Consider the following 56,179-nt stretch of genomic DNA (forward strand, 5'->3'; position numbering starts at 1 on the left):
TCGGACGCAGAGCGTCCCTGCAGGCATTCCCACGCGGAGCGTGAGGAACGATCAGGAAAAGGCAAGAGCGGTCATCGGCTCCGTATCCGTGGGAGCGGGCCATGCCCGCGATTTTTCGCGCGCATGGCGCGCTCCCACGGTGGATCGGTGAACGGCGGCTATTGATGGCTCCCACAGCTCCAGCGTGGGAGCCCATCCAGGGCGCTCTGCGTCCGCCGGGCCTCGACATCGGACGTAGAGCGTCCCGGCAGGCATTCCCACGCGGAGCGTGAGGAACGATCAGAAAAGGTAAAAGCGGTCATCGGCGCCGTATCCGTGGGAGTGGGCCATGCCCGCGATTTTTCGCGCGCATGGCGCGCTCCCACGGTGGATCGGCGAACGGCGGCTTTCGCCTTCTGCTGCCCTTCATAACAGCAGCATCGCAGTCGCTCCGAGCAGCGATATCAAATACCTGTGCGATCCGCCAACAAACTCCGGTCAAACACGAACACGCCCTCGGCCTGTTCGGTCAGCTCCCACAGCTGCTGAGGGCGGCCCATTTTCGGGAAGTTTTTCTCCCCGGTGTCGCGAATCCAGCCGGCTTCCTTCATCCGCTCCAGGCGTTTGCGCAACGAGGTGTTGTTGATTGTCGTGCCCAGGCAGGCTTGGGCGGCATTCAGGGCATCGAGCACGGTGAAGCGTGGCGCGGTCAGGTACAGGGGCAGGCTGGTATACACCGATTTGCCCGCCAGTCTTTCCAGGCTGAGGCGCACCAGGTCCCCGTGGTCGAAGGGCAGGGCGATGTTCCCGGCCAGCACCTCCTGCAGCGGCACGAAACGCAGGCCTTCATCGGCCGTTTCAGTGTCCGGGGGCAGCAACGCCAAGTAGTAGGTGCTCATTGACCAGCCCCGTGGATCACGGTTGGCGCTGCCTTCGGTGCCAACCTGCTCCAGGTGCCGTGGCACGACCTGGGCCTTGTCGCGCAGCACGCGATGGGCCGCCGCCTCCAGGTTCGCGTCGCGGGTGCTGCCATTGACGATCACCCCAGGCAGCGCCCATTGCCCGATGAAGGGCTGGCGCTCGCGACGGTGCAGCAAAAGGTGTAGCTGCCGGCTCTCGGCATCCATGCGCAGGGCGATCAGGTCGACACTCGCCAGTACTTCTACAGAACTCACATGGCCCTCCTGTAAATCGTCATGTCGGGCTGGATTTCCGGCAGTTGCCATGCATCCGGAATGCTTTGCCCGGCAGCGATCATCGCGCGAATCGCGCTGCTGTGCACGGTCATCTCCTCATTCGCCACCAGCAGCCCGAATCGCTCGCGTAGTTCCGCTGCCCGGTAAAAGGTGGTCAGGCGGGTGAGGTTGTCCTCGCCGATCACCAGTGCCAGGCAATGCGCTGGCAACTGATGCTGTTGGGCGATGTGGTTCATCAGGTCGTAGCTGTAGATCACGTTGCCGTCAGCACCCAGTTGGCGCTCCACGGCAGAGCACATCACGCGATCGCCGAAGCGCTCCGCCAGCCGTTCGACCCAGGTACAACGCAGCGCGAAGTCCGCCATGCGCTTGGCATCGGCGTGCCGGTAGCTGGGCACCACCACCACTCGATCCGCGACGTCCAGCGCGCGCTGGATGACGCTGGCATGGCCGGCGTGGGGCGGATCGAAGGCGCCACCGTATATGGCCATGGCGAAGTGTTGCGGCGTTGGCTGGGCGCTGGCCGCGGCGAAGGTCTGGAGTGATGACGACAGCATCGCGAATCTCCTCGTGAGCAGGTGTTGACAGATATAATACACCTGGTGGAATATGTGTCCACCCCGCAGCGATGCGGCTCCACCAGCAGGAGGTGTCAGATGAAGATCGCCACGTTCGATGTCGATGCACAAAAGGGCTTCACCAGCCTGTGCCCCGATGAGTTGCCTGTGGCAGGCGGCCATGAGATCGCCGCGCCGCTCAACGACATGGCGCGTCGTGGCACCCTGCGTCTGGGCAGCAAGGACGCCCATGCCCGCAACGCCATCTGGGTGGTGGCGCGTCATGAGCAGATGCTCCAGCCCCTGAGCCATGCCAACGCCGACCTGACCTGGGTCAGCCACTGCGTACCGGGTACGCCTGGCTTCGAGCTGCTGGACGAACTGCCTGCACCGATCGACTACGACTTCTTCGTCTGGAAGGGCGTCGAGCCCGATCTGCACCCCTACGGCGCCTGCTTTCACGACCTGGCCGGCAAGCGCAGTACGGGCGTCATCGAATACCTGAAGGTCGCCGGCGTGAAGGCGGTGGTGGTCGGCGGCCTGGCCCTGGATTTCTGCGTACAGAACACCGCATTGCAATTGCGCGGCGCCGGCTTCCAGGTGTTGCTGTATCTTCCGGCTTGCCGGGCCATTTCCGAAGCCGGCGCAACGCAAGCCATCGACCAGATGCGCGCGCAGGGCATCATCATCTGCGCCGACAGCGGAGCGCTCGACAACGAGTTGGCCCGCCTCGAGGAGAACGACCATGAGTGAGAGCGTATTCGCCCCCAGCATCATCCAGAATCTGCTGGATACCGACTTCTACAAGCTGACCATGATGCAGGCGGTGCTGCACAACTACCCCAACGCCGAAGTGGAATGGGAGTTCCGTTGCCGCAGCAACGAGGATCTGACGCCTTACCTGGCGGAGATCCGCTACCAGATCGAGCAACTGGTCAACACCTCGATCACCCCGGATCAACTGGCCTATCTGGAGAAGATTCCCTTCATCAAGGCTGACTTCATCCGCTTCCTCAGCCTGTTCCGCTTCAACATGCGTTACGTGCACGTCGGTACCGACGCGGCCGGTCAGTTGGCGATCCGGGTGCGCGGCCCCTGGCTGCACGTGATCCTTTACGAGATTCCGCTGCTGGCCATCGTCTCGGAAGTCCGCAACCGCTACCGTTACCGCGAAGTGGTCATCGAGCAGGTGCGCGAGCAGCTGTACCGCAAGCTCGACTGGCTCAAGGGCGAGGCCACCGCCGACGAGCTGGCGGGCTTCCAGGTAGCCGACTTCGGCACCCGCCGGCGTTTTTCCTACCGCGTGCAGGAAGAGGTGGTGAACATCCTCAAGCACGATTTCCCGGGCCGTTTCGTCGGCACCAGTAACGTGCACCTGGCCCGTGAGCTGGAACTGCGGCCTCTGGGCACCATGGCCCACGAATGGTTCATGGCCCACCAGCAGCTAGGCCCTCGGTTGATCGACAGCCAGAAGGCGGCGCTGGAGTGCTGGGTCAAGGAATACCGTGGCCTGCTGGGGATCGCCCTGACCGATACGGTTGGCATGGACAGCTTCCTGCAGGACTTCGATCTGTACTTCGCCAAGCTGTTCGACGGTCTGCGTCATGACTCCGGCGACCCGTTGGTATGGGCCGAGAAGGCCATCGCCCACTATGAGAAACTGGGCATCGACCCGCAGGGCAAAACACTGGTCTTCTCCGACGGACTGACCCTGCCCAAGGCGCTTGACCTGTACCGCGCGCTGCATGACCGCATTAATGTCAGCTTCGGTATCGGCACCAACCTGACCTGTGACATCCAGGGTGTCGAGCCGATGAACATCGTCATCAAGATGATCGACTGCAACGGCCAGCCCGTGGCGAAGATTTCCGATACGCCCGGCAAGACCCAGTGCCGCGATCCGAACTTCGTGACCTATCTCAAGCATGTTTTCCGCCTCGACGCGAACTGACCAAGGGAGAGACACCATGAGCAACCGACAAGCCGAAATCGCCACCGCCCTGGGCGTCATCGCCCCCTTTACCTCGGACGCCGACGTGGACGCCGAGATCGCCAAACGCATCGCGTTCATCAAGGCCACTCTGGCCGCTTCGCACACCAAGGTGCTGGTGCTGGGCATCAGCGGCGGTGTGGACTCTTCCACCGCCGGACGTCTGGCGCAGCTCACCGTCGAGCAGTTGCGCAGCGAAAAACAGGATGAGGGCTACCGCTTCGTCGCCATTCGCCTGCCGCACAACGTTCAGCACGACGAGGCCGATGCCCAGGCCGCACTGGGCTTCATCGCGGCGGACGAAGTGTTGACCATCGACATTGCCCCAGCAGTCAGCGGGTTGGCCGGGCAGATCCCCGAACTGGGCGGGCTGACTTCGTCGCGCCGTGACTTCGTGCTCGGCAATACCAAGGCGCGCATGCGCATGCTGGCCCAGTACACCGTGGCCAACGCGCGCAACGGCCTGGTGATCGGCACTGACCACGCGGCGGAAGCGGTAATGGGCTTCTTCACCAAGTTCGGTGATGGCGCCTGCGACCTGGCGCCATTGAGTGGCCTGGTCAAGGGCCAGGTGCGGCAGATCGCCGAACGCCTCGGCGCTCCGGCCGCAGTATTCTCGAAGGTGCCGACCGCGGACCTGGAAGACGAGCGCCCCGGCATTCCGGATGAGCAGGTGCACGGCGTCAGCTACGAAGACATCGATGCCTTCCTGCAGGGCAAACCCGTCAACGAGTCGGCCTACCAGGCTATCGTGCAGATCTACGACAAGACCCAGCACAAGCGCGAGCTGCCGCTGGTGCCTTGAAATTAAGCGTGGAGAGTAGTTGGATGTGCGCCGACATACTCAGCTACTTACACGGCTAAATAAAAGGGGATGCGATGACTAATGGACGGGTGAAGCGTGCAAGGGCGCTGTTCATGCCTATTGCCGTTTTAGAACATCACGCCGCAGTCGATCCTAAGTTGAGCATCTATGAGATTTGCGACCAGCTTGAGAAGGTTTGGATACAGGTTACGGAAGAGGTTCGAACGGGCTCATTTGGCCTCGGCGCAACCGCTATTCAACACCTGAACAAATTAGTGTCCGAGTCCCTTGATGCCGATGCTATCGAGTTCAAACGACCAGAAACCTGGAGCGATTTTTTCAGTGAGTGCGGTGCTATTGAGGATGACGTGGATAGCGTCTGTAGTTGGCTGTTTTCAGAGCTCTATTGGAATAGGCTGACCGCAGCCCGACTTGCCACCAGTTGGATGTATATCAATGCAGTGAGATTGCGTACTGGCCATTCGCAGATCGCTTTTTCGCTGGATAAGCTTGGCCCGTTGCTGGAGAGCCTTTCTGGTTCGGGGCCGCCCATATATGACGGGCAAAGTTTTTCTCTTGGTGACTACACGAACGATATGCTCTGAGCCCACGCCACGGCCTGTAATCGGATATCAAACATTCCGTGTCCACGAGCCATAAGTACCGTCGGCAGCGGGCTCAATCTGCTATCAGTTGCCGGGTGTCGCCAGCCACTGATTACGCCGTGCCAGTTGCCAGGCCAGCACACCAAGGGTCAGGCCGCGCAGGGCCATGAAGGCCAGGAACGCCACCCACAGACCATGGTTGCCGAAGCCCTGCAGTGCGAGAGCGATTGGCAGGCCCAAGGCCAGGGCCACGAGCATGGCGTTGCGCATCTCCCGGGCGCGGGTGGCACCGATGAACAGGCCGTCGAGCAGGTAGCTCCACACCGCGAACAACGGCAACAGGGCGAGATAGGGCAGGTAGTGCCCGGCCGTTTCGCGGACCACCGGGATGTCCGTCTGCAGGTTGACGAACAGGTGGCCGCCCGTGCCGAACAGCAGCGCGAAAAGCAGGCTGGCCAGCAGCGACCAGAAACCGGCGACGATCAGGCTGCGCCTGAGTGCCAGTCGGTCGCGCGCGCCGATGGCATGGCCGCACAGCGCTTCGACCGCGTGGGCCAGCCCATCCAGGGCATAGGCCGTGACCAGCAGACCATTGAGCAGCAGCGCGTTGGCTGCCACGGTGGCGTCGCCCAGGCGTGCTCCCTGAATGGTGATCAGCAGAAACACCGCCTGCAGTGCCAGAGAGCGCAGGAAGATATCGCGGTTGACGCCCAGCAGCGCGCTCCAGCTCTGCCACTTGCCCATCGCCGTCCATTGCGTGCTGCCAGGATGACGGCGCAGGGCGCCACGGGTCAGTGCCAGGCCGACCAGCAGCCCACCCCATTCGGCCAGCACCGCAGCGCGGGCAGCGCCGACGACTTCCCAGTCGAGGCCCAGCACGAACCACAGCGACAGCACGATGTTCAGCAGGTTGGTGACCAGCAGCATCACCAGGGGCGCGCGGGCGTTCTGGGCGCCGAGCAGCCAGCCGATCAACGCGAAGTTGGCCAGTGCGGCCGGCAGGCCGAGCAGGCGGGTGTGCAGAAAGTCGCGGGTCAGGGCATCCAGCTCGGCCGACGGATTCATCAGCCCCAGGGCCAGGCCACTGAAGGGCACGGCCAGCGCGCCGAGCGTCAGCGCCAGCAAGACGGCAAGCACGAGGCCCTGCACCAGCACCTGACGCAATGCGCCGCCATCTCCCCGGCCGCAAGCCTGGGCGGCGAAGCCCGTGGTGCCCATACGCAGAAAACCGAGCAGCCCGACGATCAGGATATACAGGCTGCTACCCACCGCCACGGCGCCCAACTGATGGGCATGGGGCAGGTGGCCGACCACGGCCGTGTCGACCAGCGCCACCAGTGGCACGGACAGGTTGGAAAGGATCATCGGCGCAGCCAGCGCCCAGACCTTGCGGTGGGTCGGCGCGTGGCGCCAGGCATCGCGAAACATGCAGCGCTCCATCAGGGCAACGCAGTATAGGTGACTGCGCTGCCTTGCCGTTACGGCGAGTGCCGAGATGGCAAGGCAGAACGCTGGTCGCCTTTTATTGAAAATAATTATCAGCGGATATATGTTCGCAACCCCTTTCCTGCGCGGTATTTCCGAGTGCGCCCGCCCCATGACTCCGATGCCCAGGACGGCCAGTTCCAGCGCCATGCGGGCGAGTTGCTGCGTTTCTTCACCCGCCAGGTGAAGTGCGACGAGCTGGCGGCCGACCTGCGTCAGGAAACCTGGCTGCGCTTTCAGCGCCGTGGCACGGGCGAGGTGGAGAATCTGCGTGCCTTTCTTTATCGCATCGCCCGCAACCTGATCATCGACCACCGGCGCCAGCAGCAGGCGCGGCCCGTACAGGAAAGCGTGTCGGTGGAGCTGGAGTCGGATCAGCCTGGGCCCGAGCAGATTGTCGGTGATGGACAACAGCTTGCCCGCTTGCAGGATATTCTTCAGGATCTGCCCCCTCATTTGCGTCAGGCCCTGTTGTGGAACCGCCTCGACGGTCTGACCCAGAAGCAGATCGGTCAGCGCCTCGGTGTTTCCGAGAGCATGGCCGGGCGCTATATCCTCAAGGCCCTGGAACAGTGTCAGCAGAAAATGGATTTGATGTCGTGACCCCCGATTCTTCGCTTCTCGCCCAGGCTCGAGAGTGGCAGGTGCTGCTGCATTCCGGCCGCGCCAGCGCAGCCGATCGTATCGCTGCCGAGGCATGGCGCTGCGCTTCGCCAGCCCACGAGCAGGCCGCCAGCGAGGTGGATCGGTTGTGGGCGCTGCTGGGGCAGCTTGGCGAGCAGCCCGCCGTCGCGGACTCGCCTGCGGTGGTTCTGCCACTGCGCCGTGGCCGTCGCCTGCGTTGGGCAGTACCCCTGGCCAGCGCCGCCATGCTGCTCCTGGCTCTTTGGCTGCCCCAGGGAGCCTGGGTGGGCTGGTATGCCGACCTGGCGACCGCCCCGGGCGAAGTACGTATCGTCGAACTGGAAGATGGCACCGTGCTGACGCTCAATGGCGCCACCGCGCTGGACTGGAGCATCAGCGAAGGGCGCCGGAGCATTCGCCTGTATCGGGGCGAAGCGGACTTCCAGGTGGCCAAGGATGCCAGCCGACCGTTCTTCGTCGAGGCGGGGCCAGCGCGTATTCGCGTTACCGGTACTCGCTTCGATGTCGACTACAGCGGTCATCAGGTGGTACTGGCGGTGACCGAAGGGCAGGTGCAGGCCAGCGACGCCCGCGAGCAACCGCTGCCGGTAGGTGCGAACCAGCAGGTGCGCTGGAGCGGCGATCAGATGGAGCCGGTGCAGCCCCTCGATGCTCGTCAGCAACTGGCCTGGCAGCGCGGCAAGCTGGTGTTTCGTGCACAGCCGCTGAGCGAGGTGTTCGCCGAGCTGGAGCGCAGCCAGAGCCAGCGGGTGATCTTTCTCGACCAGAGCGTGCGTGACCTCAAGGTGACCGGCGTTTTCGCCCACGACGACCCACAAGCGGTGCTACGTGCCATCGAAAGCAACCTGCCCGTGCGCCTGGTAAGGCTGCCGGGGCTGCTGCTGGTAAGCCGCAACTGAGGTTCGTGCAGTGCTGCAGGGCTGTTCTTGCAGGTGCCAGAATGGATAGTTGGCGGCTGGCGTAAAAATATTTAGGTTCCCGGTTCAGAAAAGCATCGGCGTTTCGTCTTCCGTTTCTGCAAATGCGACTTTTTCGCATGACCTCTGCAGAACACAGGAAACCCCCGCATGCGCACGACGCGTTCTCCTCTTTTCCAGGCACTGGCTGCCGCCCATCTGCTGCTCGCTGCCACGACCGCGTCGGCGCTGGAGTTCGATCTCCCTGCACAGCGCCTCGATGCTGCGCTGACCGATTTCGCAGAGCAGGCCAATGTGCGTCTGCTCTACGACGCCAGCCTGACCCCGAGCGATCGTCAGGCACCGGCCTTGAAGGGCGATTACTCGGTTGCCGAAGGCTTGCAGTTGCTGCTGCAGGGCAGCGGCCTCAGCTACCAGATCGACCAGCAGGGCACCGTGACCCTGGTGCCCCTCGATCAGGTCGACGATTCGCTGCAGCTCGGCGCCACCACCGTCAGCGGCCAGGGCGAAGGTCGTCTCGACCTGCCCGTGGAATACGCCGGTGGCCAGGTCGCGCGAGGTGCGCGCATCGGTATGCTGGGCAATCAGGATATGCAGGATGTGCCGTTCAGTGCGGCCAGCTACACCGGCGAACTGATCGAGAACCGTCAGGCGCGCAGCCTCGGCGAAGTGCTGGCCAGCGATCCGGCGATACGCCAGTCCAACGGCTTTGGCAACTTCTCCCAGGTGTTCGTGGTGCGCGGTTTCCAGCTGTACACCGACGATATTGCGTTCAACGGCCTGTACGGGATTCTGCCTCGGCAGATCATTTCCACCGAAGCCGTCGAGCGTGTCGAGGTGTTCAAAGGCGCCAACGCGTTTCTCAATGGTGTTGCACCGGGCGGAAGTGGGGTTGGCGGCGCGATCAACGTGGTCTCCAAGCGTGCCGAGGACACGCCCAATCGCAGTATCTCCCTCGATTACGCCAGTAGCGCGCGTGCGGGTGGTCATGTGGATCTGGGGCGGCGCTTTGGTGAAGACAATCGCTTCGGCGCGCGGGTCAATGTGGCAAAGCGTGACGGTGAAACGGCGGTCGACGGTGAGCATTCGCACTTCAGCCTGGCCGCCGTTGGGCTCGATTACCGCGGTGAGCGGCTACGTTTGTCGACCGATTTCGGCTACCAGAAGCAGCGCATCAACGAAGGTCGCTCGGTGGTTTATCTGACCCCCGCAGGGCTGGGCGGCAAGGTACCGAAGGTGCCGGATTCGGATGCCAACTACTCCCAGCCCTGGAGTTGGTCGCAGTTGGAAGATACCTACGGCATGTTCAACGCCGAGTACGATCTGAGCGAAAACTGGACGGCCTACCTCGCTGGTGGCGGCAAGTACACCCGGGAGAATGGTGTGTACTCCTCGGTGTATGTTACGTCTCCGGATGGTCGCGGTCAGGTAGGGCGGCTTTACTCGCCCCTCGATCAGGAGACCTTCAGCAGCGTGGCCGGCTTGCGTGGCAGTCTGCAGACTGGTCCGGTCAGCCACCAGCTGAATGTTTCTACCAATGGTCTTTGGCAGGAGCGGCGCAATGCCTTCGAGTCGACGACTGTAGCCAATCGCCGGCCCGGCAATCTCTACGACCCGCAACCCGTGAGTGAGCCGGTCGCGAGCGTCAGCGGCGACCTGCACGACCCGCGCAAGACCGCCAAGGTGATCACCCGCAGCGTTGCCGTTTCCGACACCCTGGGTTTCTTCGATGACCGACTGCTGCTGACCCTTGGGCTGCGCCGCCAGTCCATCGGCGCCGATGCCTGGAGCGCCGCCAGTGGTGCGCGTACCGCCAATTACGAAGACAGCATCACCACGCCGGCCTATGGCCTGGTGTTCAAGGCGAGCGACGTGGTTTCGTTGTATGCCAATAGCATCGAGTCCCTTCAGCAGGGGCCGTCTGCTCCTGCCGCTGCCGTCAATCGTGGGACCATGTTCGCGCCTTATCGCACCAAGCAGATCGAGGCAGGTGTAAAGCTGGACTGGGGTACCTTTGGCGGCAGCCTCGGGGTTTATCGGATCGAACAGCCCCAAGGCGTCACGGGAACCGACAATGTCTATCGGGTCGACGCCGAGCAGCGTAACCGCGGTGTGGAACTGAATCTGTTCGGTGAACCGCTGCCCGGCTTGCGTCTGCTTGCTGGCGCGACCCTGATGGATACCGAATTGCGCGGCACTGCCGGGGGCGCCAATGATGGCAACCGTGCTGTCGGTGTCCCGGAGTTTCAGTACAACGTCGGCGCCGACTGGGACGTGCCTGGTGTTTCCGGCCTGAGCTTCAACGGGCTGTTGCTGCGCACCGGCGGCCAGTACTACGACTCCGCCAACACCCTGAGCATCCCCGCCTGGACGCGAGTAGACCTTGGTGGCCGTTATGCGATGAAGCTCGACGAGGAGCGGCAGCTGACCCTGCGCGCCGGCCTGGAGAACGTCGCTGACAAGGCCTACTGGGCGTCCACCAACGGCGGCTACCTGACCCAGGGCGAGCCACGCACCCTGAAGGTCTCGGCCACCCTGGACTTCTGAGGCCACGCTAACCAGCCCGGCGCATTCGCACACCGGGCTGGTTTCGCTCAGAACGTCAGGCGCAAGCCCAGCGTCGCATTGCGCGGCGTGCCGTAGTAGGCCGACGACGTGCTGGTGTAGTACGCCTTGTCGAGCAGGTTGTTGAGGTTGAGCGTCGCGCTGAGCTGCTCGGTAATGGGGTAGCGGGCCATCAGGTCGACGATGGCGTAGCTGCCTTGGGTGAAGCGCACGCTGTTGGGCCCCATGGCATCGCTGTAGATTGCGTTCTGCCAGTTCACGCCGCCGCCCACGGTCAGACCATTGCCCAGGTTGTCGAGCAGATAACTGGTGAATAGTTTGGCGGTGTTCTGCGGGATCTCGGTATTCAGCGCTCTGCCGTTGCTGTCCTGGACGATGTTGCGCGAATAGCCGGCCGTCAGCTGCCAGTCCGGCATCAGCTCGCCGCTCAACTCCACCTCGAAGCCACGGGTCTTGGTGCCGGATTCGGCGCGGTAGGCCTGATCACCATTAGGGGCGAATTCACCCGGTATGGAGACGGCGAGGTTGTCCTGTTCGATCTGGTAGATCGCGGTGGAGAAGTTCAGGCGATCTTCGAAGAAGCCTGCTTTGATACCCAGCTCGTAGCCGACACCTTCCAGCGGGTCGATAAAGCTGCCGTCGAGCAGGCGATTGCTCTGTGGCTTGAAGATGCTGGTGTAGCTGGCATAGGCCGACCAGGTATCGTCGAGCTCGTAGACGATCCCTGCGAAGGGCGTGAACACACCGGTTTCGGTACGCCGGGTGGTTTCATCGTCGACGCCGCCGTAGTTGTCGGTCTTCTGCACGTTTTCCCAGTCGGTCACGCGGCCGCCTAGGAATACCGACAGTTTGTCGGTCGCGCGTAGGCGCGTGCTGGCGTAGGTCGCCTGCTGTTTCTCGTTGTAATTCATGCGCCCGTTCACCGGGATGTTGGGCTCTGCCGGAGTCTTGCCATCCCAGCCGTAATAACTGGGAATGTCGCTGCTCCAGCCGGCGAAACGCCAGAGGTCATAGTTGTCGGCTTTGTAGCGGGTCTGTTGGCGAGAGTGGCCGATGACCAGATCATGCTGCTGACCGAGCAGCTCGAAGCTGCCGCGCAAGTGCATGTCGAGGCTGTCCTGCACGGGCTTTGCCCCCCAGCGGCCGCCATAGAGCATGCCACCACTTCCGGTTTCACGATTCGGGTAGACACGCGCACCGGCATAGCCGAGCACTTCGTCGAAGGCATAACGGCCCCTGCTGAGCGTCAGCTTGGCTTTCCAGTCATCGTTCAATTGCTGGTCGAGGGAGGCAAAGCCCGAGGCGAAATGGCGTTCGGAGTAGGCCCAAGTGCTGGCTGCCGAGGCCGAGCGCGACCAGTCGGTACGCGAACCATCGCTGAAGTACAGCGGCAGCCCACCGCGGGCGTGGTTGTTGGCGTCGTGCTGCTGTGCATCTGCACCGATGGTGAGCAAGGTGTCTGGCGTCAGGTCGGCCTCCACAATGCCGTACAGTACCTTGTGACGTTCCTGCAGACGGTCGATATACGAGCCTGCATCGCGATAAACGGCGACCATGCGGCCCCGCACGCTACCGCTTTCATTGAGTGGCCCGCCGCTGTCCAGTTCGATGGCGTTGTTATCCCAGGAGCCTGCCTGCAGGCCAATGCTGCTCTTCCATTCGCTGGTCGGGCGCTTGCGCACCAGGTTGATGGTGGCGCCTGGAGTACCGATGCCATTGGTCAGCCCCGTAGCGCCGCGGATCACTTCGACGCGGTCGTAGAGCGCCAGGTCGTTGGTCTGGAACACCGAGTTGTAATTGCTGTTGAGCAGCGGTTCACCGTCGATCTGATAGTTCTGTACCTGGAAGCCGCGCGAGTAGATGGCGCTGCTGTCCGAGCCCATGTTGCCGCTCTGGTTCACGCTCAGGCCTGGGGTCTGGCGCACCGCATCGGTCAACTGCGTCAGGTTCTGGTCATCCATGCGCTGGCGGCTCATGACGCTGATCGACTGCGGCGTTTCGCGGATGGTCAGCGGCATCTTGGTCGCGGTGCTGGTCGAGCCGGTGGTGTACGAGCCCGTGCCGTCGGTGGTGTCACCCAGGCCTGCACCGGTGATGCTGGTGGCACCCAGTTCCAGCGAGGCACCGGTGTCGCTCTGGCGGGTGATGATAAGGGTGTTGCCCGCACGTTGGTAAGTCAGGCCGCTGCCATCGAGCAACTGCTGCAGCGCCACCGTGGGTTCCAGCGTGCCGCTCACGGCAGGGGCGTGCAGATGTCCGGTCAGGCTGCTGTCGGCGGCGATGCTCAAACCGGCGGCTTCGCCCAGTTGTCGCAGCGACAGGCTCAGGGGCTGGGCGGGCAGGTTCAAATCGACAGGGACAGCCAGCACGGGCGCAACCAGAGCGAAACTGGCAACGGCCAGCAGGTTGCGTAGCGCGAACGAATGACGCATCGAGACATCCTTCTCATGGGAATTTGCCTGAAGGACGGAACGCCCGGCGTTTTCCCTGATGCAGCGGCGACGAATGGTCGCCGCTGTGCCGTTATCTGCGTGGCGGTGGCGAAGCGGGACGAATCTCTAACGCGCGCTCAGTTCGGTGCTTTGCCTGCCTTCGGTCACGCGCACCGGGGCGATGGTCGGCAGGGCGCGGATGAAGTCCTCCACGTCACTCAATTGCAGCACGGCACTGATGCGCGGGCTCGGGTAGCCAGTGTGGGCTTGCAGCGGCCGTTCGCGGTAGCGCGACAGGCTGGCGGCGATCTCGCCGAGGTCCGCGTCTTCGAAAACCAGGTTGCCGCGGGTGAAGGCCAGGGCATTGTCGGCCGGCAGGTCGACCTTGCGCAGGTAGCCATTACCATCGACTTCCACGACCTGGCCAGCTTCCACCTGCCAGGTTTCGTTCGGGTGGCGAGTGCTCGCCACTTCGACCCGGCCATGATCGACGCTGATCCGCAGCCGGTCCGGCAGGCGGTTGACCACGAAGCGCGTGCCGCGCACGGTGATTTGCGCCAGGCCGCTATCGATCACGAAGGGGCGCAGAGGGTTGCGTGCGACATCGAACAGCGCCTCGCCCTGCCGCAGGTCGATGCTGCGCTGGCGCCAGCCATAACGGACGTCGATCCGGGTGGCGGCGTTCAATTGCAGCTCGCTGCCATCGCGCAGGGTGATCTGCTGGCGCTCGCCAATCGGCGTGTGCAACGCGAGCTGCTGAGGGCTCTGCCGATAACCGAGCCAGCCCGCAGCCGAAGCGAGCATCAGTACCAGAGCGACGGCGCCCCGTCCCAGGTAACGTGGCTGCCCGCGCTGCTGGCGCTCCATGGCCATGGCCAGCGCCTCGGTCTGGCGGGTACTGCCGAAGTCGTTCCAGAGCGCTTCGAAGGCGCGATATTCCTCGGCGTTCGCCGGGTCGGCTGCCAGCCAGCTGCGGAATTCCGCCTGCTCCGCCAGCCGCGCATCGCCGCGCAGGCGCAGGAACCAGGCGGCCGCCTGTTCGGTCGGATCGTTCATGATTGCAGCAGGTGGCGGGCGCGGCGCAGGTCGAGCAGGGCGCGCATCATGTGCCGTTCGACCATGTTCAGGCTGATGCCCAGGCGCGTGGCGATATCCGGCTGGGTGTAACCCTCGATGCGGGCCATCCAGAACACCTCTGCGCAACGCTCGGGCAGGCAGTCGAGGATGCGCTGCAACGCCTTGAGCCGCTGCTGGATATCGAGCAGGTGCTCGCAGGACGGTGCCACCTGGTCGGGGGCCAGGTCTTCCGGGTTATGCGATTCCAGCGATTCCAGCCGCCACTCGCTGCGGTAGAAATCGATCAGTACCGAGTGGGCGACACGGCGCAGGTAGGCATTGGGCTGCTCGATCCGGCGCTGATGTTGCGCCAGGGCAAAGCGCAGCAGGGCATCGTGCAGCACATCGTAAGCGCGTTGTACGCACCGGGTGCGCCGGCTCAGGCTGAGCAGCAGATCGCTGTAGGCCCAGCCAAGGTCGATGCCTTGCCAGTCGACCTTGGCGGAATCGCGAAGCACGGGAGTGCTGGCCTGCAGCATGGCAATCGGCACGAGAAGCCCTCTGGGTGTAGGAAGCGGCCAGAGGATAGGCAATTGGCAATAATTCGTAAATAGTATTTATTGCTATTTGAGTGTGCTGGCGTATCGCACGTAGAGCCAAGAGGGTCTGCCCCATGCGGGGCAGATCAGGGGGAGGTGACGTTACTTCGCCTTCAGGGTGTAAGACGGCCCCCACACCGATTTACCAGAGGTTTCGCGGGCTTTGATGTCGATCTGCCGGTAGGTCAGCTCGCTGAGTATGTTCGCCAGTTTGGGCAGCCCATAGTCCGCCGGGTTCTGGCTGTTTCTGACTTCCTCGACCTCACCCAGCAACTGAACCAGGGTGACCTGCTCGAGCTCGCAGCGCATCCGCTCCTGATCCGCCTGTTTGCAGCTCTTGTTCCTGAGTACAGCGGCAGGCGGTTCGGCAAACAGGCCATCGGTAACAACCACCTCACCAGCGGCGATATCGAAACTCGCGAATTCCTTGTCGATGGTTGCCGTGACATTTCGGGCTTCGAAAGTTCGTTGCTGGATGCTGGGCACCCAGCCTGCCTCCGACGTTTGTCGTTTCACGTCGTAGGAGGTTTTCGCCCGGCTCATGCACTCGTTGTTGACCACGCGTACGGAGGTGCAGTAGTCCTCTTCCACCGTCTCGGTACGGTAGCTGGCGTCTTCCCATTTCTGGCCGCGCTCGAACTCATCGATCTTCTGCGCCTTGAGCATCAGATGGCCCAATGACGACGGCTTGATGTTACGCCCGCCCGGTGCCTCGAAGGCGGCAGTTCGCGGCAGCACATAACTGACGCCGGTGATCGTATAGCGACCCGGCTCGATCACGAAGATCTTGTAGAGCGTGCGCCCGAAAACCAACTGGAAATAGGAGCGGCTTGGATCGTTCTCATCCGGCTCGTTGCTGGAGTCGTAACCGACGAAGAACTTGGACGACGGGCGAGAGGTATTGGTCCACTCGGTAACCCCCGAGCGAAGTCGCAGAAACTCGGCGATCGAGTCGTTGTTCTGGAAGTCGGTGGTACCGTCCAGGCTGGCAGTTGGCACGATTAGAATGGCTTTGCCCGAGGTTTTTATCTGGGCGAACATTTCGTCATGAGCTCTACGCATTTCCAACATCATGGCTTGCGGTGATGCAGGCTGCGCCTGCCCGGCATAGTAGCCCTGGTTGGGTGCGGCGAGCGGAACGCATGCAGCCAATGCCAGGCTGGACAGGGTGATGCCGAGCAGCATGCCCAAGCGGGTCGACGAACCCCTCGGGAGTTGCGATCCAACGGTGCCCTTCACGTTCATCTTTCGTGTCCATCTGCTTTGTGGGGTAGTGGCACATGCCTTTCGGGCTGTGCAAAAGGTCAACGCACCATTGTCCACATAAGCTCGACAGGCCCTATAGCTCATCAAAACTATTGTGAGGGCGTTCAAAAAATGGTGGTTCGCATGCGGCGGGAGGGTCAGTTGAAACTGTACGAGACTCCCACGAAGGCCCCGAAGCCATCGCCCGGGGTGGAGCGGGCAACGTCTGCGCCGTTGTCGTTGTAGCCAGGCGTGACGGTGGCGGCGTAGCGCTTGTCGGTGAGGTTGCGCAGGTCCAGCCAGGTCTGCCAGTCGTCTTTCGGCGAGGCGTAACCCAGGGTCGCGCCGAAGATTGCGTAGGCATCGGCGTAGTAGGAGTTGGCGTAATCCACGGCAACCTTCGAGGCGTACTGGGTGTTGAGCCCGGCGTAGAAACCGCTCGGGTGGCTGTAGCGCAGCTCGGCCTGGTAGTAATGACGCGGCAGGCCGGGCAGGCGGTTGTCGCCGTAGGTGTCGTCGTCGCGGTAGTGGAAATCGCTGAAGGTATACGCCTGGCGCAGGGCCAGATCACCGGCTGCGCCGCCTTGCCACAGCGGGCTGTCGAGGCCGAGCTCGATGCCCTGGTGGATGGTGGGGCTGGCGTTGGATTCGGAGAACACGTTCTGCTCGACCTGTACGGTCAGCAGCTCGTGGCGCACGACCGAGTAGTAATAGGCCGCGTCCCACTGGCCTACTGCCGAGTCACCACGGCCGCCAATCTCGAAGGTGGTGGCGGTCTGGTTATCCAACGAGATCGGCGCGCGCTGGCGAGCGCTGTACGGCTGGTTGCTGGCCGGGAAACGCAGCGGCGAACTCCAGAGCATCGACCAGGCGTGGGGCGGTTCGACCGAGCGGCTGATATTGCCGTACAGCTGCACCTCGGGGTTGAGCTGATAGCGCAGGCCGATGCGCGGGGCGTAATCCCAAGTGTGCTCGCTGAGCGTGTCGTCGGTGGCCGGCCAGGTCACCTCGACCTGACGGCGGGTATAGATCAGCGCCAAACCGGTGGTCAGCCACAGATCGGGCACCAGCTCGGTTTCGTTGCTGGCGTGCAGCACGTTGTCCGAGCCCAGGTGTTCATAGGCGCGCATCAGGGTGCCGGCCGGGTAATCGGTGCCACCGACGCTGATCGGTAGGGCGGCATTTTCCTTCGACTTGCTGCTTGGCAGATTGGTGGTGCTGCGAAAGCCGATGGTGGTGGTGCTGTCGAGCCCGAACAGGGTGTGGCGGCGGTTGTAGTTCAGGGTGCCACTGACGTCGCTGTAATCCACACGCACCCGGTAGGTGTTGCCGTTGGGCGAGCTGTTCTCGACGATATCCATCGGGTAGTGGTGATAGGCCAGGCCGGCTACCAGCGTCGAGTCATCGTCGATCCGCCAGGTGGTCTTGTTGGCCAGCCAGGTGCTGCCGGGTTGGTCGCGGTGCGCGTCGATGCGCAGGTTGTTGGCGGCGGCAGCCCGTGGGTCGTGCTTGATCTGCGCTTTGCTCAGGCGGCCCGGGACGTCATGCTCTGTTTCCCGATAGCGCAGGTAAAAGCGCGTTTCCAGGTTGTCGTTGAGGCGATAACCAACGTTCGCGGCCACGCCCTTGCCTTTGCCCGAGGCATGATCCTGATAACCGTCGTAATGGCTGTCGGTGAGGTTGATGTAGTAATCGAAATCACCCAGCACCTGGCCGGAGCTGATGCTGCGTTTCTGGTAACCGTGGCTGCCGGCTTCGTAGCGCAGTTGCAGCTTGTCGGCATCACGGCCGGTGCGGGTTATGTAGTCGATGGCGCCGCCCAGAGCCAGTGATCCCTTGTCGAAACCATTGGCGCCGCGCAGCACTTCGGCGCGGCTTATCCACAGCGGCTCCAGCAGCTCATAAGGCGTGCCGCCCGAGCCGGTCAGAGGCAAACCATCGAGCATGATGTGGTTGCCGGAGGCGTGAGAGCCGGTGCCGCGATTGATGCCCGAGCCGCGGATCGCGATCTTGATGCCCTCGTTGCCAGGCGACTGTGCGTACACGCCCGGCTGGTAGGCCAGCACATCCTGGTTGCCAGCCACGCGGCCCTGCTCGACGCGCGTCATGTCCACCAGGTTGGTGCCGCCCGGTACCTGCTTGAGCTGCTCTTCGGCCGCCTGCTGCTCGGTCAGCACCTGGTCGGTCACCCGCACGCCTTCCAGTTGCACGGTGCCCGGCCTGGTTTCGGCATGGACGGCAGGAAGTGCCGCGCAGGTCAGCAGGCTGGCGGCCAGCAGGTGGCGAGGGCGCAGGGCGAAGGGGGGCAGGGAACGCATCGATGGAAATCTCCGTGGGAACAGCCGGCAGCGGTTGTAGCAGGCAGCGCCGGGTAGGACGGCGGCTCGGCAGGATAAGCCACGTCCCTCGCCAGGTGATCGTTTTCTGCTGTCGGGCTTTCCAGCATCGGCGTCCGAGCAATTTGCCAAATTGGCATATTAGGTTATGCCTAAATTGAATTTCCATGTGGTGCGTCGAGCCGATACCGTCTAAGGCCTTCTCTGTCGACGCTCGCCCCACAGGCCTTGAAACGCGTCATGCCGTTCTATCCGCACGCTACCCGACCACGCGGCGCATGCACGACTCTCTTCGAATGGAGGCGCCATGCCCATATCCCCGCTCAACCGCCGACAGCTGCTTGCCCTGGCGGGCACTGCCACCGCGGCTACGTTCGCCAGCCGCTTCGCCTGGGCCGGCAGCAGCCATGCTGACCACGGTTCTCACGCAGGGCACGCCAGCCACGGGGCTCAGCCAGTTGGCAGCGGCCTGGATCTGGAAAGTGATCGCTGGGTGTTGCCCGAACCGCGCAAGATCAAGCTGGCCACCAACCTCAATGCGGTGTGCCTGGCGCCGGTGGCGGTGGCTGACAGCCAGGGCATCTTCAAGCGGCACAACCTGGACGTGGAGTTCGTCAACTTCGGCAACTCCACCGAGGTGCTGCTCGAATCCATGGCCACCGGCAAGGCGGACGCCGCCACCGGCATGGCGCTGCGCTGGCTGAAGGCGCTGGAACAGGGCTTCGACGTCAAGCTGACCGCCGGCACTCACGGCGGCTGCCTGCGCCTGTTGACCCTGGAGGATGGGCCGAAGAGCTTCGAGGCCCTGAAGGGCACCACTATCGGCGTTACCGACATGGCCGCAGCCGACAAGAACTTCTTCTCGCTCATGCTCAAGCGTCATGGGGTAGACCCAGTGCGCGACGTGACCTGGCGCGTGTACCCCATCGATCTGCTCAGCGTTGCCCTGCAGAAGGGTGAGATCCAGGCCGCCAGCGGCTCCGACCCGCTCATGTATCGGGTCAAGCAGCAGCCGGGCTTCGCTGAGCTGGCGACCAACATGATCGAGGAGTACGCCAACATGAGCTGCTGCGTGGTCGGGGTCAGCGGCGAGCTGGCGCGCAACGACACGCCCGTGGCGGCGGCCATCACCCACTCGATCCTGCAGGCCCACGCCTGGGCATCGCATAACCCCGACGCGGTGGCGGAGGAGTTTCTCAAGTTCGCCATCAACACGTCCAAGGAAGAGGTGCACGCCATCCTCACCGAGCACACCCATGGTTACTACTCGGTGGGCAACACCTTCGTCAAGGAGATCGCGGTGTATGCCCGCGACCTCAAGAATGTCGAAGTACTGCGCCCGCGTACCGATCCTCTGGAATTTGCGGAGAGCATCCATGCCGACGTATTCGCTTGAGCAAAGCCGCACATCGCAAGGCACCGCGGCGCCGCTGTGGCGTGGAGGCCTGCTGGCAGCGCTGAGCTGGACAGCCTTCGCGTTGTTCACCCAGTTCTATCCGGACGGCGGCAAGCCCTGGCCCTTCACTCAGGAGTTGGCGTTGTTCGGCGCAGGCGTTGGCGCGCTGCTGGCATTGCTGGCTAGCCTGCCGGGCCTGTTCGGCAGGCTGGTCGAGCGTCTGCGCCCGACCGGTGCCTGGTTGGCGGCGCTCCCCGTGCTGCTGGGCGTCTGGCTGCTGGTCACCGCCAAGGTCGTGGTGCTGCCGGTACCGTTCTTCGCGCCTCCCCAGGCGCTGATCGAGGTTTTTGTCGATGACTGGGCGCGCCTCGGCGAGAGCCTGCTGCATTCCCTGTGGCTGCTGGTCAACGGCGTTGTGATCGGGGGGCTCAGCGGCTTCGCTGCGGGTGTTGCGATTGGTTGGTCGCAGCGCATCGGCTATTGGGTGCATCCAGTGCTGCGCATTCTTGGCCCGATTCCTTCCACGGCACTGCTGCCGATCTGCTTCTTTTTCTTCCCCAGCAGTTGGAGCGCCAGCGTGTTTCTGATCGCCCTGGCGACCTGGTTTCCGGTCACGGTATTGACCTGGTCCGGTGTGGCCAGCGTCGACAAGGCCTACTACGAAGTGGCCCGTACCCTGGGCGCCAACGCGCGCTTTCTGATTTTGCGGGTGGCGATCCCGGCAGCGCTGCCACATGTGTTCGTGGGGCTATTCATGGGCCTTGGCGCATCGTTCTCGGTGCTGGTGGTGGCCGAGATGATGGGCGTCAAGGCGGGGCTCGGCTGGTACCTGCAATGGGCTCAGGGCTGGGCGGCCTATGCCAATATGTATGCGGCATTGCTGGTCATGGCGCTGCTCTGTTCGGGATTGATCACTCTGCTGTTCATCGTTCGTGACCGGGTGTTGTCCTGGCAGAAAGGGGGCGTGAAATGGTGAATGTTGCGCAAGCAATCGTGGATCGGGAAGCCGGCATGACCCTGGATGTTCGCGGCCTCAGCCATGCCTTCGATCTTGGCGACAGCGGCCTGCCGGTGCTCGACAAAGTCGATCTGCAACTGGCGCCCGGCGAGAGCGTCGGCCTGCTCGGCCCGTCCGGTTGTGGCAAGTCGACCTTGCTGCGTCTGGTCGCCGGTCTGGAAAATCTTCAGAACGGCAGCCTGCTGGCCGATGGCATGGCGATTCCGGGGCCGCATCATTCGCGGGTGCTGGTGTTCCAGGATCCGACGCTCTACCCCTGGCGCAGCGTGTGGGACAACGTGGCTCTTGGGCTGCAGGCACGTGGGCAGCTCAAGGAACAGAAGCACCGGGTCGATGAAACCCTGCGCAAGGTCGGCCTGCTGGAGTTCCGTGATGCCTACCCGCGTCAGCTCTCCGGCGGCATGGCGCAGCGCGTGGCGCTGGCCCGCGCACTGATCAACGAGCCGCGTCTGTTGCTGCTCGACGAACCGCTGGGCAAGCTCGATTCTCTGACCCGTATCGCCATGCAAAGCGAGCTTATCCGCCTCTGGCAACAACAGGCCTACAGCTCCCTGCTGGTCACCCACGACTTCGAGGAGGCGCTGCTGCTCTGCGACCGCGTGCTGGTGTTCTCGGCACGCCCGGCGCGGGTGCTGGCGGAGCTGAAGGTCGAGCGGCCCTATCCGCGTCGTCGCGACGATCCGCGGCTGCTGGAGCTTCGTCATCATGCGCTGGACCTACTGGGGCAGGGCAGCGACTGGTGACTGCACCGGCGACCTGTGGCCGTACAGGTCGTCCATGGCTGGCGTTGCCCGGTTGATGGGGCGCGCCATCGATGAGTAACTTGGCGTTTTTTCGGCAGCCAGGCGCTCAACTCTTCTTTCCAGGCTCTCGCAACGGTCATGGTGCAGTGGCTACGGGCAAGCGTGCGATACAGCGCCTCGGCCTCCGATAGCGCGCCAAAAAGACATAACGCCGCACGTGACGGCCTGTCGCGCGGCAACCTACCACGGCGGCAAGCGCCGAGGCAGGGCGTAGTCTTTCGTTGAACGATTGATCCAGGTCAACGCGCTTTGCGCGCTGCCTGGATTGCAGACAACTAGAAAGTCGATAACCTGATCGAGGGACGCCCCATGTTCGGCCTAGAGGCTTTGGATCTCGCGCGCATCCAGTTCGCCTTCACCATCTCCTTCCACATCATCTTTCCGGCCATCACCATCGGCCTGGCCAGTTACCTGGCGGTGCTCGAAGGGCTGTGGCTGAAGACCGGCGAAACGGTGTACCGCGACCTCTACCATTTCTGGGCGAAGATCTTCGCCGTCAACTTCGGCATGGGCGTGGTCTCCGGGCTGGTGATGGCTTACCAGTTCGGCACCAACTGGAGTGCCTTCTCGGACTTCGCCGGTTCTATCACCGGGCCGCTGCTGGCTTACGAAGTGCTGACCGCATTCTTCCTCGAGGCGGGCTTTCTCGGCGTCATGCTGTTTGGCTGGAGCCGCGTGGGGCCGGGGCTGCACTTCTTCTCGACGATCATGGTGGCGATCGGCACGCTGATCTCGACTTTCTGGATTCTCGCCTCCAACAGCTGGATGCAAACGCCCCAGGGCTTCGAGATCGTCGACGGCCGGGTCATTCCGGTGGATTGGTTCGCCGTGGTATTCAATCCCTCGTTCCCCTACCGCCTGGCGCACATGGCCACTGCCGCGTTTCTCGCCACCGCGTTCTTCGTCGGCGCGTCGGCGGCCTGGCACCTGCTGCGTGGGCGCGACACCCCCGCGATGCGCAAGATGTTCTCCATGGCGCTGTGGATGGCCCTGCTGGTCGCCCCGGTACAGGCGGTGATCGGCGACTTCCACGGCCTCAATACCCTCGAGCATCAACCGGCGAAGATCGCCGCCATCGAAGGCCACTGGGACAACAGCTCCGGCGAGCCGACGCCGCTGATCCTGTTCGGCTGGCCGGACATGGAGCGCGAGGAAACCCGCTTCAAGGTCGAGGTGCCGTACCTCGGCAGCCTGATCCTGACCCACAGCCTCGACAAGCAGGTGCCCGCGCTGAAGGAGTTCGCCAAGGAGGATCGGCCCAACTCGACCATCGTCTTCTGGTCGTTTCGGGTGATGGTCGCCATGGGCATGCTGATGATCCTGGCCGGTCTCTGGAGCCTCTGGCTGCGCTGGCGCGGCAGCCTCTACCAGTCGCGCCCGTTCCTGTATTTCTGCCTGTGGATGGGGCCGTCTGGCCTGATCGCCATCCTCGCCGGCTGGTTCACCACCGAGATCGGCCGCCAGCCCTGGGTGGTCTACGGGCTGATGCGTACCGCCGACGGTGTGTCGATGCACAGCGCGGCGCAACTGGGGATCACCCTGGTGCTGTTCGTGGTCGTCTACTTCGCCGTGTTCGGCGCCGGCATGAGCTACGTGATGCGCCTGGTGCGCAAAGGGCCGGTCAGCGGCGAAGGTGATCATCAGGATGATGGCGGGCCGGGCACCCGGCACACGCAGGCGCGGCCATTGTCCGCCGCGAAGGAAGGCCTGGACGACAACGATTCGATCACCCGCACTGCAACCGGGAGGGCATGACCATGGGTATCGATCTTTCCGTCATCTGGGCGGTGATCATCGTCTTCGGCGTGATGATGTACGTGATCATGGACGGCTTCGACCTGGGCATCGGCATCCTCTTTCCGTTCGTGCCGGACAAGGGCGAACGCGACGTGATGATGAACACCGTGGCGCCGGTCTGGGACGGCAATGAAACCTGGCTGGTGATGGGCGGTGCCGGGCTGTTCGCCGCCTTCCCGCTGGCCTACTCGGTGGTGCTCAGTGCCTTGTATCTGCCGTTGATGTTCATGCTGCTGGGCCTGGTGTTTCGCGGCGTGGCCTTCGAGTTTCGCTTCAAGGCCCGCGACCACAAACGGCATATCTGGGATAAGGCCTTCATCGGCGGCTCGGTTGCAGCGACCTTCTTTCAGGGCGTGGCGCTGGGCGCGTTTATCGAAGGCATTCCGGTCGAAGGTCGGTCGTTCTCCGGCGGCTCGCTGGACTGGCTGGCGCCGTTCCCGCTGTTCAGCGGCTTGGGCCTGATCGCCGCCTATGCGCTGCTCGGCTGCACCTGGCTGATCATGAAAACCGAAGGGCGCCTGCAACAACAGATGTACAGGATGGCCCGGCCCCTGGGGCTGCTGTTGCTGGCCGTGATCGGCATCGTCAGCCTGTGGACGCCACTGTCTCAATCGGGCATTGCCGAGCGCTGGTTCAGCCTGCCCAACCTGTTCTGGTTCCTGCCCGTGCCGCTGCTGGTGCTGGCGACCTTCTTCTACCTGTTGCGCTCGGTGGCCAACCACGACAACAGCAAGCCGTTCGTACTGACCCTGGTACTGATCTTCCTCGGTTACAGCGGCCTGGGCATCAGCCTGTGGCCGAACATCGTGCCCGGCTCGCTGACCATCTGGCAGGCCGCCGCGCCCCCGCAGAGCCAGGGCTTTGCCTTGGTCGGCGCACTGTTCATCATTCCGTTCATCCTCGTTTACACCGCCTGGAGCTACTACGTATTCCGCGGCAAGGTGACGCCTGATCAGGGGTACCACTGATGAACAAGGCCAGCGAAAAGAAACCCCTCTGGCAACGCATCGCCTGGCTGGCCGGCATCTGGACGGTCAGCGTGCTGAGCCTGGGGCTGGTGTCGTACCTGCTACGGCTATTTATGAATGCGGCGGGGTTGAGTACGCCGTAAGGGTGAGGATCGTTGCCACGCTTCGCTTGGGAGCGATCTCAATGGGGCTGTTCGGGTTACGAATGGTGGACAAGCTTCGCGTTGTCCACCCTACTTGTCGGTAGGGCGTAGGGTGGATGACGCTTTATCCATCCACCATTTTGATCGTTCCCACGCTCCGCGTGGTAACGCCTCCCGTGGCGCTCTGCGCCGCATTTCATTTGCACGTTTGGCTATCGAGGAATCGGACGCGGAGCGTCCTGCTGATGCATTCCCACGCAGAGCGTGGGAACGATCGGTGTCTCATTACTGCCCCGGTACCGCCAGCCAATGGCCAAGGGTCTTCTGATAAGCACCGGTGGCCTTGCTCAAATGCAGCCACTGATCGACGTAGCTCTTCCAGGTCATGTCGTCGCGAGGCAGCAGGTAAGCTTTCTCGCCGTATTGCATGGAGTCCGTCGGGTTGACGGCGCACAGGCCGGGCATGCGTTTCTGCTGGTACAGGGCCTCGGACGCGTCGGTGATCATCACGTCGGCGCGCTTATCCAGCAGTTCCTGGAAGATGGTCTTGTTGTCGTGGAAATTCAGCTGAGCCTTTGGCAAGTAGGCCCGTGCAAAGGCCTCGTTAGTACCGCCCGCCGGCTCGATCAGGCGCACCTCTGGCCTGTTGATCTGCTCGACGGTCTGGTAGCGGGAAACGTCTTCACAGCGCACCAGGGGAATCTTGCCGTCCACATCCAGGGTGCTGCTGAAGAAGGCCTTCTTCTGGCGCTCCAGCGTCACCGAAATGCCGCCCATGCCGATATCGCACTTGCCTGCCACCATATCCGGCATCAGGGTTTTCCAGGTGGTCGGCACCCACTGCACCTTCACCCCGAGGCTCTGCGCGAGCGACTGGGCCATCTCGATATCGATGCCTTCGTACTCACCGTCCTGGCGCAGGAAGGTATACGGCTTGTAATCGCCGGTGGTGCACACGGCCAGCTGTCCCTTCTCCAGCACCTTGTCCAGGTGCGACGGCGTTTCCTGAGCCTGGGCAAAACCCGACAGTCCGATAAGCAGGGTGGTGATGGCGCTGAGGGTCAGGTTTTTCATCATGAGTCGATGCTCGCGGTTGTGAGGAGGGGGCAATCTTGCGAGACACAGTAAGGACGAGACGCCCCGCAGCCAAGCCCCGGAGCAAGGCACTGACCCCAGGCTAACCCGAGTTCATTCGGGACAATGTTTTGAAAATGGTGGACAAGCTTCGCGTTGTCCACCCTACGGATGTCCTTCGATTTGCTGCCTGGAAATGCAGGCTTGACGCTCCGCGTAGTATTTATGAGCCGAACTGACAATGCCTCGGACGCGTCCTGTTGAAACCTTTCCATGCAGAATGTGGGAACGATCGAGCCCAAGTTGTTCGCGGTGATGGAATAATTGTTGTTGGTTCATATTTTGTGGGTTTTCAGTTTTGTGATCAGTGAGTTTATTTTTTTCTTGTCCCAATTCGAGTGATCCTCGAGAAAAAAATCTCCATCGTCATTCAGTTTTTTGGCAATTTCATTGTCATGAAATCCTAGGGACTGAAGTTTTAATATTTTTATGACCTGTCTGTTCGCGGTTGGGTTGTTTACATAAAGAGGTTCTACGGCGCTATGGCAGTGTTTGCAAATGCACGCATGAGTGTTGATGGGGGATGAGCACTTTGGGCAGTCTCTAAGAAGAATGTTGTTCTGGTTCTTGGTTTTTTGCTTTATTTTCTTGTACATATGCGCATAGAGCATGCCCATGATATGAGCGTTGGGAATGGATAGCGCTATGCATGCCACTGTGATCATTCCTCCTGTTTTTCCCGAGAATGCTGCAGTGAAACCAATGAGAAATAATATAAGCGATCCGGGTAGTGATAAAAAACCAATAACTAAGGTGGTTAGTAAAAATGAATTATTTTCACCATTTGAGTTCTCTGAGGATGAGAAGCCAGAGATAAATGTAAGTGTTAAGGGGATGCTGAGTATCAGTCCGTAAGCAAATGAATGCAAAAATGCTGGTTGTTTCATTTGTCTTCCCTGGCTATTCAAGCTTTTATGTAACTCTGTGAGATTGCGATATTGACTCAGTCATAACCAAAAGCAATAGGCAGGTAACCGCCATCTGTACACGACTATATAAGCTCATCTGTTCGTGCTCGCTAGTAAGTAGGGTGGATGACGCTTTTTTCATCCACCATAGCGATACCGAAAAATCACATTGCACTGACGGGGAGACGTTTGTTAATCGGTACGCTGCTGGCTATAAATCGCGTGTCAATACAAAGCCGGCTCTGACACTACGCCATCAAATAGCCATCCGTCTACGCGATGCTCGCCGCCGCCCTGGTTGCCCAATCCCGGCAATCCTTTCCATACTGCCTCCCTATGCCGCCTACCAAGGGAGCCCCCATGTTCGCCTTCAGCGAAACCCTGCAACGCCGCTTCGCCGCCCTGCATTGCACCGCCGATTTCTGGTCGCTGCGCCATGTGCGGGAAACCACCGAGCGCTATTGGGTGCGCCGCAATGTGGCGCGGGCGCCGTCGTTTTCCGACGATGCGGGCGCCATGCTCAGCGTGCGCGTCGCTGGCGTGGAGGCCTACGCGGCGACCAGCAATCTCAGCCAGGCTGGGTTGCAGGCGGCGCTCGACAGGGCCGAGGCGCTGGCTCGCCAGCTTGCCGGTAGCAATCTGCTCGATATGCACGAGCTACCGGTGCCCCATGAGCAGGCCGATGACGTGATGCCCGGCTACGAGCGATCCCTGGCCAGCCCGGCGCACTGGTACGAATTGCTGGCGGCCGAGTCGGCGCGGGTGCCGCGTGACGAGCGCCTGGTGGACTGGTACGCCGGCCTGAGTTTCACCGCCACCGAGCAGATCTACCTCAACAGCGCCGGTGCCCGTTTGCGGCGTGCCCAGCACTACGTATTACCGCAACTGGGGGTGACCGCCAGCGATGGCGCCGACAGCCAGAGCCGCAGCTTCGGCGGCACTCACCTGGCACGCCAGGGCGGTGCGGAGGTGATCGATCAGCTGGGGCTGGTTGGCACCGCCAGCCGTATCGCCGACGAGGCGCTGCAGTTGCTGCTGGCGCCCAACACGCCGAGCGGCCACCGCGACCTGTTGCTGATGCCGGATCAGATGATCCTGCAGATCCACGAGTCCATCGGCCATCCACTGGAGCTGGATCGTATCCTCGGTGACGAGCGCAATTTCGCCGGCACCAGCTTTATTCGCCAGGAAGATTTCGGCAGCTATCAATACGGCTCGCCGCTGCTCAACGTGACCTTCGACCCGACGGTTTCGGGCGAGCTGGCCAGCTACCGCCATGACGATGACGGCACGCCGGCGCAGCGTGAGTACCTGATCCGCGAGGGCATCCTGCAGCGACCGCTCGGTGGTGCGCTGTCGCAGTGGCGCAGCGGTCTGGAGGGGGTCGCCAACAGCCGTGCCTGCAGCTGGAACCGACCGACCCTCGACCGCATGGCCAACCTCAATGTCGAGCCTGGCACGCAACGCCTGGAGCAGATGATCGGCGGCATCGAGCACGGCATCCTGATGAGCAACAACCGCTCCTGGTCGATCGATGATGCGCGCAACAAATTCCAGTTCGGTTGCGAGTGGGGCCGGCTGATCGAGAACGGCGAACTCAAGGGCGTGGTGAAGAACCCCAACTACCGCGGTATCTCCGCGCAGTTCTGGCGCAACCTCAAGGCCGTCGGCGATGCCAGTACCTTCGAGGTGCTGGGCACGCCGTACTGCGGCAAGGGCGAGCCGAACCAGGTGATCCGCGTCGGCCACGCCACGCCGGCGTGCGTGTTCGCCGATATCGATGTCTTTGGAGGGGCTGCCTGATGGAAGCACGTCAGCATTTCGAGGCGCTGCTCGCGCACCTGAACGCCGAGCTGCAGGCCGGCGAGGGCTTTACCCTGGAGTACCAGGCCGAGGCTTCGGACTTTATCCGCTTCAACCACGCCCGCGTGCGCCAGGCCGGCCAGGTGCAGCAGGTGTACGCCACCCTGGCCCTGTATCAGGGCGAGCGGCATGGCGACTTCGAACTGGCCCTCAGCGGGGTGATCGACGATGACCTTCCGCGCCTCGACCAGGCGCTGCAGCGGTTGCGCGTGGTCGTGCCGACGCTGGTCGATGATCCCTACCTGCGCTTGAATCGCGAGGCGTGGTGCAGTGAGACGGCGGCGGGTGAGTCGGTTCAGCACAGCGAGGCGGCCATCGCGCAGATCAATGAGGCGTCTGCCGGGCTGGATCTGGTCGGTTTCTACGCCGCCGGGCCGCAATACCAGGGCTTCGCCAGCTCCTGGGGCGCCTTCGGCTGGCACGCGGCGAGCAGCTTCAACTTCGAGTTCAGCCTGTTCCACGAAAACGGCCAGGCGGTGAAAAGCAATTATGCCGGCGAGCAATGGGATGCTCAGGCCTTCGCCCGCAAGTTGGCGTTCGCCCGTGAGCAGTTGGAATACCTCGGCAAACCCGCCCATGAACTGAAGCCAGGGGCGTATCGCGCCTACCTGACGCCAGCGGCGCTGGAGGAATTGTTCGGGTTGTTCGCCTGGGGCTTTTCCGCCGAGGCGCTGGCCACCGGTGGCAGCCCGCTGCAGCGGCTGTTCGCCGGCAGCGCCAGTTTGAGCGACAAGGTGACGCTGGACGAGCGTATCGAAGGCGGCCTGGCGCCGGCCTTCACCCGCGAGGGGCCACGTCAGCCACTGCGCCTGGTCAGCCAGGGCAAGCCGGGCGAGCGTCTGGTCAGCTCACGCAGCGCCGCCGAACATGGGCTGATCGCCAACGGCGCGGGCAGCGGCGAGTACCCGTTCTCGCTGCACCTGCATGGCGGCGAGCTGGAGGAGGGCGAGATTCTGCAGCGCCTCGGCACCGGGCTGTATATCGGCAACCTGTGGTACAGCAACTTCTCCGACCTGCCGGCCGGGCGCCTGACCGGCATGACCCGCTTCGCCACTTTCTGGGTCGAAGACGGCCGCATCCAGGCACCGGTCAACACCATGCGTTTCGACGATTCGCTGTTCGATTTCCTCGGCCCGAACCTGGAAGCCCTGACCCGTGAACCGGAGCTGCTGCTGCCCAACGGCACCTACGGCGCCCGCCAGACCGGCTCGATGGCGCTGCCCGGCGCCTTGCTGTCGCGGTTTACCCTGACGTTGTAAGGAAGATATTCCTGGGTATCGCTGCGATCAACCGCAGGCTACGGGTGACTCTGGTAGCCCGGTGTCGAGCGCAGCGATACCCGGGGAAAGGCCAGCCGCGTGTGCTGATCAATGCTGCCGTTACCAATGAGGCTCACTCGAGCATATGGGCGCGTAATACGCGCTCCTCTCGCATGATGTGGATGATAAAAACCGTTGTATCCGAAACGCGGTAAAAAATCCGGCAGGGCGGGACGACGACTTCGCGATAGAGAGCGTTTGGCAACTCGGCAGGACCGCGGCCGGACATCGGGAATTCGGCCAATCGTGCGACCGCTTCAATCACCTTTTTGACGAGTGCTCGTGCGGCATCCGGTTTGTCGAGGGCTATGTACTGCGCCAGATCCTCGAGTTGTTCGAGCGCGGGGGTCGTCCAGACTATTTCAGCCATTTGCTCAGCCGTTCCTTGGCCTGTTCATGGCTGATGGTATTGCCTTCGATCACGGCTCGTTCGCCTCGCGCGAGGGCATCCAGCAGTGCAAGGCGTTTCTGCATGAACTGATAGTCATCGACGTCCACCAGATAAGCCGAGGGGATTCCATGCTCTGTGATCAGTATGGGCTCTTTGGATTCGTGAAGATCGGCAAGGATCTTGGTGGCCTGTCGCTTCAGGTTGGTGACCAGTTCGACTTTCATGGTGGGGACCCGACGCGTAAATTAAAGTATCACTTTAGTGATACTTCCCCCCCTTCGCAACGCTCGCTCATTCTCTCGACTCCAATGGTGTTACTTCGTCGCCTTCAGCACCACGAACTTCGGCGTTGCCGCCACCTGCTCGACACCCCGGAACAGCCGCGCCAGCTTGGTGTGATAACCCATGTGGCGGTTGCCGACGATCCACAGTTCGCCGCCGGTGACCAGTGCGTTGCGGGCCTGCTGGAACATGCGCCAGGCGAGAAAATCACCGACCACCTGCTGCTGGTGGAAGGGCGGGTTGCAGAGCACCAGGTCCAGCGAGTCGGCCTCCTGCTCGGCCAGGCCGTCACCGGCGCGAATGGTCACCGGTCGCTCGCCCAAGGCTGCGCGCCAGTTCTCCCGAGCCGATTGCACGGCCATGTAGGACTCGTCCACCAGGGTCAGCTCGGCGCTGGAGCTACTCAATGCGTAGGCGATGCCCAGCACACCATTACCGCAGCCAAGGTCGGCGACCCGACGGTCGTCCAGGTGTTTGGGCAGATGAGGCAGAAAGGCGCGGGTGCCGATATCCAGCCCTTCGCGGCAGAACAGGTTGGCGTGGTTGCTCAGTTCGAGTGCCGGTTTGTCGAGGCGATAACGGGTCGGGTAGGGCGACGTCGGCGTCGCTTTGGCTTCTGGCGTTGCGTGCAGCAGGCGGGCTTTTTTCACCGCCAGCGAAGCCTGCACCGGGCCGATGTATTTCTCCAGCAGATCGCCAGCCGCGCGCGGTAGATGCTTGATCATGCCGCCAGCGATTACCTGAGCTCCAGGCGCCAACTGGCCATGCAGGCGGATCAGTTGTTCCTCAAGCAGGGCCAGCGTTTTCGGTACGCGGATCAGCACCAGATCGAAAGGGCCACTCACCGGCGCGCTGGCCGGTACGAAGCTCACGGCATCCTCGGCAACACCGTTGCGCGCCAGATTGAGACGCAGCGCCAGGTGGCCCAGATGCGAGTCGCCGCTGCTGGTCACCTGGGTGCGGCCGGCCAGGGCGCAGGCCAGGGCACCGAAGCTGTCGTTGAGCAGCAGCACGCGCGGAGTGCCTGAGAGCGTCTGCACCTGTTCGAGCAGGTAGGCGTCGGCGGCATCGAAGGCTTGCAGCGGCATGCCGGGTTGCTCGGGCTGGCGCTGCAGTTCCAGGGTGGCGAAAGGGGTGACGAAGGACGACGACATGCTGATCTCGTGGTGGGTGTGGCGGCGCGCATTCTGCCATGGCGCGGGCAGCGAATCTTCAAGCTGTGCTGCAGTTGGCGTTATTGCCGCTTGTTCCGCGGCGGGGGATCGACAAGAATCGCGCCCCTGCCGATAAGGTCGAGCCCAACGCCCCTCCCGTGCAGCCCCTCCAATAATAGTCGCACACCCGAGCCACGTGCCGGGCGTAGCCGACAGCGCTTTGCCGATGCCTCGTTGAGGTCACTCGATAACCCATTTCCTTCAGGTGCCTGCCTCGTGCATGCGCCGTTGCCTGCCATTGCCAAGGTGTTGCATGTTCAAGTCCGTTGTCACCATTGCCCTGTCTGCTCTGCTGCTGATCTGTACGTCGGTATCCGCTGCGGAACCCATCGTCATCAAGTTCTCCCACGTGGTTGCCGACGATACGCCCAAGGGCCGTGGCGCCCTGCTGTTCAAACAACTGGTGGAGGAGCGTCTCGGCGCCCAGGTGAAGGTCGAGGTCTACCCCAACTCCACCCTGTTCGGTGACGACGACGAGCTGCAGGCCCTGCGCGACGGCAAGGTACAACTGCTGGCGCCTTCGCTGTCGAAATTCGATGCCTACACCAAGCAACTGCAGGTGTTCGACCTGCCGTTCCTGTTCGACGATCTGGACGCCGTCAAGCGCTTCCAGAAGCGCGAGAAGAGCCGCGAGCTGCTGCGCTCCATGGCGGGCTACGACATCTACGGCCTGGCTTACTGGAACAACGGCATGAAGCAGCTCTCCGCCAACCGCGCGCTGAAGTTGCCTGCCGATGCCAAAGGCCTGACCTTCCGCATTCAGCCGTCGCCGGTACTGGAAGCGCAGTTCGCGCAGCTCGGCGCCAGCACCAGCAAGATCGCGTTCAGTGACACCCTGGCGGCGTTGCAGAAGGGCACCGTACAAGGCGCGGAAAACCCCTGGTCGAACCTGGCGAGCCAGAAGCTCGATAGCGCGCAGCCGTTCATCACCGAAACCAATCATGGCTCGCTCAACTACATGCTGATCAGCAATTCCAAGTTCTGGGTCAGCATTCCGTATCAGGTGCGTGTGCAGCTCGAAGCGATCATCGAAGAGGTCAGCTTCAAGGTGAACCAGGACGCCGAAGAGCAGAACCGCAAGAGCCGCGAGCAGATCGTCGCTGGCGGCCATAGCCAGATCCTGCCACTGACCCCCGAGCAGCGCAGCGCCTGGCGTGAAGCGATGCGTCCGGTATGGCAGGCGTTCGAAGCCGAGATCGGTGCCGACGTGCTGCGCGCGGCGCAGACGGTCAATCGTCGCTGATCGATTACGCCGGCTTAATGCGTATTCCTGTGGGAGCGGGCGGGGACGCATAGTCCATGCCCGCGATTTTTCGCGCGCATGGCGCGCTCCCACACGAAGTCGGGGCCAGAGGATGGGGCACAGTTCCTCCATGGTGATGGGTTACACCCACGTGGCCCGACCCAAGCTACGAAGCGCGCAGCTCCTCCAGCAGCAAGCGGGCAGGTGACGACAGCGGCGAGCCGTGGCGGCTGATCACGCCATAGGGCTCGCTATGCAGTGCCTGGGCAAGTTCCAGGCATGCCAGCTGGCCTGAGCGTGCCGCGTATTGAGCCGTTTCCCGTGGCATCAGCGCGACCAGGTTCGGGTCTTCCTGCAGCAGCATCAGGGTGGCGAAGGTCGAGGCGGTTTCCAGCGGGTAGCGCGGGAATTCCAGCTCGGCATCGCTGAACGCCCGCTCCAGCACCAGGCGCATCGGCATGTTCGCCGGGAACACCACCCAGCTGTAAGCGGCCAGCTGCGCCAGGCTCAGGCCCGGAGTGGCGGCGAGCGGGTGCGCGGGGTTGGCCACTACCTTCAGCTGTTCCTCGTGCAGGCTCAGGCAGTCGTAGTCGTCCGGTCTGCGGCTGACGCTGGTGCGGCAGATCGCCAGATCCAGGCGACCCTGGTCGATCAGGCTGAGCAGGCGTGCGCTGGTGTCCTCGACGATTTCCACCGACAGCTCCGGTTGGCGCGCCCGCAACCGCGACAGCGCGCGGGTCAGGTGCGGCACAGCGCCCATGATCACGCCCACCACCAGGCGGCCGCCCTGGCCTTGCAGAATGCCCAGCATTTCCTCGCGCAGGTGGGCCAGATCGCTGTGAATCAGGCGTGCATAGCGAATCGCGCATCGCCCCAGGTCATTGGCTTCCAGCCCCTGGCTGGTACGGGTGAACAGGCGCATGCCGAACGCCGACTCAATTTCGTTGAGCGCCTTGGTCGCGCCTGGCTGGCTGATCGCCACGGCGTCGGCGGCCTTGTGCAGCGAGCCCTGTTCGTCGAGGGCGATCAGCAGGCGCAGCTGTTTCAGGCGCAGCCGGGATACCAGAGCGGGGAGGGATGCGAGCATGGTGATAACCATTAGTTATTGCTTGATCAGAGCCTGTCATTAGGCAGGGTGGCGCGCAGTTCGTAAAGTCTGTCCTGTTCCCGTTCGGGCAAGCGACTGACAAGAGAGATAAGCCATGCGACTGATCCAGTTCGAAACCCCTCAAGGCCAGCGCCAGGTTGGCGTGGTCGAAGGCGATGCCATCCACACAGTTCGCGGCATCAGCAGCACCCGCGAGTTGGCGCTGGCGGCGATCCGTGCCGGGCGCAGCCTGCAGGACGAAGTGAACAGTCGTGGCACTGAGGCTGGCCCGGCATATGCCGGTCTGCAGCAAGGCGGTCGTATCCTGCCGCCGCTCGATCACGAGGACCCGGCGCATTGCCTGATCACCGGCACCGGCCTGACCCACCTTGGCAGCGCCTCGACCCGCGACAAGATGCATCAGCAGAAGGCCCAGGACGAAGCCACCCTCACCGATACCATGCGCATGTTCCGCTGGGGGCTCGAAGGCGGCAAACCTGGCGCTGGCAAGGTGGGCGCGCAGCCGGAATGGTTCTACAAGGGCGATGGCGGCATCGTCGTGCGCCCCGGTGCCGACCTGCCGGTACCGGTGTTCGCCGAGGATGGTGGCGAGGAGCCGGAGCTGGTCGGTTTGTACGTCATCGGCGATGACGGCAAGCCTTACCGCCTCGGTTACGCGCTGGGCAACGAGTTCTCCGACCACGTGCTGGAGCGGCGCAGCTACCTGTACCTGGCTCACTCCAAGCTGCGTTTCTGCGCCTATGGCCCTGAGCTGCGCGTAGGTCAACTGCCAGCCCACCTGTCCGGCACCAGCCGCATTCATCGTGGCGGCCAGGTGTTGTGGGAGAAGGAGTTCCTCAGTGGCGAGGAGAACATGTGTCACAGCCTGGAGAACCTGGAGTTCCACCACTTCAAGTACCAGCAGTTCCTGCGTCCCGGCGACGTGCACGTGCATTATTTCGGAACCGCTACGCTGTCCTATGCAGACGGTATCAAGGCCCAGCCGGGCGATACCTTCGAGATCGAAATGAACGAGTTCGGCGCACCCTTGCGCAATGGGCTGGTGGCGGCCGACGAGCCGCTCGAGCCGGGCGGCGTGACTGCCCTGTAAACCATCCATCGTTATCCATGCCGGGGCCAGTTTTGGTCCCGCTTGGTTCTAACCAGGAGGAATATTTCATGTCCGTCAACGGCCATAACATCATCGGTGGTGCCTACAGCGCCCGCGGCTCCGTGAAACTGCAGAGCGTCGATGCCACCAGCGGTGAAACCTTGCCGTACGAATTCGTCGAGGCCACTGCGCAAGAGGTCGACGCCGCTGCCGAAGCTGCCGCCGCCGCCTACCCGACTTACCGCAGCCTGTCGGCGGGCAAGCGCGCCGATTTCCTCGACGCCATCGCCGACGAGCTGGACGCTCTGGGGGACGATTTCGTCGCCACCGTCTGCCGGGAAACCGCGCTGCCCGCGGGCCGCATTCAGGGCGAGCGCGGCCGTACCAGCGGGCAGATGCGCCTGTTCGCCACAGTGCTGCGCCGTGGTGACTTCTTTGGCGCGCGCATCGATCGCGCTTTGCCGGATCGTCAACCGCTGCCACGCCCGGACATTCGCCAGTACCGCATCGGCCTTGGCCCGGTCGCGGTGTTCGGTGCCAGCAACTTCCCGCTGGCTTTCTCCACGGCCGGTGGTGACACCGCTTCCGCGCTCGCCGCTGGCTGCCCGGTGGTGTTCAAGGCCCACCCCGGTCACATGGCTACCACGGCGCTGGTTGGCGCGGCGCTGCTGCGTGCTGCCGAGAAAACCGGCATGCCGAAAGGCGTGTTCAACATGATCTACGGGGGCATCGTCGGTGCCGCACTGGTCAAGCATCCCGCCATTCAGGCCGTCGGTTTTACCGGTTCGTTGCGTGGTGGCCGTGCTCTGTGCGACATGGCGGCAGCCCGCCCGCAGCCGATCCCGGTGTTCGCCGAGATGAGCAGCATCAACCCGGTCATCGTGTTGCCCGAGGCCCTCAAAGCGCGTGGCGCGCAAATTGCCGGCGAGCTGGCCGCGTCGGTGGTGCTGGGCGCTGGCCAGTTCTGCACCAACCCGGGCTTGGTGATGGGCATCCGCTCGCCGGCGTTCAGCGCCTTTCTGGAAAGCCTGACCGCCAAGATGGCCGACCAACCGGCGCAGACCCTGCTCAATGCCGGCGGTCTCGAGAGTTACGGCAAAGGCCTGGCGGCGCTCGCCGCACACCCCGGCATCACCCACCTGAGCGGGGCCAGGCAGGAGGGCAGCCAAGCGCGCCCGCAACTGTTCAAGGCCGATGTCGGTCTGCTGCTCGATGGCGACGAACGGCTGCAGGAGGAAGTCTTCGGCCCGACCACCATCGTCGTCGAAGTGGCCGACGAGGCCGAGTTGCTGACCGCCATGAAAGGGCTGCACGGACAGCTGACCGCGACCCTGCTCACCGAGCCGGGCGATCTGCCTGGCAGCGAGGAGCTGTTCGCACTGCTCGAACAGAAAGTCGGCCGCGTGCTGTTCAACGGCTACCCGACCGGCGTGGAAGTCTGCGACTCCATGGTTCACGGCGGCCCGTACCCGGCGACGTCCGATGCCCGTGGTACCTCGGTCGGCACCCTGGCCATCGACCGCTTCCTGCGCCCGGTCTGCTACCAGAACTGCCCGGACGCGCTGCTGCCCGACGCCCTGAAGAACGGCAACCCGCTGGGCATCGCCCGCCTTGTGGATGGCGCAAGCAGCCGCGACGCGCTGTAAGCACCACAGCAATACAGAAGCCGACCTCAGGGTCGGCTTTTTTATGGGCGGTGGATGGGGTCGTTTGCCCGGCCACTCATGTGGGAGCGCGCCATGCGCGCGAAATCACGGGCATGGCCCGTTCCCACAGCCAGTAGGGTGGATAACGCGAAGCTTATCCACCAATTACCTCAAAACCGCTGGTCCGCCGAACCCGCCCAAGCGTTGCCCCTGATCTTTGCCGGTGTTTAGCCGCGTGGCTTTGCGCGACACTAGGCGGATGAGTCCCGATGGAGCCGCCGATGAGTAGCGAAGAAAAATTCACCCGCCAGACCCTTCTCGACGTACAGACCCTCACGCCCACGCTGTTCACCCTGCGTACCACCCGGGACGCGGGATTTCGTTTCCGCGCCGGGCAGTTCGTCCGCCTCGGTGTGGAAAAGGCCGATGGCACCGTCGTCTGGCGTGCCTACTCGCTGGTCTCGGCGCCCCACGACGAGCATCTGGAGTTCTTTTCCATCGTCGTGCCGGGTGGCGAGTTCACCAGCGAGCTGAGCCGTCTGCGTGCAGGCGACAGCTTGCTGGTGGAGAAGATGGCGACGGGCTACCTGACCCTCGACCGCTTCATCGATGGCCGCGACCTGTGGCTGCTGGGTAGCGGCACCGGTATCGCGCCGTTCCTGTCGATGCTGCAGGATTTCGAAATCTGGGAACGCTTCGAACGCATCGTGCTGGTGTACAGCGCGCGCTCGGTCGCCGAGCTGGCTTACCAGGAGATGATTCAGGGTTTTGCCGAACTCGAGCATCTGGCCGAATACGCCCACAAACTCACCTACCTGCCTGTGGTTACCCGCGAACAGGCGCCGGGTTGCCTGAATGCCCGCATCACCGAACTGCTCGACAGCGGTGAGCTGGAACGTGCCGCTGGTCTGGAACTGGCGCCTGAGCACTCGCGGCTGATGATCTGTGGCAACCCGCAGATGATCGACGATATCCGCCAGCGCCTGAAGGCCCGGGGCCTGAACTTGAGCCTGACCCGGCGCCCCGGGCAGGTGGCCGTGGAAAACTACTGGTAAAGCGCCGTTACAAACTCAGCGCTTTCAGTGTGACTCGCGCTCCAGTAGATTGCGTGGTCTGTTTCCCACTATCCGGTCTTCATGGACAGCGACAGTAGACGATCGCCCTCGCCGTTATGGACGAGGGCGGTACTTCCCAAAGGCAGCGCCGCCCGGTGCAAGCCTTCCGCGCAGCCGAACGTTGCGCATTCTTCCCATCAGCCGAGACTTTCCGTGCCTGCCCCGTGCATGCGCGCCGCGTTCGGCTGCCTGCGTTTTTCCCTAGAGAGAGCTACACACTAAATGGAATGGATCGCTGATCCCACGGCCTGGTTGGGCCTGTTGACCCTGATCGTCCTGGAAATCGTTCTGGGCATCGACAACCTGGTGTTCATTGCCATCCTCGCCGACAAGCTGCCGCCCGAGCAGCGTGACCGTGCCCGTCTGATCGGTCTGAGCCTGGCGATGATCATGCGCTTGGGCCTGCTGGCCAGCATCGCGTGGCTGGTCACCTTGACCGAGCCGCTGATCGACGTGTTCGGCAAGACCTTCTCCGGCCGTGACCTGATCATGCTGTTCGGTGGTGTGTTCCTGTTGTTCAAGGCCACCATGGAACTGCATGAACGCCTCGAGGGGCGTACCCATCAGCATGCCGGCAGCAAGGTCTATGCGCGTTTCTGGCCAGTGGTGGCGCAGATCATCGTGCTCGACGCAGTGTTCTCTCTGGACGCGGTCATCACCGCCGTGGGCATGGTCGAGCACCTGCAAGTGATGATGATCGCCGTGGTGATCTCCATGGGCTTGATGATCGTGGCGAGCAAGCCGCTGACCGCGTTCGTCAATGCGCGCCCCACGGTGATCATGCTGTGTCTGGGCTTCCTGATGATGATTGGCTTCAGCCTGACGGCCGAAGGCCTGGGTTTCCACATTCCGAAGGGCTATCTGTACGCGGCCATCGGTTTCTCGATTCTGATCGAGCTGTTCAACCAGGTCGCTCGTTCGCGCCGCAAGCGCAGCCTGCAGGGCCAGCGTGGTCTGCGTGACCGCACCGCGCATGCGGTGATGCGCATGCTGGGCGGCAAGGTGCAGGCTGACGAAGTGGGCGAGGACATCGCCGACATGCTTGAGGGCGAGCAGGGTGAAACCGCACTGTTCGACCGCCGTGAGCGGGTGATGATCAGCGGCGTGCTGAACATGGCGGAGATGTCGATCCAGAAGGTCATGACCGACCGCATGGAAGTCGACCGCATCAACCTGGACGACGCCCCCGAAAAGATCCATCAGGCACTGCTCGACTCGCCGCACTCGCGCCTCGTGGTGACCCGCAACGACTCCCGTGATGAGCCCCTGGGCTACGTCCACAAGAAGGAGCTGTTCAAGGAGTTGCTCAAGGGCCAGCAGCCGGATATCGAGAGCCTGGTGCGTGCGCCGATCAATCTGCCGGACAGCTCCAGTGTGCTCAGTGCGCTGGAGCAGATGCGCCAGGGCTCTACTCACGTGGCTTTCGTGGTCAACGAGTTCGGTGGTTTCGAAGGGCTGCTGACCCTCACCGACATTCTCGAGGCCATTGCCGGTGAACTGCCGGATGCCAGCGAGGTGGATGGCCCGGATGTCGAGGAAGTGGAGGGCGGTTATCGCGTCAACGGTGCGGTCAACCTGGCGGTATTGCGCGATCGACTGGAATTCACCGCGCGCCCGACGGACGACTATCAGACCCTGGCCGGTCTGGCCATGAGCCTGCTCGACCGTCTGCCGCTGATCGGCGACAAGGTCGAGTACCTGGGCTGGGAGCTGACCGTGATCGAGGTCAAGGAGCGCCGGGTCACGCGGGTGCTGCTGAAACCCGCCACTGGCGAATAGGCCATGTAAGCTGCCCGCATGAACGACAACGGCGCCCCTGAGGCGCCGTTGTCGTTTGCGGTAATTGGATCAATCCTTGCGCTGTTGATCCTTGAGCAGGTCGCGGATCTCGCCCAGCAGCAGTTCCTGCGGAGTCGGCGCGGGCGGCACCGATGGCGCCACGGCTTCTTCACGCTTGAGGCGATTGATCGCCTTGACGCCCATGAAAATGGCGAAGGCGACGATGACGAAGTCGATGACTGTCTGGATGAACTTGCCATAAGCCAGCACCACGGCGGGTAGTTCGCCTTCGGCGGCCTTCAGGGTGATAGCCAGGTCGGAGAAGTCCACCCCTCCGATCAGCAAGCCCAGCGGCGGCATGATCACGTCGCCGACGAACGACGAGACGATCTTGCCGAAGGCGGCACCAATGATGATACCGACTGCCATGTCGACGACATTGCCTTTGACGGCGAATGCCTTGAATTCGTTGATGATGCCCATTTACAACCCCCATTAGTCTGATTCGTGCAGTGAAGTGTAAATCACTACCGCCCGTCTGCCATACACCGCCTCCAGGCCGCGCGTATCGGTTGTGACCCCTCTGCCGGAAAATTGTCCGAATTGATTACAGGATTTATGCCCCTGGGAGGTTCGCGCAAATGCGTTGCGTGGTGCTCGACAGACGGTGGTCAGGCTGCGTGACTGGGTTGACGGGGATCAACATGCTGCCGCCTGCTGCGGATTACAGTCGCCTCCAACTCGTCCATCAGGAGGCATGGCCATGCACATCGACTATTGCGCGCAGTCAGAAACACAATCGCTGCAACGCCAGCTCAGCAATCCGTCCTATGCGGCGCTGGCCGAGCAGTACGACGATGTGGACCGACGCATCGCACGCATCGAGAACGGTATCGAGCGGCCTGATGGCATGCCGCTTTCGGCGCTCAAGCTGCGGCGCTCCGGTCTGCGCGAGGATCTGGCTCGGCAGGTTGGCAAGGCCGAAAATGGATGCTGCAACTGCGGCAAGCAGTGCGGAACCCGTAAATCGAACTAGCCTGGCGTTGAGCGAAGCGATACCCGGCGCTGTTTTGACCAACTGGTAACGCCGGGATTGCTTTGCGGGTATCGCTGCGCTGAGGCGCAGGTTAGGGGTACAACACGAAGCGGCGCAGCCCGGGTTCATCAGGGGCTGGGTCCAGCTCCTTCACATTCTGCGGCAGTTCGCTCAGCACCTGCTTGCAGAAGGCGCTCGCCAGTTCGTCCTGCGCATAACAGCAGGTCAGCCAGGTGCGACCGTCGCTCACCACCTGCTGGAAAACCGCGCGCCCGATGCCCAGGCGGCGGTACTTGCGCAGAACGAACAGGTCGGCGAATTCCATCGTTGCCTCGCCCTGCTGATCGCAAGCCTCAAGCAACAGGAAGCCCGCGATGAAGCCATCCACCAGAATCAGCTGCGCGCTCCAGCCCTCGTCCTGCCAATAGCGCTGCAGGTGCGGTTGATGAACATAGAAGCGCCCGTCGATTTCGACGTCCTCCTGTTCCCAGTCCGAGGACTCGTAGGCGTAGAACTGGTAGAGGTTGCTGATCAGCGGCAGTTGCTCGGCGCTGGCGGGAACGAGTTCGATCGACATGGCAGGTATCTCGCGGCTAAGCGGTGCATTATCGGCGCCCGCGCTGCCTGCTGATAGTCGGCATGCCGAATGTCTGTAAATTTATCCAGTTGTTCGGTATCGTTTCGGGCTTCGCTTTTCAGCAGGACGACTCTCATGGCCAAGGCCAAACGCTTGTATGGCTGCACCGAGTGCGGCGCGACCTTTCCCAAGTGGGCCGGGCAGTGCGGTGAGTGCGGTGCCTGGAATACCTTGACCGAAACCATGATCGAAGCCGGCGCGCCGACGCCCAGCGGTAGGACGGGTTGGGCGGGCGCGCAGGCGCAGCTCAAGACCCTGGCCGAGGTCAGCGTCGAGGAGATGCCACGCTTCACCACCGCTTCGGCAGAGCTCGACCGGGTGCTGGGCGGCGGCCTGGTGGACGGCTCGGTGGTGCTGATCGGCGGTGACCCCGGTATCGGCAAGTCGACCATCCTGCTGCAGACGCTGTGCAATATTGCCCAGCGTTTCCCGGCGCTTTACGTCACCGGCGAGGAATCCCAGCAGCAGGTGGCGATGCGCGCCCGGCGTCTCGGCCTGCCCGAGGACAAGCTCAAGGTGATGACCGAGACGTGCATCGAAAGCATCATCGCCACCGCCCGTCAGGAAAAACCCAAGGTGATGGTGATCGACTCGATCCAGACCATCTTCACCGAGCAATTGCAGTCGGCCCCCGGCGGCGTCGCCCAGGTGCGCGAGAGCGCGGCGCTGCTGGTGCGTTTCGCCAAGCAGAGCGGCACGGCGATCTTCCTGGTCGGCCACGTCACCAAGGAAGGCGCTCTGGCCGGGCCGCGGGTGCTGGAGCACATGGTCGACACCGTGCTGTATTTCGAGGGCGACCCCGATGGCCGCCTGCGTCTGCTGCGTGCGGTGAAGAACCGTTTTGGTGCGATCAACGAGCTGGGCGTGTTCGGCATGACCGACAAGGGCCTCAAGGAAGTTTCCAACCCCTCGGCGATCTTCCTCACCCGTGCCCAGGAAGAGGTCCCCGGCAGCATCGTCATGGCGACCTGGGAAGGCACTCGGCCGATGCTGGTGGAAGTGCAGGCGCTGGTCGATACCAGCCACATGGCCAACCCGCGTCGGGTGACCCTGGGCCTGGACCAGAACCGTCTGGCCATGCTGCTGGCGGTGCTGCATCGCCACGGCGGTATTCCCACCTATGACCAGGACGTGTTTCTCAACGTGGTAGGCGGGGTGAAGGTGCTGGAGACCGCATCTGACCTGGCGCTGATGGCGGCGGTGATATCCAGCCTGCGCAACCGGCCGCTGCCTCATGACCTGCTGGTGTTCGGCGAGGTCGGCCTGTCCGGGGAAATACGCCCGGTGCCGAGCGGTCAGGAGCGCCTCAAGGAAGCGGCCAAGCACGGTTTCAAGCGCGCCATCGTGCCCAAGGGCAATGCCCCGAAGGAGGCACCGGCGGGCTTGCAGGTGGTGGCCGTGACCCGCCTCGAGCAGGCTCTGGACGCGCTCTTCGAGTAAGCGCGTCCTTGCCTGGACGTGGTTTGCCTCAGTGGATCGGACAGGCTGCGTCGGCCTGCTGGCGACGCTGCAGGCGCTGGCCGATGCGTGCCAGCCAGGCGTTGCGGCGTGCCGGGCGCTGTGCCTGACGTTGCGAAGGGAAGTCGATTGCCTTGGCGATAGGGGCGCTGATCATGACGATGCCTCCGTGGGGAATGTTCCCCTGTTGGGTTCGTCTCTATCCTGCGATCCGGCCCATCGGAGCGCCTTGATCGAGATCAATCATCGCCGCGGCACCTGCGCGACGGGACGCCGCATGGCTTTCAGTCTTCCTCGCAAAGCGCAGCCAGTTCCCGTTCGAGCAGGTGTTCATCACCCAGATTGAGCTCGACCAGACGGCGCAGATGGCTCATGGAGTCGAGGTCGATGTGATGGCACTGAAAGCCCAGTACACGCTCCTCGAGATGCACCAGCTCGACCTGCATCGCTACCTGCAGCTTGTCGTCGAGGGTAACGCGCACCAGATAATCCTCACCGGTGGCGCCATCCCAGTTCCAGGGGCGGCGCACCAGAACGCCCTTGAACGAGATGTCGTGAAGCTCCACTTGCCAGATCCGTTCGCCCTGGACGATTTCCGCGGGGGCATCGAAGGCGATGCGCTGGAAACGTCGGCGTTCGTGGGTGTCGCTCATGTGAGGTGTCCTCTGTTTGTTTTGTCCACTATAGCCAAGCCAGCGCATCGCCGTCGTCAGTCGATGGGGTCACGCTGCTGAAGTGAGTGATGGGTGGCCTATGGATAGGATCGCGCGGGCAGGAAAACATTCGCGATCCATTGTCAGGTCTCCGGTGACCAGCCGTACTCCATGGCGTGCTTGACCAGATCCGCCGGCTTTTCGATATCCAGCTTGCGGCGGATGTTCAGACGATAGGTTTCCACGGTGCGTACGCTGATCTGCAGCTCTCTGGCCATGGCCTTGTTGTTGAGCCCCTGCGCCATCATCAACAGAACCTGCCGTTCGCGAGGCGTGAGTTCGCCCTCTTCGGTTTCCTCCTGCGACAGTTTCTGCGCAACGTCGCCGCTGTAGAAGCGGCCGCCGACCGCAAGCACGTCGATGGCCGAGATGATTTCCTGCGAGGGTGCTTCCTTGAGCACGTAACCCGAGGCACCCATGCGCAGCGAACTGCTGACGTATTCCTGATTGTCGTACATGCTCAGGATCAGCACCTTGATGGACGGGTGGCGCTTTTTGATGATGCCGGTCAGTTCGAGGCCGTTGATGTCCTTGAGGCCGATGTCCATCAGCAGGATATCCGGCTGCTCACGTGCCACCAGTTCCAGTGCCTCGCTGCCGCTGCCGGCTTCACCGACGATGTCGAAGCGCTCGACCATCGAGAGCAGCGTGCGTATGCCGTCGCGGACCAGGACGTGGTCGTCGACGAGAGCGATGCGGATCGTCTTCATGACAGCGGATCCTGGTTGGGGGGCGTGGCTGCGGAGAGTAACAGGGCTACGTCGAGCTTGGTGCCGGATGACGTCGAGGTGACGTTGAAGTCGCCACCGAAGTGTTCGACCCGCTCGCGAATATTGCGCAGGCCGATACCGCCGCTGTGCTGTTCGGCTTTGCGTGGGCTGAAGCCGCCACCGTCATCGCTGATACGCAGGTTAACCCGGCGGCTGTTACCGGTCAGGCTGATTGCCACGCGGCTGGCGTGGGCATGGCGCTCGATATTGGTCAGGGCTTCCTGAAGGATGCGGAACAGCGCCACGTTCATGTCATCGCTCAGCCGGGTATCGCTCAGGCCGTTGTGATAGCTCACGCTGAGGCCACTGCGCTGCTCGAATTCGCTGGCCAGTTGGCCGATGGCCGAGGCGAGGCCCAGGGTGTCGAGCAGGGATGGGTGCAGGTCGTGGGAAATGCGCCGTACTTCGCCAATCGCGCCTGCCAGGCGCTCGATCCCCTGGCGCAGGGTCTGCGCGGCGCTGGCCTTGCCGGCCTCCAGTTCGTGAGCGGCCAGTTCGAATTTGAATTTGATCGACACCAGCAACTGGCTGATACCGTCATGCAGTTCGCGAGACAGCCTCGAGCGCTCTTCTTCCTGCGACGTGATGATGCGCTGGGTCAGCTGTTGCAACTTGCGGTCGGCGAGGCGGTGCTCGCTGACGTTGAGGGTCAGGCCGCTGGCGAATACCAGCAGTACCGCGATCAGCGCGACGATGGCGATGGCCAGCATGGTGGTACGAATGCCGCTACCCACGTCGTGGCGAACCTGGGCGATGGCGTTATCGACGTCCTCCAGATAGATGCCGGTGCCGAGCATCCAGCCCCAGCGCTCGAGCATGGTCACGTAAGCGAGCTTGTCGGCCATCTGGCCGGTGGACGGCTTCTGCCAGCCGTAGCGCTGAAAGCCGTCGCCCTGGGTCGCGCTACGGATCAACGCCTGGATCACCAGCAGACCGTGGGAGTCGGTCATGTTCCACAGGTCTTTGCCCACCAGAGTGCCTTGGCGAGGGTGCATCAGGCTTTTGCCGTTACGGTCGTAGACGAAGAAGTAACCGTCGCTGCCGAAGTTGATACGTGCCAGCAGGGCGAGTACCTGACGCTTGGTCTCATCGTCGTCGAGGCCGCTGTCGTAAAGCGGCCCGATGGTGCTCAGCGCCATCTCCACGTAGTGCTTGAGCTCGGCCTGCTTGCTGCTGAGGATGCTGTGTTCGATAAGTTGCGCCTGTTGGTTGCCCAGGCGCTGGTTCTGGATCAGCACCAGCAGGCAGACCACCGCCACGGCCAGCAGCATCGGCAGCAGACTGAGCGCGACGATCTTGTGCTTGAGTTGCATCGATTCACTCCGGACGGGAGGTTTGCTGGCAGGGTAGGGCTGGGCGCATTGATCACCCCCGGGGCAGTGGGCCGCCAGAGCATACACAAAACCGGGTCGTGACCGGTTGGTAGGTTCGGTTCTGGCCTACGTAGTTCTACGCAGGGGGCCGTGGGTAGTTTTGCGAATTACTCGAAAGGGGACTTATATGGATAGTTGCGGGGGCTCTGTTGCGGAGCAAAACAATAACAATGAACGTCGCGGACAGACGTCTGCGGCAGGAGAGGTCAAATGACCAGAATGGCTAGCCATATCGCCTGGTTTGCCGTCGCCTTACTGGGCGCCTTCGCGCTAGGTACCGTGGCGCTGAACCGCGGTGAGTCGATCAACGCCCTGTGGATTGTCGTCGCTGCCGTGGCGATCTATCTCGTCGTCTATCGGTACTACAGCCTGTTCATCGCCACCAAGGTGATGCAGCTCGACCCCAGTCGCGCTACCCCCGCCGTACTCAACAACGACGGCCTGGACTACGTCCCTACCAACAAACACATCCTCTTTGGTCACCACTTCGCCGCCATCGCTGGCGCCGGCCCGCTGGTCGGCCCGGTACTCGCCGCGCAGATGGGCTATCTGCCCGGCACCCTGTGGCTGATCGCCGGTGTGGTCCTGGCCGGTGCGGTGCAGGACTTCATGGTGCTGTTCATTTCCACGCGCCGTAACGGCCGCTCCCTGGGGGAGCTGGTACGCGAGGAAATGGGCCAGGTGCCAGGCACCATCGCGTTGTTCGGCGCCTTCATGATCATGATCATCATCCTCGCGGTGCTGTCGCTGATCGTGGTCAAGGCGCTGGCGGAAAGCCCATGGGGCATGTTCACCGTCATGGCGACCATTCCCATCGCCATGTTCATGGGCATTTACATGCGCTATATCCGGCCTGGCCGCATTGGTGAGATCTCCCTTATCGGTGTGATCCTGCTGCTCGGCTCCATCTGGCTGGGTGGCGTGATCGCGGCCGATCCCGTATGGGGCCCCGCCTTCACCTTCACCGGTGTGCAGATCACCTGGATGCTGATCGGCTACGGCTTCGTCGCCGCGGTATTGCCGGTATGGCTGATCCTGGCTCCACGTGACTACCTGTCGACCTTCCTGAAGATCGGCACCATCATCGCCTTGGCTATCGGCATTCTGGTGGTCATGCCCGAGCTGAAAATGCCGGCGCTGACTCAGTTCACCGACGGCACCGGGCCGGTGTGGAAGGGCACGCTGTTCCCCTTCCTGTTCATCACCATCGCCTGCGGCGCGGTATCCGGCTTCCACGCCCTGATCAGCTCGGGCACCACGCCCAAGCTGCTCGCCAACGAGTCCCATGCCCGTTACATCGGCTATGGCGGCATGCTGATGGAGTCCTTCGTGGCCATCATGGCCATGGTCGCCGCGTCGGTGATCGAGCCGGGCGTGTACTTCGCCATGAACAGCCCTGCCGCGCTGGTCGGCTCGGATGTCCAATCGGTTGCCGCCGCGGTCAGCAGCTGGGGTTTCGTGATCACTCCCGAAGAACTGGAAGCGGTTGCCCGAGACATCGGTGAAAACACCATTCTGGCCCGCGCCGGTGGTGCGCCGACCCTGGCCGTGGGCATCGCGCAGATTCTTCACAGCGTGCTGCCAGGTGAAAACACCATGGCCTTCTGGTACCACTTCGCGATCCTGTTCGAGGCGCTGTTCATCCTCACCGCGGTCGACGCCGGTACCCGTGCCGGGCGCTTCATGCTGCAGGATCTGCTGGGCAACTTCGTGCCGTCCATGAAGAAGACCGAGTCCTGGTTCGCCAACGTCATCGCCACCGCTGGCTGTGTGGCGCTGTGGGGTTGGCTGCTCTATCAGGGCGTGATCGATCCGCTGGGCGGCATCAACACCCTGTGGCCGCTGTTCGGCATCTCCAACCAGATGCTGGCTGGCATCGCGCTGATGCTCGGTACCGTGGTGCTGATCAAGATGAAGCGTCAGCGCTATGTGTGGGTAACGCTGATCCCGGCCACCTGGCTGCTGATCTGCACCACCACCGCAGGGCTGATCAAGCTCCTCGACCCGAACCCGGCAGTCGGTTTCCTGGCCCTGGCCAAGAAGTATCAGGCGGCGGTGGATGCCGGTCAGATCCTCGCTCCGGCCAAGGACCTCGGTCAGATGCAGCACGTGATCCTCAACGCCTACACCAACGCTACCCTGACCGTGCTGTTCCTGTTCGTGGTGGTCAGTGTGCTGTTCTATGCCGTCAAGGTCGGTCGTGCCGCCTGGCAAAAGGATTCGCGCAGCGACAATGAGGCGCCGTATCAGGCCATTCCTGCCGACGCACCGGAGGTCGCCCGTGTTCAATGATCTCAGCCGCATGGGCAAGTACCTCGGCCAGGCCGCGCGGATGCTGGTGGGGATGCCCGACTACGACACCTATGTCGAGCACATGGCCAAGAAGCATCCGGACAAGCCGGTGATGAGCTACGAAGCCTTCTTCCGCGAGCGCCAGGAAGCGCGTTATGGTGGCGGCAAGGGGCGGCCTATCCGCTGCTGTTGATCTCTCCGGGCTAACCGCCCGGTTCAAGAACCACACGCCACGCCTAGTCGTGGCGTGTGTCATTCAGAGGAACGCTTTTCCATGTCTTTTTCCCCCATTCCGGTCACCGTGCTCAGCGGCTTTCTCGGGGCTGGCAAGACCACCCTGTTGCGTCATGTGCTGAAGGCTGAGCACGGCCTGAAAATCGCGGTCATCGAAAACGAATTCAGTGAAGTACCGATCGACAGCCAGTTGCTTGGCAGCGAGCCGGTGCAGGTGATGACCCTGGCCAATGGCTGCGTATGCTGTTCCATCCACGTGGAGCTCGAGAAGGCGTTGTTCCTGCTGCTGGAGAAGCTCGACAGCGGCGAGCTGTCATTCGATCGTCTGGTGATCGAATGCACCGGCCTCGCCGACCCGGCGCCGGTAGCGCAGACCTTCTTCGCGACGGAGGAGTTGTGCGAGCGTTACGTGCTGGACGGCATCATCACCCTGGTGGATGCCGCCAACGCCGAGCGCCACCTGCAGGAAACCATCGCCCAGGCTCAGGTCGGTTTCGCTGACCGCATTCTGTTGAGCAAGACCGATCTGGTCGACGAAACCAGCCGTGAGGCCTTGATCGCGCGCTTGCAGCGCATCAACCGACGGGCGCCTATCCGGGTGGTCGAGCACGGCCGTATCGACCTGGGCGAGCTACTCGATGTGCGTGGTTTCAACCTCAACGCCGATATCGCACCGAGCCTGCGCCCGGTTGCATCTGGCAAGAACAGCGACCGTATCTCCACGCTGGTGCTCACCAGCGATACGCCACTGGATCTGGATCGGCTTTCCGGCTTCATGGAAGGGCTGTTGGAGGAGCACGGCAATTCACTGTTGCGCTACAAGGGCGTGCTGAGCATTGCCGGGGAGGACCGTCGCATGGTGTTCCAGGGCGTGCTGCGGCTCTATGGGTTCGATTGGGACAGCGAGTGGGGTGCTGACGAGAAGCGTGAGAGCGTGATCGTCTTCATCGGCGACAACCTGCCTGAAGAGGCGATTCGCCAGGGCTTCGCCGCGCTGAGCGCCTAGTTTTCCCAAGCATAAAAAATGCCGGGCAGCTCGCGCTGTCCGGCATTTTTCATTCCCGTGAACCCTTACTCGTCGAGGAACGAGCGCAGGTGTTCGCTACGGGTCGGGTGACGCAGCTTGCGCAGCGCCTTGGCTTCGATCTGGCGAATACGCTCGCGGGTAACGTCGAACTGTTTGCCCACTTCCTCGAGGGTGTGGTCAGTGTTCATGTCGATACCGAAGCGCATGCGCAGTACCTTGGCTTCACGTGCAGTGAGGCCGGCCAGGACTTCGCGGGTGGCTTCCTTGAGGCTTTCCACGGTCGCCACGTCGATCGGCGATTGCATGGTGGAGTCCTCGATGAAGTCGCCCAGGTGCGAATCTTCGTCGTCGCCGATCGGGGTTTCCATGGAGATCGGCTCTTTGGCGATCTTCAATACCTTGCGGATCTTGTCCTCGGGCATTTCCATGCGCTCACCCAGCTCTTCCGGAGTAGGCTCGCGGCCCATTTCCTGAAGCATCTGGCGGGAGATGCGGTTGAGCTTGTTGATCGTCTCGATCATGTGCACCGGAATACGGATGGTGCGGGCCTGGTCGGCGATCGAGCGAGTGATCGCCTGACGGATCCACCAGGTGGCATAGGTCGAGAACTTGTAGCCACGACGGTATTCGAACTTGTCCACCGCCTTCATCAAGCCGATGTTGCCTTCCTGGATCAGATCGAGGAATTGCAGGCCACGGTTGGTGTACTTCTTGGCGATCGAGATCACCAGGCGCAGGTTGGCTTCGACCATCTCTTTCTTCGCGCGGCGGGCTTTCGCCTCACCGATCGACATGCGACGGTTGATGTCCTTGATTTCGGCCAGGGTCAGGTCGCTTTCGGTCTGCAGGGCGATCAGCTTCTGCTGGCAGCGCTGAATGTCGGCCTGCAGGTTGCCGATGGCTTCCGCATACTTGGACTTGCCCTTGGCCAGGCTCGCGGCCCAGTCCAGATCCACTTCGTTGCCCGGGAACAGGCGCAGGAAGTCGGCGCGCGGCATACGTGCATCACGTACGCACAGCTGCATGATGGCGCGTTCCTGGCCACGCAGACGATCCAGCGCTTCACGTACGCGCACTACCAGTGCGTCGTACTGCTTGGGCACCAGTTTGATCGGCATGAACAGCTCGGCCAGCGCCTTGAGTTCGGCGATGGCCTGCTTGCTGCTGCGGCCATGCTTCTTCAGCGCTTTCTTGGCGATTTCCAGCTGGTCGGAGACTGCCGTGAAGCGGCGCAGAGCCTCTTCCGGATCAGGGCCGCCGTCGCCTTCTTCTTCCTCGTCGTCGCTGTCGCCGTCTTCTTCTTCATCGTCCTTTTCTTCGGCTGCATCGCCGGCCGCAGCGGGCACGGGGGCCGCAGCTTCAGCAGGAACGATGCCGTCGTCCGGGTCGATGTAGCCACTGAGCACTTCGACCAGACGGCCGCCCTCGGTGGTGACGCGGGTGTACTCGGCGAGAATGCTGTCGACGGTCCCCGGGAAGTGAGCAACTGCGCCCATTACTTCACGGATGCCTTCTTCAATGCGCTTGGCGATTTCGATTTCGCCTTCACGGGTCAGCAGTTCCACGGTACCCATTTCACGCATGTACATGCGCACTGGGTCCGTGGTGCGACCGATATCGGTTTCAACCGCAGCCAACGCAGCAGCCGCTTCTTCAGCGGCAGCTTCGTCGGTGTCGGCATCGGCCAGCATCAGGGCGTCTGCATCCGGAGCACTCTCGTGTACCGGGATCCCCATGTCATTGATCATGCGGATGATGTCTTCCACCTGCTCAGGATCTGAAATATCCTCGGGCAGGTGGTCGTTGACCTCTGCGTAAGTCAGATACTTCTGCTCACGACCCAGGGTGATCAACTCTTTGATACGAGATTGCTGTTGCGCTTTTCCGGACATAACACCCTATCCACTGAAGGTCTTGGCGGGCTGAAAACAAGCCGAGGATTATACCTCAGCTCGGCGCTCAGGCGCCAGTTGGGGTCTTGCTGGGCGAGGTGAGGTTGCTGTAATGCTCTCGCAGCAGTGCCTTTTCCTCGTCGGTGAGTTCGCTCGGGCTTTTCTGCATGATGCTGCGCAGAGCGGTTTCGCGCCGTCTTAGCGACTGGCTATGGACAAGTGTAGTTATGGTGTCGAAAAACTGCCGTTCAAGGTTGTCCTGATCGATTAACCATTCTTTTTCTGCCAGTACCTTGAGCAGGCGGCCCTGTTCGGTGCCGTGCCAGCGGGCGATCAGTTGCAGCGAACGCAGGGCCGGCTGCTTTTGCAGGGTGCCCACTAGCGCTACCAGTAACTGGGCGTAAGTGTCGCCTTCGGCAGCGAAATTGCTGACATCGTCGACCCTTTGTGCCAGTTCCGGGTGGTGCAGCAAGCTGCGCAAGGCGCTCAGGTGGGGTGACTCGACGCTCACCGCCGTGCGTGGCGGGTGATAGTCGTCGCGGCCTTTCTTGTTCCACTTGCCGCCGCCGTCCTTTTTCCATTCGCCCTTGCCCTGTTTTCTGGCGGGGCGCTCGAAAGCCTGTACCGCTTGCTGCTCCTCGTAACTCGGCGCCGCGTCGTAGTAAGCGCTATCGGGGATGGCTTCGAACGGCGGCGCGTGGTGATCGCTGCTCTGCTGGGCGGGAGCCTGTGTCTGGCGGGCTGGCGGCGCCGACATCTGGCTCAGGGTGTCGGTATCGAGGCCGGTGATCTGGGTCAGGCGTTGGCGCATCAGGGCGCGCAGGGTATTGCCGGGGATCTTTTCGATCAGCGGCGCGGCCAGGGTCACCAGGTGTGCCTTGCCCTCCAGAGAGCGGGGGTCCGCCTCTTCGCTCAACTGCTGAAAGAAGTAGTCCGCCAGTGGCTGGGCATGTTGATGGATGCGTGCGCGGAAAGCATCGGTGCCTTCGCTGCGCACCAGGGTGTCCGGGTCTTCGCCTTCGGGCAGGAACAGGAAGCGTGCGCGGCGGCCATCCTGCAGGTTCGGCAGGGCGGCCTCCAGTGCGCGCCAGGCGGCGTTGCGGCCGGCCTGGTCGCCATCGAAGCAGAACAAGACGCTCGGCACCAGGCGAAACAGGCGCTTGAGGTGTTCCTCGCTGGTCGCCGTGCCCAGAGTCGCCACGGCATTGCGCAGGCCTTGCTGGGCGAGAGCGATGACGTCCATGTAGCCCTCGACCACCATGATCTCGTCGAGATTGCGGTTGTGCTTGCGCGCCTCGTACAGGCCATAGAGCTCCTGGCCTTTGTGGAACACCGGAGTTTCCGGCGAGTTCAGGTACTTGGGTTTGTCGTCGCCCAGTACCCGGCCACCAAAGGCGATGACGCGGCCGCGGCTGTCGTGGATGGGGAAGATCACTCGATCACGGAAGCGGTCGTAGCGTTTGCCGCTGTCGGGATTCTCCACCAGCAGGCCGGCATCGATCATCGCCTTGTGCTGCAGGCTGTCGCCGGCCAGGTGTTTGAGCAGGTTGTCCCAGCCGGGTGGTGCGAAGCCAAGGCCGAAGTCCCGGGCGATCTCGCCGGACAGCCCACGACCTTTCAGGTAGTCGACCGCGGCGCGGCGCTGCGGGTGGCTCTTCAGTGCCTGGCGATAGAAGTCCGCGGCGGCCTTGAGCAACGCATAGAGTGGCGAATCGCTCGGTTGGCGCGGCTTGCCGCCGCGTCCGCCGTCTTCGCGTGGGACGTCCATGCCGGCACGTTTGGCCAGTTCCTCTACCGCCTGGGGGAACTCCATCTGGTCGTGATCCATCACGAAGCCCAGGGCGTTGCCGCCGGCGCCACAGCCGAAGCAGTAATAGAACTGCTTGTCGGGGCTGACGGTGAAGGACGGGGACTTCTCCTTGTGGAACGGGCAGCAGGCGCTGTAGTTCTTGCCGGTCTTCTTCAGCTGGATGCGCGAACTCACCACATCGACGATGTCGGTGCGGTTGAGCAAATCATCGATGAAGGATTGCGGGATCAGTCCGGCCATAGGTGCTCAATAGTGCCGCAATGCGCGGGGAAACGGCAGCGGCAAAAACGCAAAAACTCCGATCATTCGCCAGGAGGCGAAGCGGAGTCTTTGACGATAATGCCTGGCGTGGGCCAGGCATAGAACGTTGCTTGTACGGTATTAGTACAGGCGAACGCTGCGGCGCTGTTCGCGCTGCACTTTCTTGGCGTGACGCTTAACAGCGGCAGCTGCTTTGCGCTTACGCTCGGCGGTCGGCTTCTCGTAGAATTCGCGGCTACGAACTTCGGCCAGAACACCGGCTTTTTCGCAGGAGCGCTTGAAACGACGCAGAGCTACGTCGAAGGGTTCGTTCTCTTTAACTTTGACGGCTGGCATCCAGAGCTACCTTCTTTATTACCGGAGGTTTGTGTCTTCCGGCAACGGCACGGAAAGATCACAGGTTTTTAAGGGTTGCGGATGTTACCGCCTCGTCAACCGGAATGCAAAGCCTCTGATCGAAAAGCACTGGTCTGTGCCACTTGGCGACGATTATTATGCCGGCCTTTCACGCCCGGCGGGCTGCCGGTCTGTCTAACCTCAAGGCGAAACCATGCTTGTTCTGGGATTGGAAACTTCGTGCGACGAGACGGGTGTCGCGCTCTACGACAGCGAGCGCGGCCTGCTGGCCGATGCACTGTTCAGTCAGATCGACCTGCACCGTGCATACGGCGGTGTGGTGCCCGAGCTGGCCTCGCGTGACCACGTCAAACGCATGCTGCCGCTGATCCGCCAGGTTCTGGAGGAGGCCGGCTGCGTGGCTACCGACATCGACGCCATCGCCTACACCGCTGGGCCGGGCCTGGTCGGCGCCTTGCTGGTCGGCGCCTCCTGCGCCCAGGCCCTGGCGTTCGCCTGGGATATCCCGGCCATCGGCGTGCACCATATGGAAGGCCATCTGCTGGCACCCATGCTCGAGCCGACTCCACCGGCTTTTCCGTTCGTCGCCTTGTTGGTATCGGGTGGGCACACCCAACTGGTTCGGGTCGATGGAATCGGCGAATACCAGTTGCTCGGCGAGTCGCTGGACGATGCTGCCGGCGAAGCGTTCGACAAGACCGCCAAGCTGATGGGCCTGCGTTATCCCGGCGGCCCGGAAATCGCCCGGCTCGCCGAGCGTGGCACGCCAGGGCGCTTCGTGTTTCCGCGGCCGATGACCGATCGTCCTGGCCTGGATTTCAGCTTCAGCGGTCTGAAGACCTTCACGCTCAATACCTGGCAGCAATGCGGCGCCAATGGCGACGACAGCGAGCAGACCCGTTGCGACGTGGCCCTGGCATTCCAGCAGGCGGTGGTCGAGACGCTGACCATCAAATGTCGCCGGGCGCTCAAGCAGACCGGCCTCAACAGCCTGGTGATAGCCGGCGGCGTAAGCGCCAACCAGGCGCTACGCGTGTCGCTGGAGGACATGCTGGCAGCGCTGAAGGGCAAGGTCTTCTACGCCCGTCCGGCATTCTGTACCGACAACGGCGCGATGATCGCCTACGCCGGTTGCCAGCGCCTGCTGGCCGGGCAGCATCAGGACCTGGCGATCAGCGTACAGGCACGCTGGCCGATGGAAGATCTGCCTAGCTGCGAGCCTCGTGCAGGGCATTGAACGAGAGCGGGATGTTTGCTCTTAGCTTGAAGCTTGCAAGTGCCTGGTCAGAAATGCCGCTCACGGCCGGCCCACAGATCGCGTAGATTGCTGCGGTGGCGCCAGACGATCAGCCCGCTGAGCACGCACATCGGCAGCAGCGCAGCCGGCTGTTGCCAGGCGAGCAGGGGCAGGGTCAGCGGCGCGGCGGTCAGTGCGGCGAGGGAGCTGGTACGGGTCAGGGTGAAGGTCAGCAGCCAGGTACAGAGCGCCAGCAGCGCCGCAGGCGGATACAGGCCGAGCAGCATGCCCGCTGCGGTGGCGACGCCCTTGCCGCCGCGAAAACGGAAGTAGACCGGGTAAAGGTGCCCGATCACGGCCGCCAGCCCCAGCCAGGCCTGCTGTTGCAGGTCGAATCCAAGGTGGGCGGCAAGCACGACCGGCAGCAAACCTTTGAACAGATCGCCAATCAGCGTGAGAATGGCCAGGCGCTTGCCCGCTACCCTGAGCATGTTGGTGGCGCCGGGATTACCCGAACCACTGGCGCGCGGGTCCGCCAGGCCGGTCATGCGGCTGAGCAGGATAGCGAAGGACAGCGAGCCGAGCAGGTAGGCGAGGATCGCCAGCAACCAAAACATGGTATCCATTCCGCGCCGGGGGATGCCCGATTCTAACGAGGTACGGCGAGCTTGTCGTGCCGTGGAGAGCATGCTTGGACACAGTGTTTATCGCGGGTCTGGAAGTCGATACCGTCATCGGTGCCTACGACTGGGAACGCACCATCCGCCAATGTCTGCAGTTGGATCTCTGGCTGGGCTGGGACAACCGTCCGGCGGCCGAGGATGATGATTTGACCAAGGCGCTGGATTACGCCTCGGTGTCCACGCGTATTCAGGCGTTCGCCAGCGAATCGCAGTTCATCCTCGTGGAAACCTTCGCCGAGCGGCTGGTCGAGCTGTTGATGAATGAATTCGGCATCCCCTGGGTGCGTTTGCGCCTGACCAAGCCGGGCGCAGTGCCTGCTGCCCGTGGCGGTGTTGGCGTGGAGATCGAGCGCGGATGTCGCTAACCCCGATACTGCTGGGCCTGGGCAGCAACATCCAGCGCGAGGAACATCTGCGCGCCGGCCTTGATGCGCTGGCCGAGATCGTTACCGACATGCGCTGTTCGCCGGTCTTCGAAAGCCTGGCGGTGGGCATCAAGAGCGGGCCGTTCTTCAATCTGGTGATTGCCGGGCAGACCACCTTGCCGCTGCTCGAGCTGGATCGCCGGCTGAAATTCATCGAAGCCGACAATGGCCGTTACGCCCCGGATCGCAAGGGCTTGCCGCTGGATATCGACGTGTTGATGTACGACGCCCTGGTCGGCAGCTTCGATGGTCTGGTGCTGCCCCGTGCGGAAATCCTCAAGAACGCTTTCGTGCTCAGGCCACTGGCCCTGCTGGTACCGGACGTCGAGCATCCGGGCGTCGGGC

The 56,179-nt window shown here is 62.7% G+C and carries 52 protein-coding genes (1 of these 52 cut by a window edge); 28 read left to right on the top strand and 24 right to left on the bottom strand.

The window, feature by feature from the left end:
* Nucleotides 1-443: 443 nt before the first annotated feature.
* The gene (locus QRN22_RS19995; RefSeq protein WP_042556536.1) at nucleotides 444-1,154 is read right to left on the bottom strand and encodes an NUDIX domain-containing protein; all 711 of its coding nucleotides are present in this window, start codon (nucleotides 1,152-1,154) and stop codon (nucleotides 444-446) included.
* Nucleotides 1,151-1,732 carry an adenylyltransferase/cytidyltransferase family protein gene (locus QRN22_RS20000; protein WP_042556537.1) on the bottom strand — a complete coding sequence of 194 codons (582 nt, stop codon included), beginning with the start codon at nucleotides 1,730-1,732 and terminating at the stop codon, nucleotides 1,151-1,153. Before QRN22_RS20000 ends, QRN22_RS19995 begins: the two co-directional genes overlap by 4 nt.
* A 99-nt stretch (nucleotides 1,733-1,831) precedes the next feature.
* Here QRN22_RS20000 and QRN22_RS20005 point away from each other — a divergent pair, with 99 nt between their 5' ends.
* From QRN22_RS20005 to QRN22_RS20020, 4 genes are all read left to right on the top strand, one after another.
* Nucleotides 1,832-2,485, top strand: coding sequence for an isochorismatase family protein (locus QRN22_RS20005; protein ID WP_042556538.1), 654 nt, complete (start codon nucleotides 1,832-1,834; stop codon nucleotides 2,483-2,485).
* Entirely contained in the window at nucleotides 2,478-3,683 is a 1,206-nt protein-coding gene (pncB, locus tag QRN22_RS20010) for a nicotinate phosphoribosyltransferase (RefSeq protein WP_042556539.1), read from the top strand. Before QRN22_RS20005 ends, pncB begins: the two co-directional genes overlap by 8 nt.
* Before the next feature lie 16 nt (nucleotides 3,684-3,699).
* Nucleotides 3,700-4,527, top strand: a complete 828-nt coding sequence (gene nadE, locus QRN22_RS20015) for an NAD(+) synthase (RefSeq protein WP_042556540.1) — start codon at nucleotides 3,700-3,702, stop codon at nucleotides 4,525-4,527.
* Between the two features lie 74 nt (nucleotides 4,528-4,601).
* Nucleotides 4,602-5,132, top strand: coding sequence for a hypothetical protein (locus QRN22_RS20020; protein ID WP_042556541.1), 531 nt, complete (start codon nucleotides 4,602-4,604; stop codon nucleotides 5,130-5,132).
* Between the two features lie 84 nt (nucleotides 5,133-5,216).
* On the opposite strand, the gene QRN22_RS20025 is transcribed toward QRN22_RS20020, so the two are convergent.
* Nucleotides 5,217-6,560, bottom strand: coding sequence for an MATE family efflux transporter (locus QRN22_RS20025; RefSeq protein WP_156152817.1), 1,344 nt, complete (start codon nucleotides 6,558-6,560; stop codon nucleotides 5,217-5,219).
* A 156-nt stretch (nucleotides 6,561-6,716) separates the two neighbouring features.
* On the opposite strand from QRN22_RS20025, the gene QRN22_RS20030 reads away from it, so the two are divergent.
* The 3 genes from QRN22_RS20030 to QRN22_RS20040 all read left to right on the top strand — a co-directional run bounded on the left by QRN22_RS20030 (nucleotide 6,717) and on the right by QRN22_RS20040 (nucleotide 10,726).
* Nucleotides 6,717-7,220, top strand: coding sequence for an RNA polymerase sigma factor (locus QRN22_RS20030; RefSeq protein ID WP_042556543.1), 504 nt, complete (start codon nucleotides 6,717-6,719; stop codon nucleotides 7,218-7,220).
* Nucleotides 7,217-8,161, top strand: coding sequence for a FecR family protein (locus QRN22_RS20035; RefSeq protein WP_042556544.1), 945 nt, complete (start codon nucleotides 7,217-7,219; stop codon nucleotides 8,159-8,161). Before QRN22_RS20030 ends, QRN22_RS20035 begins: the two co-directional genes overlap by 4 nt.
* Nucleotides 8,162-8,329: 168 nt before the next feature.
* On the top strand, nucleotides 8,330-10,726 hold the full coding sequence (locus QRN22_RS20040) for a TonB-dependent receptor (RefSeq protein WP_042556545.1): 2,397 nt from the start codon (nucleotides 8,330-8,332) through the stop codon (nucleotides 10,724-10,726).
* Between the two features lie 47 nt (nucleotides 10,727-10,773).
* Here QRN22_RS20040 and QRN22_RS20045 read toward each other — a convergent pair whose 3' ends face one another.
* The 5 genes from QRN22_RS20045 to QRN22_RS20065 all read right to left on the bottom strand — a co-directional run bounded on the left by QRN22_RS20045 (nucleotide 10,774) and on the right by QRN22_RS20065 (nucleotide 18,394).
* Nucleotides 10,774-13,176 carry a TonB-dependent siderophore receptor gene (locus QRN22_RS20045; protein ID WP_042556546.1) on the bottom strand — a complete coding sequence of 801 codons (2,403 nt, stop codon included), beginning with the start codon at nucleotides 13,174-13,176 and terminating at the stop codon, nucleotides 10,774-10,776.
* Between the two features lie 126 nt (nucleotides 13,177-13,302).
* The gene (locus QRN22_RS20050) at nucleotides 13,303-14,232 is read right to left on the bottom strand and encodes a FecR family protein (protein WP_042556547.1); all 930 of its coding nucleotides are present in this window, start codon (nucleotides 14,230-14,232) and stop codon (nucleotides 13,303-13,305) included.
* Complete coding sequence (locus QRN22_RS20055; RefSeq protein ID WP_197077070.1) at nucleotides 14,229-14,783, bottom strand: RNA polymerase sigma factor; 555 nt, start codon at nucleotides 14,781-14,783, stop codon at nucleotides 14,229-14,231. The genes QRN22_RS20050 and QRN22_RS20055 overlap by 4 nt, the downstream gene beginning before the upstream one ends.
* Nucleotides 14,784-14,933: 150 nt before the next feature.
* A complete protein-coding gene (locus QRN22_RS20060; protein ID WP_231570242.1) occupies nucleotides 14,934-16,076 on the bottom strand; it encodes a hypothetical protein in 1,143 nt (380 codons plus the stop codon).
* A 158-nt stretch (nucleotides 16,077-16,234) separates the two neighbouring features.
* Nucleotides 16,235-18,394, bottom strand: coding sequence for a TonB-dependent receptor family protein (locus QRN22_RS20065; protein WP_042556548.1), 2,160 nt, complete (start codon nucleotides 18,392-18,394; stop codon nucleotides 16,235-16,237).
* Between the two features lie 325 nt (nucleotides 18,395-18,719).
* On the opposite strand from QRN22_RS20065, the gene QRN22_RS20070 reads away from it, so the two are divergent.
* The 6 genes from QRN22_RS20070 (at nucleotide 18,720) to QRN22_RS20095 (ending at nucleotide 24,537) form a co-directional block, all read left to right on the top strand.
* A complete protein-coding gene (locus QRN22_RS20070; protein WP_042556549.1) occupies nucleotides 18,720-19,808 on the top strand; it encodes an ABC transporter substrate-binding protein in 1,089 nt (362 codons plus the stop codon).
* Entirely contained in the window at nucleotides 19,789-20,784 is a 996-nt protein-coding gene (locus tag QRN22_RS20075; RefSeq protein ID WP_042556550.1) for an ABC transporter permease, read from the top strand. Before QRN22_RS20070 ends, QRN22_RS20075 begins: the two co-directional genes overlap by 20 nt.
* Nucleotides 20,778-21,569, top strand: a complete 792-nt coding sequence (locus tag QRN22_RS20080; protein WP_042556551.1) for an ABC transporter ATP-binding protein — start codon at nucleotides 20,778-20,780, stop codon at nucleotides 21,567-21,569. Before QRN22_RS20075 ends, QRN22_RS20080 begins: the two co-directional genes overlap by 7 nt.
* A 369-nt stretch (nucleotides 21,570-21,938) precedes the next feature.
* Entirely contained in the window at nucleotides 21,939-23,384 is a 1,446-nt protein-coding gene (locus QRN22_RS20085) for a cytochrome ubiquinol oxidase subunit I (protein WP_042556552.1), read from the top strand.
* A gap of 2 nt (nucleotides 23,385-23,386) precedes the next feature.
* Nucleotides 23,387-24,394, top strand: coding sequence for a cytochrome d ubiquinol oxidase subunit II (gene cydB / locus QRN22_RS20090; RefSeq protein ID WP_042556553.1), 1,008 nt, complete (start codon nucleotides 23,387-23,389; stop codon nucleotides 24,392-24,394).
* Nucleotides 24,394-24,537, top strand: a complete 144-nt coding sequence (locus QRN22_RS20095) for a DUF2474 domain-containing protein (protein ID WP_042556554.1) — start codon at nucleotides 24,394-24,396, stop codon at nucleotides 24,535-24,537. The genes cydB and QRN22_RS20095 overlap by 1 nt, the downstream gene beginning before the upstream one ends.
* A 285-nt stretch (nucleotides 24,538-24,822) precedes the next feature.
* On the opposite strand, the gene QRN22_RS20100 is transcribed toward QRN22_RS20095, so the two are convergent.
* Together QRN22_RS20100 and QRN22_RS20105 are read right to left on the bottom strand one after the other, a co-directional pair.
* Nucleotides 24,823-25,611, bottom strand: coding sequence for a transporter substrate-binding domain-containing protein (locus QRN22_RS20100; protein ID WP_042556626.1), 789 nt, complete (start codon nucleotides 25,609-25,611; stop codon nucleotides 24,823-24,825).
* Nucleotides 25,612-25,946: 335 nt separating this feature from the next.
* Complete coding sequence (locus QRN22_RS20105) at nucleotides 25,947-26,558, bottom strand: hypothetical protein (RefSeq protein WP_156152818.1); 612 nt, start codon at nucleotides 26,556-26,558, stop codon at nucleotides 25,947-25,949.
* Nucleotides 26,559-26,939: 381 nt separating this feature from the next.
* On the opposite strand from QRN22_RS20105, the gene QRN22_RS20110 reads away from it, so the two are divergent.
* Together QRN22_RS20110 and QRN22_RS20115 are read left to right on the top strand one after the other, a co-directional pair.
* Nucleotides 26,940-28,382, top strand: coding sequence for a TldD/PmbA family protein (locus QRN22_RS20110; protein WP_042556556.1), 1,443 nt, complete (start codon nucleotides 26,940-26,942; stop codon nucleotides 28,380-28,382).
* Entirely contained in the window at nucleotides 28,382-29,701 is a 1,320-nt protein-coding gene (locus QRN22_RS20115; protein ID WP_042556557.1) for a TldD/PmbA family protein, read from the top strand. Before QRN22_RS20110 ends, QRN22_RS20115 begins: the two co-directional genes overlap by 1 nt.
* A 133-nt stretch (nucleotides 29,702-29,834) precedes the next feature.
* Here QRN22_RS20115 and QRN22_RS20120 read toward each other — a convergent pair whose 3' ends face one another.
* The 3 genes from QRN22_RS20120 to QRN22_RS20130 all read right to left on the bottom strand — a co-directional run bounded on the left by QRN22_RS20120 (nucleotide 29,835) and on the right by QRN22_RS20130 (nucleotide 31,588).
* Nucleotides 29,835-30,131 (bottom strand): type II toxin-antitoxin system RelE/ParE family toxin, encoded by a 297-nt coding sequence (locus tag QRN22_RS20120; RefSeq protein ID WP_042556558.1) that lies wholly within the window; start codon nucleotides 30,129-30,131, stop codon nucleotides 29,835-29,837.
* A complete protein-coding gene (locus QRN22_RS20125; protein ID WP_042556559.1) occupies nucleotides 30,119-30,376 on the bottom strand; it encodes a type II toxin-antitoxin system Phd/YefM family antitoxin in 258 nt (85 codons plus the stop codon). The genes QRN22_RS20120 and QRN22_RS20125 overlap by 13 nt, the downstream gene beginning before the upstream one ends.
* A gap of 90 nt (nucleotides 30,377-30,466) precedes the next feature.
* Nucleotides 30,467-31,588 (bottom strand): methyltransferase, encoded by a 1,122-nt coding sequence (locus QRN22_RS20130; protein ID WP_042556560.1) that lies wholly within the window; start codon nucleotides 31,586-31,588, stop codon nucleotides 30,467-30,469.
* A gap of 313 nt (nucleotides 31,589-31,901) precedes the next feature.
* Between QRN22_RS20130 and QRN22_RS20135 the strand changes: the two genes are divergently transcribed.
* Nucleotides 31,902-32,891, top strand: a complete 990-nt coding sequence (locus tag QRN22_RS20135) for a DctP family TRAP transporter solute-binding subunit (RefSeq protein ID WP_042556561.1) — start codon at nucleotides 31,902-31,904, stop codon at nucleotides 32,889-32,891.
* Between the two features lie 166 nt (nucleotides 32,892-33,057).
* Here the strand turns inward: QRN22_RS20135 and QRN22_RS20140 are convergent, their stop codons facing one another.
* Nucleotides 33,058-33,978 carry a LysR family transcriptional regulator gene (locus tag QRN22_RS20140; protein ID WP_042556627.1) on the bottom strand — a complete coding sequence of 307 codons (921 nt, stop codon included), beginning with the start codon at nucleotides 33,976-33,978 and terminating at the stop codon, nucleotides 33,058-33,060.
* A gap of 115 nt (nucleotides 33,979-34,093) precedes the next feature.
* On the opposite strand from QRN22_RS20140, the gene araD1 reads away from it, so the two are divergent.
* The 4 genes from araD1 (at nucleotide 34,094) to QRN22_RS20160 (ending at nucleotide 39,629) form a co-directional block, all read left to right on the top strand.
* A complete protein-coding gene (araD1, locus tag QRN22_RS20145; RefSeq protein WP_042556562.1) occupies nucleotides 34,094-35,089 on the top strand; it encodes an AraD1 family protein in 996 nt (331 codons plus the stop codon).
* A 68-nt stretch (nucleotides 35,090-35,157) separates the two neighbouring features.
* Nucleotides 35,158-36,735, top strand: a complete 1,578-nt coding sequence (locus tag QRN22_RS20150; RefSeq protein ID WP_042556563.1) for an aldehyde dehydrogenase (NADP(+)) — start codon at nucleotides 35,158-35,160, stop codon at nucleotides 36,733-36,735.
* A gap of 281 nt (nucleotides 36,736-37,016) precedes the next feature.
* On the top strand, nucleotides 37,017-37,790 hold the full coding sequence (locus QRN22_RS20155; protein ID WP_042556564.1) for a ferredoxin--NADP reductase: 774 nt from the start codon (nucleotides 37,017-37,019) through the stop codon (nucleotides 37,788-37,790).
* Between the two features lie 282 nt (nucleotides 37,791-38,072).
* The gene (locus QRN22_RS20160; RefSeq protein ID WP_042556565.1) at nucleotides 38,073-39,629 is read left to right on the top strand and encodes a TerC family protein; all 1,557 of its coding nucleotides are present in this window, start codon (nucleotides 38,073-38,075) and stop codon (nucleotides 39,627-39,629) included.
* Between the two features lie 69 nt (nucleotides 39,630-39,698).
* On the opposite strand, the gene mscL is transcribed toward QRN22_RS20160, so the two are convergent.
* Nucleotides 39,699-40,112 (bottom strand): large-conductance mechanosensitive channel protein MscL, encoded by a 414-nt coding sequence (gene mscL / locus QRN22_RS20165; protein ID WP_042556566.1) that lies wholly within the window; start codon nucleotides 40,110-40,112, stop codon nucleotides 39,699-39,701.
* A 274-nt stretch (nucleotides 40,113-40,386) separates the two neighbouring features.
* On the opposite strand from mscL, the gene QRN22_RS20170 reads away from it, so the two are divergent.
* Entirely contained in the window at nucleotides 40,387-40,665 is a 279-nt protein-coding gene (locus tag QRN22_RS20170; RefSeq protein ID WP_082045925.1) for a DUF465 domain-containing protein, read from the top strand.
* Between the two features lie 91 nt (nucleotides 40,666-40,756).
* Here QRN22_RS20170 and QRN22_RS20175 read toward each other — a convergent pair whose 3' ends face one another.
* On the bottom strand, nucleotides 40,757-41,242 hold the full coding sequence (locus tag QRN22_RS20175; protein ID WP_042556568.1) for a GNAT family N-acetyltransferase: 486 nt from the start codon (nucleotides 41,240-41,242) through the stop codon (nucleotides 40,757-40,759).
* A 135-nt stretch (nucleotides 41,243-41,377) separates the two neighbouring features.
* Between QRN22_RS20175 and radA the strand changes: the two genes are divergently transcribed.
* Nucleotides 41,378-42,742, top strand: coding sequence for a DNA repair protein RadA (gene radA / locus QRN22_RS20180; protein WP_042556569.1), 1,365 nt, complete (start codon nucleotides 41,378-41,380; stop codon nucleotides 42,740-42,742).
* A 28-nt stretch (nucleotides 42,743-42,770) separates the two neighbouring features.
* On the opposite strand, the gene QRN22_RS20185 is transcribed toward radA, so the two are convergent.
* The 4 genes from QRN22_RS20185 to QRN22_RS20200 all read right to left on the bottom strand — a co-directional run bounded on the left by QRN22_RS20185 (nucleotide 42,771) and on the right by QRN22_RS20200 (nucleotide 45,556).
* Entirely contained in the window at nucleotides 42,771-42,917 is a 147-nt protein-coding gene (locus QRN22_RS20185; RefSeq protein ID WP_156152819.1) for a hypothetical protein, read from the bottom strand.
* 127 nt (nucleotides 42,918-43,044) lie between these two features.
* On the bottom strand, nucleotides 43,045-43,413 hold the full coding sequence (locus QRN22_RS20190) for a PilZ domain-containing protein (protein ID WP_042556570.1): 369 nt from the start codon (nucleotides 43,411-43,413) through the stop codon (nucleotides 43,045-43,047).
* A 143-nt stretch (nucleotides 43,414-43,556) separates the two neighbouring features.
* On the bottom strand, nucleotides 43,557-44,183 hold the full coding sequence (locus QRN22_RS20195) for a response regulator (RefSeq protein WP_042556571.1): 627 nt from the start codon (nucleotides 44,181-44,183) through the stop codon (nucleotides 43,557-43,559).
* Nucleotides 44,180-45,556, bottom strand: a complete 1,377-nt coding sequence (locus QRN22_RS20200) for a cache domain-containing protein (RefSeq protein WP_042556572.1) — start codon at nucleotides 45,554-45,556, stop codon at nucleotides 44,180-44,182. The genes QRN22_RS20195 and QRN22_RS20200 overlap by 4 nt, the downstream gene beginning before the upstream one ends.
* Before the next feature lie 270 nt (nucleotides 45,557-45,826).
* Between QRN22_RS20200 and QRN22_RS20205 the strand changes: the two genes are divergently transcribed.
* From QRN22_RS20205 to yjiA, 3 genes are all read left to right on the top strand, one after another.
* A complete protein-coding gene (locus tag QRN22_RS20205) occupies nucleotides 45,827-47,908 on the top strand; it encodes a carbon starvation CstA family protein (protein WP_042556573.1) in 2,082 nt (693 codons plus the stop codon).
* Nucleotides 47,898-48,101 (top strand): YbdD/YjiX family protein, encoded by a 204-nt coding sequence (locus tag QRN22_RS20210; RefSeq protein ID WP_042556574.1) that lies wholly within the window; start codon nucleotides 47,898-47,900, stop codon nucleotides 48,099-48,101. Before QRN22_RS20205 ends, QRN22_RS20210 begins: the two co-directional genes overlap by 11 nt.
* A gap of 81 nt (nucleotides 48,102-48,182) precedes the next feature.
* Nucleotides 48,183-49,148, top strand: coding sequence for a GTPase (gene yjiA / locus QRN22_RS20215; RefSeq protein ID WP_042556575.1), 966 nt, complete (start codon nucleotides 48,183-48,185; stop codon nucleotides 49,146-49,148).
* Nucleotides 49,149-49,213: 65 nt separating this feature from the next.
* Here the strand turns inward: yjiA and rpoD are convergent, their stop codons facing one another.
* The 3 genes from rpoD to rpsU form a co-directional block, all read right to left on the bottom strand.
* Complete coding sequence (gene rpoD, locus QRN22_RS20220) at nucleotides 49,214-51,061, bottom strand: RNA polymerase sigma factor RpoD (protein WP_042556576.1); 1,848 nt, start codon at nucleotides 51,059-51,061, stop codon at nucleotides 49,214-49,216.
* A 67-nt stretch (nucleotides 51,062-51,128) separates the two neighbouring features.
* Nucleotides 51,129-53,111, bottom strand: a complete 1,983-nt coding sequence (gene dnaG / locus QRN22_RS20225; RefSeq protein ID WP_042556577.1) for a DNA primase — start codon at nucleotides 53,109-53,111, stop codon at nucleotides 51,129-51,131.
* Between the two features lie 141 nt (nucleotides 53,112-53,252).
* On the bottom strand, nucleotides 53,253-53,468 hold the full coding sequence (gene rpsU / locus QRN22_RS20230; RefSeq protein WP_003290642.1) for a 30S ribosomal protein S21: 216 nt from the start codon (nucleotides 53,466-53,468) through the stop codon (nucleotides 53,253-53,255).
* Nucleotides 53,469-53,682: 214 nt separating this feature from the next.
* Here rpsU and tsaD point away from each other — a divergent pair, with 214 nt between their 5' ends.
* Entirely contained in the window at nucleotides 53,683-54,726 is a 1,044-nt protein-coding gene (gene tsaD, locus QRN22_RS20235; RefSeq protein WP_042556578.1) for a tRNA (adenosine(37)-N6)-threonylcarbamoyltransferase complex transferase subunit TsaD, read from the top strand.
* A 47-nt stretch (nucleotides 54,727-54,773) separates the two neighbouring features.
* Here tsaD and plsY read toward each other — a convergent pair whose 3' ends face one another.
* The gene (gene plsY / locus QRN22_RS20240; protein ID WP_042556628.1) at nucleotides 54,774-55,343 is read right to left on the bottom strand and encodes a glycerol-3-phosphate 1-O-acyltransferase PlsY; all 570 of its coding nucleotides are present in this window, start codon (nucleotides 55,341-55,343) and stop codon (nucleotides 54,774-54,776) included.
* A gap of 74 nt (nucleotides 55,344-55,417) precedes the next feature.
* On the opposite strand from plsY, the gene folB reads away from it, so the two are divergent.
* Nucleotides 55,418-55,774, top strand: a complete 357-nt coding sequence (gene folB, locus QRN22_RS20245) for a dihydroneopterin aldolase (protein ID WP_042556579.1) — start codon at nucleotides 55,418-55,420, stop codon at nucleotides 55,772-55,774.
* Nucleotides 55,765-56,179, top strand: the 5' portion of a protein-coding gene (gene folK / locus QRN22_RS20250) for a 2-amino-4-hydroxy-6-hydroxymethyldihydropteridine diphosphokinase (protein ID WP_042556580.1). It continues 113 nt past the right edge of the window; only the first 415 of its 528 coding nucleotides appear in the window; its start codon is at nucleotides 55,765-55,767; its stop codon lies beyond the right edge, outside the window. Before folB ends, folK begins: the two co-directional genes overlap by 10 nt.

Source organism: Pseudomonas sp. MEJ086 (assembly GCF_030209025.1).
Classification (GTDB): domain Bacteria; phylum Pseudomonadota; class Gammaproteobacteria; order Pseudomonadales; family Pseudomonadaceae; genus Aquipseudomonas; species Aquipseudomonas fulva_A.

Coding starts and splice junctions, on each gene's coding strand:
- tsaD (WP_042556578.1), top strand. CDS start 53,683: ATGCTTGTTCTGGGATTGGAAACTTCGTGCGACGAGACGGGTGTCGCG.
- QRN22_RS20115 (WP_042556557.1), top strand. CDS start 28,382: ATGGAAGCACGTCAGCATTTCGAGGCGCTGCTCGCGCACCTGAACGCC.
- QRN22_RS20200 (WP_042556572.1), bottom strand. CDS start 45,556: ATGCAACTCAAGCACAAGATCGTCGCGCTCAGTCTGCTGCCGATGCTG.
- plsY (WP_042556628.1), bottom strand. CDS start 55,343: ATGTTTTGGTTGCTGGCGATCCTCGCCTACCTGCTCGGCTCGCTGTCC.
- QRN22_RS20135 (WP_042556561.1), top strand. CDS start 31,902: ATGTTCAAGTCCGTTGTCACCATTGCCCTGTCTGCTCTGCTGCTGATC.
- dnaG (WP_042556577.1), bottom strand. CDS start 53,111: ATGGCCGGACTGATCCCGCAATCCTTCATCGATGATTTGCTCAACCGC.
- QRN22_RS20040 (WP_042556545.1), top strand. CDS start 8,330: ATGCGCACGACGCGTTCTCCTCTTTTCCAGGCACTGGCTGCCGCCCAT.
- nadE (WP_042556540.1), top strand. CDS start 3,700: ATGAGCAACCGACAAGCCGAAATCGCCACCGCCCTGGGCGTCATCGCC.
- QRN22_RS20045 (WP_042556546.1), bottom strand. CDS start 13,176: ATGCGTCATTCGTTCGCGCTACGCAACCTGCTGGCCGTTGCCAGTTTC.
- QRN22_RS20025 (WP_156152817.1), bottom strand. CDS start 6,560: ATGTTTCGCGATGCCTGGCGCCACGCGCCGACCCACCGCAAGGTCTGG.
- rpsU (WP_003290642.1), bottom strand. CDS start 53,468: ATGCCAGCCGTCAAAGTTAAAGAGAACGAACCCTTCGACGTAGCTCTG.
- QRN22_RS20020 (WP_042556541.1), top strand. CDS start 4,602: ATGACTAATGGACGGGTGAAGCGTGCAAGGGCGCTGTTCATGCCTATT.
- QRN22_RS20185 (WP_156152819.1), bottom strand. CDS start 42,917: ATGATCAGCGCCCCTATCGCCAAGGCAATCGACTTCCCTTCGCAACGT.
- cydB (WP_042556553.1), top strand. CDS start 23,387: ATGGGTATCGATCTTTCCGTCATCTGGGCGGTGATCATCGTCTTCGGC.
- QRN22_RS20100 (WP_042556626.1), bottom strand. CDS start 25,611: ATGAAAAACCTGACCCTCAGCGCCATCACCACCCTGCTTATCGGACTG.
- QRN22_RS20110 (WP_042556556.1), top strand. CDS start 26,940: ATGTTCGCCTTCAGCGAAACCCTGCAACGCCGCTTCGCCGCCCTGCAT.
- QRN22_RS20080 (WP_042556551.1), top strand. CDS start 20,778: ATGGTGAATGTTGCGCAAGCAATCGTGGATCGGGAAGCCGGCATGACC.
- QRN22_RS20155 (WP_042556564.1), top strand. CDS start 37,017: ATGAGTAGCGAAGAAAAATTCACCCGCCAGACCCTTCTCGACGTACAG.
- QRN22_RS20075 (WP_042556550.1), top strand. CDS start 19,789: ATGCCGACGTATTCGCTTGAGCAAAGCCGCACATCGCAAGGCACCGCG.
- QRN22_RS20160 (WP_042556565.1), top strand. CDS start 38,073: ATGGAATGGATCGCTGATCCCACGGCCTGGTTGGGCCTGTTGACCCTG.
- QRN22_RS20070 (WP_042556549.1), top strand. CDS start 18,720: ATGCCCATATCCCCGCTCAACCGCCGACAGCTGCTTGCCCTGGCGGGC.
- QRN22_RS20175 (WP_042556568.1), bottom strand. CDS start 41,242: ATGTCGATCGAACTCGTTCCCGCCAGCGCCGAGCAACTGCCGCTGATC.
- QRN22_RS20205 (WP_042556573.1), top strand. CDS start 45,827: ATGACCAGAATGGCTAGCCATATCGCCTGGTTTGCCGTCGCCTTACTG.
- QRN22_RS20000 (WP_042556537.1), bottom strand. CDS start 1,732: ATGCTGTCGTCATCACTCCAGACCTTCGCCGCGGCCAGCGCCCAGCCA.
- QRN22_RS20105 (WP_156152818.1), bottom strand. CDS start 26,558: ATGAAACAACCAGCATTTTTGCATTCATTTGCTTACGGACTGATACTC.
- radA (WP_042556569.1), top strand. CDS start 41,378: ATGGCCAAGGCCAAACGCTTGTATGGCTGCACCGAGTGCGGCGCGACC.
- QRN22_RS20125 (WP_042556559.1), bottom strand. CDS start 30,376: ATGAAAGTCGAACTGGTCACCAACCTGAAGCGACAGGCCACCAAGATC.
- QRN22_RS20060 (WP_231570242.1), bottom strand. CDS start 16,076: ATGAACGTGAAGGGCACCGTTGGATCGCAACTCCCGAGGGGTTCGTCG.
- mscL (WP_042556566.1), bottom strand. CDS start 40,112: ATGGGCATCATCAACGAATTCAAGGCATTCGCCGTCAAAGGCAATGTC.
- QRN22_RS20005 (WP_042556538.1), top strand. CDS start 1,832: ATGAAGATCGCCACGTTCGATGTCGATGCACAAAAGGGCTTCACCAGC.
- QRN22_RS20095 (WP_042556554.1), top strand. CDS start 24,394: ATGAACAAGGCCAGCGAAAAGAAACCCCTCTGGCAACGCATCGCCTGG.
- pncB (WP_042556539.1), top strand. CDS start 2,478: ATGAGTGAGAGCGTATTCGCCCCCAGCATCATCCAGAATCTGCTGGAT.
- QRN22_RS20195 (WP_042556571.1), bottom strand. CDS start 44,183: ATGAAGACGATCCGCATCGCTCTCGTCGACGACCACGTCCTGGTCCGC.
- QRN22_RS20150 (WP_042556563.1), top strand. CDS start 35,158: ATGTCCGTCAACGGCCATAACATCATCGGTGGTGCCTACAGCGCCCGC.
- rpoD (WP_042556576.1), bottom strand. CDS start 51,061: ATGTCCGGAAAAGCGCAACAGCAATCTCGTATCAAAGAGTTGATCACC.
- QRN22_RS20120 (WP_042556558.1), bottom strand. CDS start 30,131: ATGGCTGAAATAGTCTGGACGACCCCCGCGCTCGAACAACTCGAGGAT.
- QRN22_RS20085 (WP_042556552.1), top strand. CDS start 21,939: ATGTTCGGCCTAGAGGCTTTGGATCTCGCGCGCATCCAGTTCGCCTTC.
- QRN22_RS20130 (WP_042556560.1), bottom strand. CDS start 31,588: ATGTCGTCGTCCTTCGTCACCCCTTTCGCCACCCTGGAACTGCAGCGC.
- QRN22_RS20050 (WP_042556547.1), bottom strand. CDS start 14,232: ATGAACGATCCGACCGAACAGGCGGCCGCCTGGTTCCTGCGCCTGCGC.
- QRN22_RS20170 (WP_082045925.1), top strand. CDS start 40,387: ATGGCCATGCACATCGACTATTGCGCGCAGTCAGAAACACAATCGCTG.
- QRN22_RS20190 (WP_042556570.1), bottom strand. CDS start 43,413: ATGAGCGACACCCACGAACGCCGACGTTTCCAGCGCATCGCCTTCGAT.
- QRN22_RS20065 (WP_042556548.1), bottom strand. CDS start 18,394: ATGCGTTCCCTGCCCCCCTTCGCCCTGCGCCCTCGCCACCTGCTGGCC.
- araD1 (WP_042556562.1), top strand. CDS start 34,094: ATGCGACTGATCCAGTTCGAAACCCCTCAAGGCCAGCGCCAGGTTGGC.
- QRN22_RS20140 (WP_042556627.1), bottom strand. CDS start 33,978: ATGCTCGCATCCCTCCCCGCTCTGGTATCCCGGCTGCGCCTGAAACAG.
- yjiA (WP_042556575.1), top strand. CDS start 48,183: ATGTCTTTTTCCCCCATTCCGGTCACCGTGCTCAGCGGCTTTCTCGGG.